This is a genomic window from Bradyrhizobium sp. CCBAU 11430 (assembly GCF_028128855.1).
Lineage (GTDB): Bacteria > Pseudomonadota > Alphaproteobacteria > Rhizobiales > Xanthobacteraceae > Bradyrhizobium > Bradyrhizobium ottawaense.
On the sequence record NZ_LBJV01000043.1, the window covers coordinates 1 to 55,257 of the forward strand.

The 55,257-nt window shown below is 64.9% G+C and carries 58 protein-coding genes (1 of these 58 only partly in view); 37 read left to right on the forward strand and 21 right to left on the reverse strand.

What is annotated here, in order from left to right; genetic code table 11:
• Positions 1-214: 214 nt before the first annotated feature.
• The 5 genes from XI04_RS11210 to XI04_RS11230 form a co-directional block, all read right to left on the reverse strand.
• The gene (locus XI04_RS11210) at positions 215-1,303 is read right to left on the reverse strand and encodes a TRAP transporter substrate-binding protein (protein ID WP_028139955.1); all 1,089 of its coding nucleotides are present in this window, start codon (positions 1,301-1,303) and stop codon (positions 215-217) included.
• A gap of 183 nt (positions 1,304-1,486) precedes the next feature.
• Positions 1,487-2,800, reverse strand: coding sequence for an NAD(P)H-dependent oxidoreductase (locus XI04_RS11215; RefSeq protein ID WP_271610536.1), 1,314 nt, complete (start codon positions 2,798-2,800; stop codon positions 1,487-1,489).
• A gap of 162 nt (positions 2,801-2,962) precedes the next feature.
• A complete protein-coding gene (locus XI04_RS11220) occupies positions 2,963-3,763 on the reverse strand; it encodes a phytanoyl-CoA dioxygenase family protein (RefSeq protein ID WP_038950644.1) in 801 nt (266 codons plus the stop codon).
• Positions 3,764-3,906: 143 nt separating this feature from the next.
• Entirely contained in the window at positions 3,907-4,584 is a 678-nt protein-coding gene (locus XI04_RS11225) for a GntR family transcriptional regulator (protein ID WP_038950643.1), read from the reverse strand.
• Positions 4,585-4,762: 178 nt separating this feature from the next.
• Positions 4,763-5,632, reverse strand: a complete 870-nt coding sequence (locus XI04_RS11230; protein WP_095425163.1) for a sigma-70 family RNA polymerase sigma factor — start codon at positions 5,630-5,632, stop codon at positions 4,763-4,765.
• A 99-nt stretch (positions 5,633-5,731) separates the two neighbouring features.
• Between XI04_RS11230 and XI04_RS11235 the strand changes: the two genes are divergently transcribed.
• A complete protein-coding gene (locus tag XI04_RS11235) occupies positions 5,732-6,187 on the forward strand; it encodes a carboxymuconolactone decarboxylase family protein (RefSeq protein WP_038950641.1) in 456 nt (151 codons plus the stop codon).
• Between the two features lie 37 nt (positions 6,188-6,224).
• On the opposite strand, the gene XI04_RS11240 is transcribed toward XI04_RS11235, so the two are convergent.
• Together XI04_RS11240 and XI04_RS11245 are read right to left on the reverse strand one after the other, a co-directional pair.
• Entirely contained in the window at positions 6,225-7,037 is an 813-nt protein-coding gene (locus tag XI04_RS11240) for an alpha/beta fold hydrolase (protein ID WP_038973612.1), read from the reverse strand.
• A gap of 2 nt (positions 7,038-7,039) precedes the next feature.
• Complete coding sequence (locus tag XI04_RS11245) at positions 7,040-7,858, reverse strand: alpha/beta fold hydrolase (protein ID WP_271610537.1); 819 nt, start codon at positions 7,856-7,858, stop codon at positions 7,040-7,042.
• Between the two features lie 138 nt (positions 7,859-7,996).
• Here XI04_RS11245 and XI04_RS11250 point away from each other — a divergent pair, with 138 nt between their 5' ends.
• Positions 7,997-8,539 carry a methylated-DNA--[protein]-cysteine S-methyltransferase gene (locus tag XI04_RS11250; protein WP_038974666.1) on the forward strand — a complete coding sequence of 181 codons (543 nt, stop codon included), beginning with the start codon at positions 7,997-7,999 and terminating at the stop codon, positions 8,537-8,539.
• Positions 8,540-8,649: 110 nt separating this feature from the next.
• Here the strand turns inward: XI04_RS11250 and XI04_RS11255 are convergent, their stop codons facing one another.
• Positions 8,650-10,194 (reverse strand): acyl-CoA synthetase, encoded by a 1,545-nt coding sequence (locus tag XI04_RS11255; protein ID WP_038973617.1) that lies wholly within the window; start codon positions 10,192-10,194, stop codon positions 8,650-8,652.
• Between the two features lie 207 nt (positions 10,195-10,401).
• Entirely contained in the window at positions 10,402-11,574 is a 1,173-nt protein-coding gene (locus XI04_RS11260) for an acetyl-CoA C-acetyltransferase (RefSeq protein WP_271610538.1), read from the reverse strand.
• A 150-nt stretch (positions 11,575-11,724) separates the two neighbouring features.
• On the opposite strand from XI04_RS11260, the gene XI04_RS11265 reads away from it, so the two are divergent.
• The 8 genes from XI04_RS11265 to XI04_RS11300 all read left to right on the forward strand — a co-directional run bounded on the left by XI04_RS11265 (position 11,725) and on the right by XI04_RS11300 (position 20,965).
• The gene (locus XI04_RS11265; RefSeq protein ID WP_173015927.1) at positions 11,725-12,384 is read left to right on the forward strand and encodes a TetR family transcriptional regulator; all 660 of its coding nucleotides are present in this window, start codon (positions 11,725-11,727) and stop codon (positions 12,382-12,384) included.
• A 55-nt stretch (positions 12,385-12,439) separates the two neighbouring features.
• The gene (locus XI04_RS11270) at positions 12,440-13,198 is read left to right on the forward strand and encodes an SDR family NAD(P)-dependent oxidoreductase (protein ID WP_028139958.1); all 759 of its coding nucleotides are present in this window, start codon (positions 12,440-12,442) and stop codon (positions 13,196-13,198) included.
• 161 nt (positions 13,199-13,359) lie between these two features.
• A complete protein-coding gene (locus XI04_RS11275) occupies positions 13,360-14,166 on the forward strand; it encodes an enoyl-CoA hydratase/isomerase family protein (RefSeq protein WP_038950634.1) in 807 nt (268 codons plus the stop codon).
• A 43-nt stretch (positions 14,167-14,209) separates the two neighbouring features.
• Positions 14,210-16,081 carry an AMP-binding protein gene (locus XI04_RS11280; protein WP_152103634.1) on the forward strand — a complete coding sequence of 624 codons (1,872 nt, stop codon included), beginning with the start codon at positions 14,210-14,212 and terminating at the stop codon, positions 16,079-16,081.
• Between the two features lie 174 nt (positions 16,082-16,255).
• Complete coding sequence (locus XI04_RS11285) at positions 16,256-17,383, forward strand: acyl-CoA dehydrogenase family protein (RefSeq protein ID WP_152103633.1); 1,128 nt, start codon at positions 16,256-16,258, stop codon at positions 17,381-17,383.
• A 141-nt stretch (positions 17,384-17,524) separates the two neighbouring features.
• A complete protein-coding gene (locus XI04_RS11290; RefSeq protein ID WP_038950630.1) occupies positions 17,525-18,766 on the forward strand; it encodes an acyl-CoA dehydrogenase in 1,242 nt (413 codons plus the stop codon).
• 118 nt (positions 18,767-18,884) lie between these two features.
• A complete protein-coding gene (locus XI04_RS11295; protein ID WP_271611014.1) occupies positions 18,885-20,129 on the forward strand; it encodes an acyl-CoA dehydrogenase in 1,245 nt (414 codons plus the stop codon).
• A gap of 137 nt (positions 20,130-20,266) precedes the next feature.
• Positions 20,267-20,965, forward strand: coding sequence for a nitroreductase (locus tag XI04_RS11300; protein ID WP_271610540.1), 699 nt, complete (start codon positions 20,267-20,269; stop codon positions 20,963-20,965).
• A gap of 100 nt (positions 20,966-21,065) precedes the next feature.
• Here the strand turns inward: XI04_RS11300 and XI04_RS11305 are convergent, their stop codons facing one another.
• Together XI04_RS11305 and XI04_RS11310 are read right to left on the reverse strand one after the other, a co-directional pair.
• Positions 21,066-21,614 carry a sigma-70 family RNA polymerase sigma factor gene (locus XI04_RS11305; RefSeq protein ID WP_018316216.1) on the reverse strand — a complete coding sequence of 183 codons (549 nt, stop codon included), beginning with the start codon at positions 21,612-21,614 and terminating at the stop codon, positions 21,066-21,068.
• Positions 21,614-21,844 (reverse strand): NepR family anti-sigma factor, encoded by a 231-nt coding sequence (locus XI04_RS11310; protein WP_028139965.1) that lies wholly within the window; start codon positions 21,842-21,844, stop codon positions 21,614-21,616. Before XI04_RS11310 ends, XI04_RS11305 begins: the two co-directional genes overlap by 1 nt.
• A gap of 219 nt (positions 21,845-22,063) precedes the next feature.
• Here XI04_RS11310 and XI04_RS11315 point away from each other — a divergent pair, with 219 nt between their 5' ends.
• From XI04_RS11315 to XI04_RS11365, 11 genes are all read left to right on the forward strand, one after another.
• Positions 22,064-22,870, forward strand: a complete 807-nt coding sequence (locus XI04_RS11315; RefSeq protein ID WP_026201627.1) for a response regulator — start codon at positions 22,064-22,066, stop codon at positions 22,868-22,870.
• A gap of 139 nt (positions 22,871-23,009) precedes the next feature.
• Positions 23,010-23,603, forward strand: a complete 594-nt coding sequence (locus tag XI04_RS11320; RefSeq protein WP_028139966.1) for a nuclear transport factor 2 family protein — start codon at positions 23,010-23,012, stop codon at positions 23,601-23,603.
• Between the two features lie 250 nt (positions 23,604-23,853).
• Positions 23,854-24,261 (forward strand): hypothetical protein, encoded by a 408-nt coding sequence (locus XI04_RS11325; RefSeq protein ID WP_028139967.1) that lies wholly within the window; start codon positions 23,854-23,856, stop codon positions 24,259-24,261.
• Between the two features lie 123 nt (positions 24,262-24,384).
• Positions 24,385-26,262 carry a molecular chaperone HtpG gene (htpG, locus tag XI04_RS11330; protein WP_028139968.1) on the forward strand — a complete coding sequence of 626 codons (1,878 nt, stop codon included), beginning with the start codon at positions 24,385-24,387 and terminating at the stop codon, positions 26,260-26,262.
• A gap of 128 nt (positions 26,263-26,390) precedes the next feature.
• Positions 26,391-26,669, forward strand: a complete 279-nt coding sequence (locus tag XI04_RS11335) for a DUF3551 domain-containing protein (RefSeq protein ID WP_028139969.1) — start codon at positions 26,391-26,393, stop codon at positions 26,667-26,669.
• 33 nt (positions 26,670-26,702) lie between these two features.
• The gene (locus XI04_RS11340; RefSeq protein ID WP_028139970.1) at positions 26,703-26,972 is read left to right on the forward strand and encodes a DUF3551 domain-containing protein; all 270 of its coding nucleotides are present in this window, start codon (positions 26,703-26,705) and stop codon (positions 26,970-26,972) included.
• Between the two features lie 222 nt (positions 26,973-27,194).
• Positions 27,195-29,009 carry a long-chain-acyl-CoA synthetase gene (locus XI04_RS11345; protein ID WP_271611015.1) on the forward strand — a complete coding sequence of 605 codons (1,815 nt, stop codon included), beginning with the start codon at positions 27,195-27,197 and terminating at the stop codon, positions 29,007-29,009.
• 141 nt (positions 29,010-29,150) lie between these two features.
• On the forward strand, positions 29,151-29,396 hold the full coding sequence (locus tag XI04_RS11350) for an acyl carrier protein (protein ID WP_008543699.1): 246 nt from the start codon (positions 29,151-29,153) through the stop codon (positions 29,394-29,396).
• Positions 29,383-30,765, forward strand: coding sequence for a class I adenylate-forming enzyme family protein (locus XI04_RS11355; protein ID WP_271610542.1), 1,383 nt, complete (start codon positions 29,383-29,385; stop codon positions 30,763-30,765). The genes XI04_RS11350 and XI04_RS11355 overlap by 14 nt, the downstream gene beginning before the upstream one ends.
• The gene (locus XI04_RS11360; protein WP_271610543.1) at positions 30,758-31,480 is read left to right on the forward strand and encodes an SDR family NAD(P)-dependent oxidoreductase; all 723 of its coding nucleotides are present in this window, start codon (positions 30,758-30,760) and stop codon (positions 31,478-31,480) included. Before XI04_RS11355 ends, XI04_RS11360 begins: the two co-directional genes overlap by 8 nt.
• Positions 31,481-31,606: 126 nt before the next feature.
• Positions 31,607-31,816: a hypothetical protein gene (locus XI04_RS11365; RefSeq protein ID WP_038950618.1), complete on the forward strand. Its 210-nt coding sequence runs from the start codon at positions 31,607-31,609 to the stop codon at positions 31,814-31,816.
• 4 nt (positions 31,817-31,820) lie between these two features.
• Here the strand turns inward: XI04_RS11365 and XI04_RS11370 are convergent, their stop codons facing one another.
• Positions 31,821-32,207 carry a hypothetical protein gene (locus XI04_RS11370; protein WP_038950617.1) on the reverse strand — a complete coding sequence of 129 codons (387 nt, stop codon included), beginning with the start codon at positions 32,205-32,207 and terminating at the stop codon, positions 31,821-31,823.
• A gap of 240 nt (positions 32,208-32,447) precedes the next feature.
• Between XI04_RS11370 and XI04_RS11375 the strand changes: the two genes are divergently transcribed.
• Complete coding sequence (locus XI04_RS11375) at positions 32,448-33,593, forward strand: DUF3095 domain-containing protein (RefSeq protein ID WP_038950616.1); 1,146 nt, start codon at positions 32,448-32,450, stop codon at positions 33,591-33,593.
• Between the two features lie 149 nt (positions 33,594-33,742).
• On the opposite strand, the gene XI04_RS11380 is transcribed toward XI04_RS11375, so the two are convergent.
• The 3 genes from XI04_RS11380 to XI04_RS11390 form a co-directional block, all read right to left on the reverse strand.
• Complete coding sequence (locus tag XI04_RS11380; RefSeq protein WP_038973455.1) at positions 33,743-34,177, reverse strand: DUF2147 domain-containing protein; 435 nt, start codon at positions 34,175-34,177, stop codon at positions 33,743-33,745.
• A gap of 107 nt (positions 34,178-34,284) precedes the next feature.
• Complete coding sequence (locus XI04_RS11385) at positions 34,285-35,670, reverse strand: MATE family efflux transporter (protein WP_038950615.1); 1,386 nt, start codon at positions 35,668-35,670, stop codon at positions 34,285-34,287.
• An 82-nt stretch (positions 35,671-35,752) separates the two neighbouring features.
• A complete protein-coding gene (locus tag XI04_RS11390; protein WP_038950614.1) occupies positions 35,753-36,280 on the reverse strand; it encodes a GNAT family N-acetyltransferase in 528 nt (175 codons plus the stop codon).
• Positions 36,281-36,521: 241 nt separating this feature from the next.
• Here XI04_RS11390 and XI04_RS11395 point away from each other — a divergent pair, with 241 nt between their 5' ends.
• From XI04_RS11395 to XI04_RS11445, 11 genes are all read left to right on the forward strand, one after another.
• Positions 36,522-37,118, forward strand: a complete 597-nt coding sequence (locus XI04_RS11395; protein ID WP_028139981.1) for a superoxide dismutase — start codon at positions 36,522-36,524, stop codon at positions 37,116-37,118.
• A gap of 235 nt (positions 37,119-37,353) precedes the next feature.
• A complete protein-coding gene (locus XI04_RS11400; RefSeq protein WP_271610544.1) occupies positions 37,354-37,965 on the forward strand; it encodes a permease in 612 nt (203 codons plus the stop codon).
• Positions 37,962-38,462, forward strand: coding sequence for a hypothetical protein (locus tag XI04_RS11405; protein ID WP_018316197.1), 501 nt, complete (start codon positions 37,962-37,964; stop codon positions 38,460-38,462). Before XI04_RS11400 ends, XI04_RS11405 begins: the two co-directional genes overlap by 4 nt.
• Before the next feature lie 46 nt (positions 38,463-38,508).
• Positions 38,509-38,757, forward strand: coding sequence for a hypothetical protein (locus XI04_RS11410; protein ID WP_038950612.1), 249 nt, complete (start codon positions 38,509-38,511; stop codon positions 38,755-38,757).
• A 2-nt stretch (positions 38,758-38,759) separates the two neighbouring features.
• Positions 38,760-39,515 carry a metal ABC transporter ATP-binding protein gene (locus XI04_RS11415; RefSeq protein ID WP_271610547.1) on the forward strand — a complete coding sequence of 252 codons (756 nt, stop codon included), beginning with the start codon at positions 38,760-38,762 and terminating at the stop codon, positions 39,513-39,515.
• Between the two features lie 6 nt (positions 39,516-39,521).
• Positions 39,522-40,391 (forward strand): metal ABC transporter permease, encoded by an 870-nt coding sequence (locus XI04_RS11420; RefSeq protein ID WP_028139985.1) that lies wholly within the window; start codon positions 39,522-39,524, stop codon positions 40,389-40,391.
• Between the two features lie 5 nt (positions 40,392-40,396).
• Entirely contained in the window at positions 40,397-41,260 is an 864-nt protein-coding gene (locus XI04_RS11425; protein ID WP_271610545.1) for a metal ABC transporter solute-binding protein, Zn/Mn family, read from the forward strand.
• 55 nt (positions 41,261-41,315) lie between these two features.
• On the forward strand, positions 41,316-42,362 hold the full coding sequence (locus XI04_RS11430; protein ID WP_018316192.1) for a CobW family GTP-binding protein: 1,047 nt from the start codon (positions 41,316-41,318) through the stop codon (positions 42,360-42,362).
• Complete coding sequence (locus XI04_RS11435) at positions 42,362-43,381, forward strand: WD40 repeat domain-containing protein (RefSeq protein WP_038950609.1); 1,020 nt, start codon at positions 42,362-42,364, stop codon at positions 43,379-43,381. The genes XI04_RS11430 and XI04_RS11435 overlap by 1 nt, the downstream gene beginning before the upstream one ends.
• Positions 43,382-43,524: 143 nt before the next feature.
• Complete coding sequence (locus XI04_RS11440) at positions 43,525-44,241, forward strand: MgtC/SapB family protein (protein ID WP_271610546.1); 717 nt, start codon at positions 43,525-43,527, stop codon at positions 44,239-44,241.
• Between the two features lie 100 nt (positions 44,242-44,341).
• Positions 44,342-44,671 carry a hypothetical protein gene (locus tag XI04_RS11445; protein WP_026201622.1) on the forward strand — a complete coding sequence of 110 codons (330 nt, stop codon included), beginning with the start codon at positions 44,342-44,344 and terminating at the stop codon, positions 44,669-44,671.
• A gap of 124 nt (positions 44,672-44,795) precedes the next feature.
• Here XI04_RS11445 and XI04_RS11450 read toward each other — a convergent pair whose 3' ends face one another.
• The 5 genes from XI04_RS11450 to XI04_RS11470 form a co-directional block, all read right to left on the reverse strand.
• Positions 44,796-46,238 carry a homospermidine synthase gene (locus XI04_RS11450; RefSeq protein ID WP_038950606.1) on the reverse strand — a complete coding sequence of 481 codons (1,443 nt, stop codon included), beginning with the start codon at positions 46,236-46,238 and terminating at the stop codon, positions 44,796-44,798.
• A gap of 67 nt (positions 46,239-46,305) precedes the next feature.
• Complete coding sequence (locus tag XI04_RS11455) at positions 46,306-46,695, reverse strand: RidA family protein (RefSeq protein WP_038950604.1); 390 nt, start codon at positions 46,693-46,695, stop codon at positions 46,306-46,308.
• Between the two features lie 147 nt (positions 46,696-46,842).
• Entirely contained in the window at positions 46,843-47,430 is a 588-nt protein-coding gene (locus tag XI04_RS11460; RefSeq protein WP_095425176.1) for a GNAT family N-acetyltransferase, read from the reverse strand.
• Between the two features lie 129 nt (positions 47,431-47,559).
• Entirely contained in the window at positions 47,560-48,702 is a 1,143-nt protein-coding gene (locus XI04_RS11465) for a type III PLP-dependent enzyme (RefSeq protein ID WP_028139993.1), read from the reverse strand.
• A gap of 687 nt (positions 48,703-49,389) precedes the next feature.
• A complete protein-coding gene (locus XI04_RS11470; RefSeq protein WP_018316184.1) occupies positions 49,390-49,644 on the reverse strand; it encodes a hypothetical protein in 255 nt (84 codons plus the stop codon).
• A gap of 138 nt (positions 49,645-49,782) precedes the next feature.
• Between XI04_RS11470 and XI04_RS11475 the strand changes: the two genes are divergently transcribed.
• The 3 genes from XI04_RS11475 to XI04_RS11485 are packed head-to-tail and all read left to right on the forward strand — an operon-like array spanning position 49,783 to position 53,629.
• Positions 49,783-51,864, forward strand: coding sequence for a M3 family metallopeptidase (locus tag XI04_RS11475; protein ID WP_212474962.1), 2,082 nt, complete (start codon positions 49,783-49,785; stop codon positions 51,862-51,864).
• Complete coding sequence (locus XI04_RS11480) at positions 51,864-52,502, forward strand: DUF1007 family protein (RefSeq protein WP_271591304.1); 639 nt, start codon at positions 51,864-51,866, stop codon at positions 52,500-52,502. Before XI04_RS11475 ends, XI04_RS11480 begins: the two co-directional genes overlap by 1 nt.
• Positions 52,493-53,629 (forward strand): nickel/cobalt transporter, encoded by a 1,137-nt coding sequence (locus tag XI04_RS11485; protein WP_085967885.1) that lies wholly within the window; start codon positions 52,493-52,495, stop codon positions 53,627-53,629. Before XI04_RS11480 ends, XI04_RS11485 begins: the two co-directional genes overlap by 10 nt.
• Before the next feature lie 110 nt (positions 53,630-53,739).
• On the opposite strand, the gene XI04_RS11490 is transcribed toward XI04_RS11485, so the two are convergent.
• Positions 53,740-54,138 carry an MAPEG family protein gene (locus XI04_RS11490; protein WP_095425177.1) on the reverse strand — a complete coding sequence of 133 codons (399 nt, stop codon included), beginning with the start codon at positions 54,136-54,138 and terminating at the stop codon, positions 53,740-53,742.
• An 83-nt stretch (positions 54,139-54,221) separates the two neighbouring features.
• Here XI04_RS11490 and hemH point away from each other — a divergent pair, with 83 nt between their 5' ends.
• Positions 54,222-55,257, forward strand: partial view of a ferrochelatase gene (gene hemH / locus XI04_RS11495; protein WP_038973462.1) — the 5' portion only. Its footprint extends 2 nt past the window's final position; 1,036 of the gene's 1,038 nt are visible here — the first part of the coding sequence; the start codon lies at positions 54,222-54,224; only part of the stop codon is in view: it crosses the right edge, with 1 base visible at position 55,257.

Sequence of the window (55,257 nt, forward strand, 5' to 3'; positions counted from 1 at the left end):
ATTCCTCACGGAACCAGGCCATTCTAATCCGGCGCGCTAATACAAGGGTGGGCAAAGCGGAAGCGTGCCCACCATCCCTGTCCACATGCGTGAGATCGTGGGCACGGCGCTGTCGCGCCTCTGCCCACCCTACGATGTCTTCATCGACGCAACAGAAAAGCCCCGGGGACATCTCCGGGGCTTTTGTCGTTTCGCGCCTCGCAGCGCAGTGCGATTACGTCCGCGTCCGCATCCGCATCATGAAGCTGTCGAAGCTGAGCTCGGCGACCTGCATCCAGGCCAGCGAGTCGGCCCGGTAGGCGGTCAGGCTCGCATACATCTTGCCGAAATGCGGATTGCTCTTGGCGAGATCGGCGTAGATCTCGCCCGCCGCGCCATAGCAGGCCTCGAGCACCTCCTGGGGGAATGGCTTGAGGATCGCGCCGGCGGCGAGCAGCCGCTTGAGCGCGGGCGGATTGACCGAGTCGTACTTGCCGGTCACCCAGGTGAAGGTATCGAGCGAGGCCGCCGAAATCGCCGCCTGATAATGTTTCGGCAGCGCATTCCACTTCTCGAGATTCATGATGTTGTGGCCCTGGCCGGTGCCTTCCCACCAGCCCGGATAGTAGTAGTACTTCGCGACCTTCACGAAGCCGAGCTTCTCGTCGTCATACGGGCCCACCCACTCGGCCGCGTCGATCGTGCCCTTCTCCAGCGCCGGATAGATGTCGCCGGCCGCGATCTGCTGCGGCACGCCGCCGAGCTTCGAGATGATGGTGCCGGCGAACCCGCCGACGCGGAATTTCAGGCCCTTGAGATCGTCGACGGTCTTGATCTCCTTGCGGAACCAGCCGCCCATCTGGGCACCGGTCGAGCCTGTCGGAACGCCGATCGCATTATGCTCCTTCAGCAGATCGTTGAGCATCTCCTGACCGCCATTCCACAACAGCCAGGAGATGTGCTGGCGGGTGTTGAGACCGAACGGCAGCGACGTGCCGAAGGTGAATGCCGGGTTCTTGCCCCAATAGTAATAGAGCGCAGTGTTGCCGATCTCGACGGTGCCGTTCGAGACGGCGTCGAGCACTTGCAGGCCCGGCACGATTTCGCCGGCGGCAAAGGGCTGGATCTGGAAGCGGTTGTCGGTGATCTCGGCGACGCGTTTGCAGAAATATTCGCAGCCGCCATAGAGCGTATCGAGTGATTTTGGCCAGCTCGCCGCCAGCCGCCATTTCACCTCGGGCATCGATTGTGCAACGGCCGGCGCGGCAACTGCACTCGCGGCCAGGCCCAGCCCGCCTGCCGTCAGAAACTTACGACGTTCCATGCGTCTCCCCTCTTCCTGTGATGTCGTGTCCTCGACGAGGGATCGCGATCTTGCGTCGCTTTATCTTCGCCGCTGGCCGACGTTTCTTGGCGTCCGAGATTTGGATGTCCCGGATCGCGGTCAGGATGACCAAAGGGGGAGCGCAAATCAAGCGCACTTTGGTTGCGCTATCGTCGCTGCCGTTCAATGCTGCGCTGCGAACGCGGCTTCCATGGCCTTTCGAACCTTCACCGTCTCATTGCCCGCGTCGAACTCGACGTCACTCCAGTGCACCACCGCGCCGTGTGCGACGTCGTGTTTCAGCTTCAGGCGATGCGCAAGTCCGATCGGCAAGGCGCCGGCCTTCAGGCTTGCTGCCGCCGGTACCAGCTTGCCCCACACCGTGTAGCCGCCTTCGCCGTCCAGCATCTCGCCCGCGCGCAAATTGCGCTTGGCGACCGCTGCGACGTCGCCCCGGAAGCCGCTGGCCTGGCCGGTTGGCTCGCCGCGCAGCGCGGCCGACAGCACCGAGATATTCAGCTCGAGCCCGATCAGATGATAGGGCTTGTACATTGCAGCATAGCGTCCGCTGGCGTCGGTCTTGAGGCCGTATTGCCTGAAGCAGTCGGCGGCGTAGTCGTTCGGCGCCTCCAGCACGACATAGACGCCCCAGCGCAGGTCGCGAAACACCGGCCGTCCGTCGCGCTCGAGCGAGGACACGACCTCCACCAGGCCCGCCCGATCCAGCACGCCGCCGCGCGAGCGCGGCCGCATGATGTGCGGGAGGTCGTCGACGCCGCAGGGCGGAAACAGCAGGCCGTCCGCGGGTACGTCGAGGGCGCAGGCATTGGCGATCGCAGCCATCTCGATCGCCGATTTGGTGCCGTCGAGGAAGGAGTTGAACATCTGCGGATTCATGCCGGCCGATTGTGCCTCGCCCGCGGTGAGGCCGTAATGCTGCCAGACGCCGTCAGGCGTCACGTCGTGATAGGCCGGCAGGTATTTTGTCCCCTTGCCGGCGGCGACCACGCGGAAACCTGTGGCGCGGGCCCAGTCGACCATCTCCGCGGTCAATGCGGGCTGGTCACCATAGGCGAGCGAATAGACCACGCCCGCCTTGCGCGCTTCCTCGGCGAGCAGCGGACCTGCCAGCACGTCGGCCTCGACATTCACCATTACGATATGCTTGCCCGCCCCGATCGCGGCGCGCGCATGCCTGATCCCGACGGCGGGATTTCCGGTCGCCTCCACCACCACGTCCATCGCGCCGCCGGCAATGGCGCGCGCGCCGTCATCGGTGAAGACCGTTGCGGCGATCCGCTCAGAGCTCCAGCCGACCGTGCGGCAGGCCTCGCGTGCGCGGTCGCGGTCGATGTCGACGATGATGGGCACTTCCAGCCCCGGCGTGTGGGGCACCTGCGCCAGAAACATCGAGCCGAACTTGCCCGCGCCGATCAGCGCGACACGAACGGGCTTGCCGGCGGAGGCGCGGGCCTGGAGGAGGCGGAAGAGGTTCATGGGAAATGTCCAGGATTGCAGTTGTGATCGGGGGACCACGCGAACTATCAACGTCGTCATTCCGGGGCGCGACGAAGTCGCGAGCCCGGAATCCATACTCCCGATGGTGGTTATGGATTCCGGGCTCGACGCTACGCGTCGCCCCGGAATGACAGTGAGAGACTACTCCGCCGCTTGCCTTGGTGCACGGGCAAGCCGCAGCAGCGCGTCGTCGTCCACCGTCTTGATCGGGGCGAAGTCGCGATGCGCGATGTAGTCCGGCCGCGTGGGATTGCGGATGTAGTTCGAGACGGCGTTCAGCGTCAGGTACACGATCTTGCGTGGGAAGGGCGTGATGTTGCCGGCCGAGCCGTGCACGAGATTGCCGTGGAACATCAGCATGCCCCCCGGCTTGCCGGTCGGCGCCACGATGCCGCCCTCCTTCACCAGCCGCGTCACCGTCGCCTCGTCCAGCGTCCACAGCGGATAGGAGGTGGTGGCGAGATCATGCGAGGCCTGGAGATCGCCGGCATTCTGGCTGCGCGGCACCAGCATCAGGGGACCGTTGATCGGCATCACCTCGTCGAGGAAGATCGCAATGTTCATGGCCCGCGGCTCCGGCATGCCGTCGTCGCGCTTCCAGGTGCCGTAATCCTGGTGCCATTGCCAGACATCGCCGGTGAAGGCCGATTTCGCGTTGATCTTGAACTGGTGCATGTAGACGGGCTCGCCGAACAGCTGCTCGACCGGATCGATCATGCGCGGATGCGCGCCGAGGAGGCCGAACGCCTCATTGTAGAGATGCGCGGCAAAAGCCGTGCGCGGCGCGCCGCTCTTCTCGCGCCAGACTTCGGGACGGTTTGCGTCGTAAATGCCGACCGCCTCGCGCGCCAGCAGATCGACCTCTTCCTGGCTGAACAGCTCGGGCAGGAACAGCCAGCCCTCGCGGTGGAAGAACTCCAATTGCTCCTGAGACAGTTTCATGGGCCGTTTCCTCCTGTTTTGTTTGTTTTTGTCATTCCGGGGCGGGACGAAGTCGCGAGCCCGGAATCCATTTCTCCGCAGTTTCTGAGGCCCGATGGATTCCGGGTCGCGCTGTCGCCCGCCCGGAATGACGGCGTTTGTCGCTACGCCGCCGCTTCCTCCGTCGCCCTCAATCTCTCCTCAGTCATCCGTCCCGCCGTCTGCGCGTGCGCCAGCGCGGCGGCTTCGGCCGCCTTAACGTCGCCCGCGAGAATGTGTCCGGCGATATCGGCATGTTCGGCCCAGGCGCTGCCGCGGTAGTCGAGCTCCGACAGCACCGTCGCCATCGAGCGGCGCATGTGTGGCCATTGCGGCGCAATGGTCTCCTCGATCACGGGATTCCCGGCGAGCTGATAGATCGCGCGGTGAAAATCCACGTCGAGCACGATCAGTTCAGTGAGTGTCGTGTTGCGGTCGATGCCGCGCCCCGCGGCGAACGCAGCCTCCAGCCGTGCGCGTCCTGCCGCGTCGCTGGCGGCGCGCTTCGCCGCAAGCCGCGCGGCCAGCGCGTCGATCGCGCCGCGCACCTCGTAGAGTTGGCGGATGCGCGCGGGATCGAGCTGGGTGACCTCAAAGCCGCGCTTGCCGCTCTCGGCGACCAGACCCTGGCGGTGCAGCAGGTGCAGCGCATGCGAGACAGGCTGGCGCGACACGCCGAGCCTGTCGGCGAGCTCGTTCTGCCGGATGCGCTGGCCGGGCTGAAGCGTGCGGTCGGAGATCGCCTCCAGGATCCGGGCATAGACCTGGTCGATCAGGTTCGGGAGCGGGTCGAGAGGGATCACGCCGGCGGCTCCTACGAGGGAATACGGAATTCCGTATTCGACGGTATCGCGGGAGGGGAAGGGCGTCAAGACGGGCTCCGCGCCCACGCCATGGCGCCCCGTGCTGCTCCACTAAGTCATTGATATTACTGTGCCCGTCTACTGTGCATGGGGTTGTTTTCGCAAAAAGGCGCCCGCCTCAGCCCTCCAGCACCTCCACCTCCAGCGCGGCAATCCCTTCCGCATCGGCCAGCGCCTCGATCCCGGCGATACGTTCGCCGTTGAACGTCACACGCAGCGCGATGCGCAGCTGTCCGCCGAGAATGACGGCAACGCCGATCTCGCCGTCGACCAGCGCCGTCCGCGCGGCCTGGGCGCGGCCCTTGTAGAGCTGCGCGACCGCGTCCGCGCCGCGGATCTCCGGCAGCGAGCCGAGCCGCACCGCGGCCATATCGGCGCGGAATACGACGTCGGGATCGAGCACGGCGAGCAGCCCCTCGAAATTGCCCTCGCGCGATGCCTTGAGGAAAGCATCGACGATTCCGCGCTGGCGCGACAGGTCGGTCTCGGGCACCGGTGCCCCCTGCACGCGCCGCCGCGCCCGGCTTGCAAGCTGTCGCGACGCGTCGACCGAGCGGCCGACGATCGGCGCGATCTCCTCGAAGGGCACTGCGAACATGTCGTGCAGCACGAAGGCGAGCCGCTCCGCCGGCTGCAAAGTCTCGAGCACGACGAGCAGCGCCGCGCCGACGGAATCGGCCATCTCCGCTTCGCGCTCCCGCGTTTCGTCGACCGGCTCCGGCACATGCGGGCCCATCGGCTCTTCCTTGCGCGACTTCCGCGCGCGCAGCATGTCGAGGCAGATGCGCGCGACCACGGTCGTCAGCCAGCCGCGCAAATTCGCGACATCGGACATGTCGTAGCGGCTGACCCGGAGCCAGGCCTCCTGCACGGCATCGTCGACCTCTGCGCCGGAGCCCAGCATCCGGTAGGCGACCGCGCGCAGATGGTCCCTGCTGGCCTCGAACTGGTGGCTGAGAAAATTGTCTTCGAAGTTTTTTTCGGTCATCGGTCACATTCCCTCGTCGCGATCCGTCATGCCCATGACGAAGCCAATCCGGCCGATGTGACCGGAACCTTCGCAATTCGAGCGATGGAGACGAAAAAGATGCACGCCCGCATGAATCACCCTGTCATGGTCCTCCCCGAGGCCATGAATGTCCTGCAGTCCCTCGGTAATCTGACCAAGCAGGGTCTGCCGGAAAAGCTCCTGGAACTGGTGCACCTGCGCGCCAGCCAGATCAACGGTTGCAGCGTCTGTGTCGACATGCATCCCAAGATCGCCCGCAAGCTGGGCGAGACCGACGAGCGCCTGTTCGCCGTGTCCGCCTGGCGCGATGCGCCCTATTTCACCGACGCCGAGCGCGCCGCGCTGGCGCTGACCGAGGCCGTCACGCGTCTCGCCGATCGCGAGGATCCGGTGCCCGACGCAATCTGGAACGAGGCCGACAAGCATTTCGACGAGCGCGAGCTCGCAACGCTGGTCCTCTCGATTGCCACTATCAACGTCTGGAACCGGCTGAACGCGACGATCAAGATGCCGGTCGGCGTTTGGAAGGTGTGAGGTCTCTCTTGCCTCTCCCCGCTTGCGGGGAGAGCTCCTATTCCGCCAGGAACCTGCTCACCACTTCGCCGAACTCCAGCGGGGCCTGCTCGAACATCCAGTGGCCGGCGTTCGGAATCACCGCCGTCCGGGCACCTGCGATATGCTCGGCAAGCACGCGCCACATCACCGAGAGGCTTCCCGTTGTCGCCCCGCCACCGATCAGCAGCGTCGGCGTCCGGATCGCCTGCGCATCGCTGATCGTGTAGGGCCTGCGCTGCTCGTTGATCTGGCCGAGGAAGGTCAGCGCGTTGTCGCGCAGCTGCTGCTTTGCCGCTGCCGGCACGCGCCGCCACGAGCCGTCACCCTCGATGCCCTCGTAGAAATTCTGCAGCGCGGCCTCGATATCGCCGGCGCGGATCATCTCGACCGATCGCGCGGTGCGCGCGGCCAGCGGCGGATGCGCGGGCGTGCCTTCCGGCACCGGCAGCGATGCGTCGAGATCGCCGCCCGGCTCGGCCAGCACCAGCTTTCGCACCAGATCAGGCCGCGCCTGCGCCACGCGAAACGCGATGTGTCCGCCGCGCGAATGACCCATCAGGTCGACGGGGCCGGGCCTCACTTGCTCGATGAAGGCGATCATATCGGCGACGTGCTGCGCCATCTTGTAATCGTCGCCGACGGCGTCCCAATGCTCAGGGAAGAAATGCCGCAGGCTGACCGAGATCACCCGATGCGTCTTCGACAGCGGGCCGAGCACCGAATACCAGGTGCGGAAGTCGCCGAGCGTGCCGTGCACGCAGACCAGTGGATGGCCCTCTCCGACTTCGAGATAGGCCATGTCGTAACCGTTGACGCGAAATGTGTGCATGATCAACTCGCCAGGAAGTCGAGAACCACTTCGGAGTATTTTTGCGGCGCCTGCTCGAACATCGGATGCGTTGCGCTCGGGATGATCGCGGTCTTCGAATAGGGCACATGCGCCGCGAGCGCATGCAGCACCTTCGGCAGCAGGCCCTTGGTCCGCGCCCCCAGGATGAACAGCGTTGGCATCTTGATCTGCTCCGCATCCGCCTTCGAGAACGGCGGGCGGTTGTCACGGACCTGCCCGATCAGCGTATAGGCATTATCGCGCAAATTCTGCTTCACCATCGCCGGCAGCCGCGGCCAGGTGCCGGCGCCTTCCAGCGTGTCCACGAACACGGCGAGGCCGCCGTCGACATCGCCGGCGGCGATCTTCTCGGCCGAGGCCACGAAGCGCGCCAGGAGCGGCGAGGGCCCGCCGGCATAATCGGGGTCGAGGCTCGCATCGAGTTCGCCGCCGGGCTCGGCCAAAATCAGCCGCCGCAACAGATCTGGCCGCCGCTGCGCCACGCGGAAACAGATGTGCCCGCCGCGGGAATGGCCCATCAGGTCGACTGGGCCGAGATCGAGCTTCTCGATGAAGGCGATGACGTCGTCGACATGCTGGGCGATCGAGTAGGTGTCGCCGATGCCGTCCCATCGCGCCGGGAAGAAGTGCCGCAGGCTCACAGCGATCACCCGATGCCGCTGGGTCAGTGGGCCGAGCACGCAGCCCCAGGCCCGGAAGTCGTTGAGCGAGCCGTGCACGCAGACCAGTGGCGGTCGGCCCCTGTCTTCGCCCACGTCGAGATAGGGCATGTCGTAACCGTTGACAGGGAGGCTCTGCATTTCGGGACTCGCGAGGCGGGCGGAACTCCTGTGCAAGATTCCCGGAAACCGGGTGGATCGCAACTATTTCCAAGCCTAGATTTAGGCCGAGATCACATTGGGGGCATGCGACGGGAACGCAAGCTCAGGAACCAAGCCATGACCGACCAGCATTTTGCCCTGTTCGACACCAGGATCGGCCTCTGCGCCATCGCCTGGGGCCCGCGCGGTATCAACGGCACGCAATTGCCGATGGGCGGCGAGCAGAAGATCCGCACCCGCATCAGCCAGCGCCACGGTGATGCCGTTGAGGCCGAGCCGACCCCTGAGGTGCAAGAGGCGATCGACCGCATGACAAAACTGCTCGCGGGCGAGCCGGATGACCTCACCGATATCGAGCTCGATCTCGACGGCGTGCCCGAGTTCAACCGCGGCGTCTACGAGATCGCCCGCGCCATCCCGCCCGGCAAGACCCTCACCTATGGCGACATCGCCAAGCAGCTCGGCGGCGTCCAGCTCTCGCGCGACGTCGGCCAGGCGCTCGGTCACAATCCGTGCCCGATCGTGGTGCCCTGCCATCGCGTGCTGGCTGCCGGCAACAAGCCCGGCGGCTTCTCGGCCAATGGCGGCGTGGTGACGAAGCTGAAGATGCTCGAGATCGAAGGCGCGCTGGTGAACCACACGCCGAGTTTGTTTGATTGAGACTACGGCAGCGTAGGGTGGGTTAGCCGAAGGCGTAACCCACCACCTTTGTCTCCGCAGAAGCAGAAGAGGTGGGTTATGCTTCGCTAACCCACCCTACGAACCGAGTGCTAAATCTTCGCCGCCGTCTTCGGCCAATATTTGTCGCGCAAATGCCGCTTCACCAGCTTGCCCGTGGGCGTGCGCGGCAGCTCCGCTTCGAAATCGATCGAACGCGGGCACTTGATGGCGGAGAGGCGGCCCTTGCAATAGGCGATCAAATCGGCCTCGAGCGCCTTGCCGGCGCGGCTCATGTCGTGCGGCTGCACCACCGCCTTCACCTCTTCACCCATCTCCTCGTTCGGCACGCCGAACACCGCAACGTCGGCGACGTCGGGGTGGGTGATCAGCACGTCCTCGGTCTCCTGCGGGTAGATGTTCACGCCGCCCGAGATGATCATGTAGGACTTGCGGTCGGTGAGATAGAGGAAGCCCTCCTTGTCGAGATAGCCGACATCGCCGAGCGTCGACCATCCTTTCGCGTTGTAGGCCTTCTTCGTCTTCTCGGGGTCGTTGTGATAGGTGAACGCTGGCGCGTCGGCGAAATAGACCGTGCCGATCTCGCCGAGCGGTTGCTCCTCGTCGTTCTCGTCCAGAATCTTGATCTTGCCGACCACGGCGCGGCCGACGCTGCCGCGATGCTCCAGCCATTGTTGCGAATTGCAGACGGTGACGCCGTTGCCTTCCGAGCCCGCGTAATACTCGATCAGGATCGGCCCCCACCATTCGATCATCTTCGCCTTGACGTCGATCGGGCAGGGAGCGGCGGCGTGGATCGCGCCCTTGAGCGTGGAGACGTTGTATCGGTTGCGAACCTCGTCCGGTAGCTTCAGCATGCGCACGAACATGGTCGGCACCAGCTGTGATTGGGTGACCTTGTATTTCTCGACGAGCTTGAGGAATTCCTCGGCGTCGAAATGCTCCATGATGATGGAGGTGCCGCCGAGCACGACCGCCATCATGTTGAAGCGCAAGGGAGCCGCGTGATAGAGCGGCGCAGGCGAGAGATAGGTGCTCTCTGCGTTCATGCCGCACATGTCGGCGCAGAGCACGCGCAGGAAGGCGTTCGGCACGTCGATCCTGTTGCCTTCGAACGCCTTCTTGATGCCTTTGGGCCGGCCGGTGGTGCCGGACGAATACAGCATGTCGTAACCGGCGACCTCATCCGTAACAGGCGTGGTCGGCTGCGCCGCGGCCTCCTTGTCGTAGGAGCGAAAGCCGGGCTGTGGCTCGTCCATCATGTAGAAGACCGGCTCGCCGGGGGTGCCCTTGATCAGGCCTTTGATCTGGTCGGCGCATTTCGGCGTGGTGATCACGACCTTGGCGCCGCAATCAGCGATGATGTAGTCGATCTCGTCCTGCTTCAGATAGCGGCTGATCGCGGTGTAATAGAGCCCGCTCCGCTGCGCGGCCCAGCACAGCTCCATGAAGGCGAGGCGGTTCTCCATCAGCAGCGCGATGTGGTCGCCGGCCGTGAGGCCGAGCGAGCGGAACAGATGGGCGCCCTGGTTCGAAAGCTCGTCGAGCTCGCGATAGGTGATCGCCTTGCCGGTGCCGGCCATCCGGTAGGCGATCTTGTCGGGCGTGGTGCGGGCGTGGATGGAGGGGTGAGTCATGGTCGATATCTCGCGGCAAAAAAGGTGTCATCCCGGCCTAGTGCGCAATTGCGCACGGGGGGCCGGGATCCATAACCACAGGCCTGGTGTTGAAACGAGATGGAGCTCCGGCGCGGCATAACCGCAGCCTCCTGTGGTTATGGGTCCCGGATCGGCGCGCGCTTGAGGCGCGCTTGTCCGGGACGACACTATCTGTATGGCCGCAGCTTAAAGCCGCTCCACGATCGTCACGTTCGCCATGCCGCCGCCTTCGCACATGGTCTGCAGGCCGTAGCGCTTGCCGCGCTGGTGCAGGGCGTGGACCAGCGTCGTCATCAGCTTGGTGCCGGAGCCGCCGAGCGGATGGCCGAGCGCGATGGCGCCGCCGTTGACGTTGAGCCTGTCAGGATCGGCGCCGGTCGTCTTGAGCCAGCCCGTGGGCACCGAGGCGAAGGCCTCGTTGACCTCGAACAGGTCGATGTCGCCGATCTTCATGCCGGCCTTTTCCAGCGCCTTCTTGGTGGCGTGCAGGGGGGCATCGAGCATGATGACGGGATCGCCGCCAGTCATGGTCATATGATGGATGCGAGCCAGCGGCTTCACGCCGAGCTGCTTGAGGCCGCGCTCGTTGACGACCATCACGCCGGAGGCGCCGTCGCAGATCTGGCTGGCGCTGGCCGCGGTCAGCTTGCCGTTCTCGGCGATCAGCTTGACGCCCTTGATACGGTCGAGGGTGGCATCGAAGCGGATGCCCTCGTCGATGTGGTGGGTGTCCTTGCTGCCGTCGGCGCGGGTGATCTCGAGCGGCACGATCTCCTTCTTGAAGTGGCCGGCTTGCGTTGCCGCGATCGCGCGCTGATGGCTGTTATAGGAATATTCGTCCAGATCATCCTTCGACAGGCCGTACTTCTCGGCCATCATCTCCGCGCCGGTGAACTGGCTGAACACGATGTTGGGATAGCGCTGCTCGATGCCCGGGCTCTTGTAATTGCCAAAGCCATTCTTGGCGGGAAGCTGCGAGGACAGGCCCATCGGCACGCGCGTCATCGATTCCACGCCGGCAGCGATCACGACGTCCATGGTGCCGGACATCACCGCTTGCGCGGCGAAGTGCAGTGCCTGCTGCGAGGAGCCGCACTGGCGGTCGATCGAGGTGCCGGGCACGCTCTCCGGCAGCTTCGAGGCCATGATGGCGTTGCGCGCGACATTGTTGGACTGTTCGCCGACCTGCATGACGCAGCCCATGATCACGTCCTCGACCAGCGCAGGATCGACCTTGGTGCGGTCGACCAGCTCGTTCAGCACTTTTGCCGCGAGATCGGCCGGATGCCAGCCAGCGAGACGGCCCCCCTTGCGCCCGCCCGCGGTACGCGCAGCGGCGACGATGTAAGCCTCGGCCATGTCGGTTTCTCCCTGAATTCTTGATTGGGTCGGTTGTCGGGGCGGATTTAAGGGACGCAAGATGATTTAGTCAATCGATCAATTAATTCTTGTGATGAGGCGCTGCTTGGGCTTATCTGCGTGCCTCTCGAGGTGCATTCAGGGATCTCCGTGGCTACCAGCGTACCGAACAGGCTCCCCAGCGGAAAAAATTCCACGGCAGAGAAATTGCTCGTGGCCGCGAGCGAGCTGATGATCGAACGCTCCTCGATCGAGATTTCGCTCAGCGACATCGCCCAGAAGTCGGGCGCCAACGCCGCGCTGGTCAAATATCACTTCGGCAACAAGGACGGCCTGCTGCTGGCACTGCTCGCGCGGGATGCCGCGACCGAGATGTCCAATCTCGAATATCTGCTGGCGCAGCCGATCACGGCGACGGCGAAGCTCAAACTGCATATCGGCGGCATCATCCGCGCCTATCACCGGTTCCCCTATATGAACCGGCTGATCCACTATCTCCTGCACGAGAGCGTCGCCGGCTCCGCGGACGAAGTTTCAAAATTCTTCGTGGCGCCGCTGCTCGACTTTCACCGCCGCCTGCTCGCCGAGGGCGTCAGCCGCGGCGAATTCCGCCCGACCGATCCGGTGCTGTTCTACACCAGCCTGATCGGCGCCTGCGATCATCTGTTCTTTGGCCGGCACGCGATGTCCCGCGCGACCGGCGTCGGCCCGGTCACCGACGACGTCTGCCGGCAATATATCAAGCACATGGAAACGCTGATCTGCGGCGGCATCCTCACGCAAGCCGGGGAAGCTGCCGCGGCCGGATGATCCGGCCGCAACTCTCAAGTCTAGAGAAGAAACGTCCAAGGAAAGGTAGCCTGTCATGGAATTGAAAGACGTAGCCGTTCTCATCACCGGCGGTGGTTCGGGCCTCGGCGAGGCGACCGCCCGCGCCATGGCGGCCAAGGGCGCCAGGATCGGCGTGATCGACCAGAACAAGGAGAATGCCGAGAAGGTCGCGGCCGAGGTGAAGGGCGTGGCGCTCCATGCCGACGTCACCAGCGAAGAGCAGATCAAGGCCGCGATCGCCAAGGCGGAAGCCGCGCATGGCGTTGCGCGGGTGCTGATGAACTGCGCCGGCATCGGCGGCTCGCAGCGCATCGTCGGCCGTGACGGCGTCTATCCCCTGGAGAAGTTCGCGCGCATCATCAACGTCAATCTGATCGGCACCTTCAACTGCCTGCGGCTGTTCGCCGAGCGCCTCGTCACGATCGAGCCAGTCGGTGAAGAGCGCGGCGTCATCATCAATACGGCCTCGGTTGCCGCTTACGAAGGACAGATCGGCCAGATCGCCTATTCGGCCTCGAAGGGCGGCGTCGTCGGTTTGACTTTGCCGGCCGCGCGCGATCTCGCCAGCCAGAAGATCCGAGTCAACACCATCGCGCCCGGCCTGTTCTTCACGCCGCTGCTGATGGGGCTGAACGAGGAGGCCCGCAAGAGCCTGGGCGCGCAGGTGCCGCATCCCTCGCGCCTTGGCGACGCCAAGGAATACGGCTCGCTCGCGGTGCATATCGTCGAGAACCCGATGCTGAACGGCGAGACCATCCGTCTCGACGGTGCCATCCGCATGGCGCCGAGGTAGCTGCAAACTCCGCTGTCGTCCCGGCGAAAGCCGGGACCCATACTCCGCGGCGTCTGTGGCGGGCACGCTGGCAGACGCGGTGCGCAAACAACAAACGCCTGTGGTTATGGGTCCCGGCTCGCGCTTCGCTTGGCCGGGACGACAGTGAGGAGGAGCGCCCCATGTCCCAACCGCTGCTGATCGAGCATGATGACGGCGTCGACCGGGTGACGCTCAATCGTCCTGACAGTCTCAACGCGCTCGATCCCGCGCTGATCGATGCGCTCAACGTTTATTTCCAGGGCCTCCAGCGCAACCGCGACACGCGTGTCGTGGTGCTGAAGGGGGCCGGCAAGAACTTTTGCGCGGGCCTCGATCTCAAGGCGGCCGTGGCCCGCCGGGCCGGGCAACAGGAGCCGCCTGGCGTCACGGAGTCGCTGGATTCGCAGCGCCGCATCGCCGACATCGTGATGCTGATGCGGCGCTGTCCGCAGCCAATCATCTCTCTCGTGCAAGGCGCGGCGGCCGGCGGCGGCTTTGCGCTGGCGCTTGCCTCCGACATCCGCATCGCGACGAAATCGGCGCGGATGAACTGCGCCTTCATCAAGCTCGGCCTGGGCGGCTGCGACATCGGCACCAGCTATTTCTTGCCGCGCCTCGTCGGCGTGTCCGTGGCGTCGGAGCTGATCCTCACCGGCCGGTTCATCGGCGCCGAGCGCGCGCTGGCGGTCGGGCTGGTCTCGGAGGTCGTCGAGGAAGACAAGCTCGATGCGGCGGCCGAACCCTATGTCGAGGCGATGATGACGGCGTCGCCCGTGGGCCTGCGTCTCTCCAAGGAATGCCTCAACATGAGCGTCGATGCGGGATCGCTGGAAGCAGTTATCGCTATGGAAGATCGCAACCAGGTCCTGTGCAGCCGTTCCGAGGAATTCTCGGAAGGCATCAGGGCCTTCCTTGAGAAGCGAAAGCCTGTCTATATCAAGCGCTGAACGAGAACGATCCGCAAAGGACGATAATTCCGGGAGACGCAAAATGAGTGGAAGCGCGGCGGCTGTGATGACGAAGCCCGCCTTTCGCAAGATCGAATGGCTCGCGCGCGACATCGACGTCGAGCGCCGCAGCGACGGCACAGTGGTGCTGAAGTCGCGCATTCCGCTGCAAGCTTACGAGAAGCACATTCCGGCATCGCTGGCGAAATGGGCGAAGGAAGCGCCCGAGCGCATCTGGCTGGCGCAGCGCGGCGGTCCGAACCGCGAATGGCGCAAGGTGTCCTATGGCGAAGCCAAGCGCACCGTGGATGCGCTGACGCAAGGGCTGCTCAACCTGGGACTCGATGGTCGGCCCGTTGCGATCCTCTCCGGCAATTCGATCGAGCATGCGCTGATGACGCAGGCCGCGATGCAGGCGCGTTCGCCAGCGGCGCCGGTGTCGCCGGCCTATTCCTTGATGAGCCACGATCACGTCAAGCTGAAGTATCTGTTCGACCTGATCAAGCCGGCCGTGGTGATGGTGCAGGACGGCCCGACCTTCGAGAAGGCACTGAAGGCGATCGATCTCACCGGCGTCACCGTGGTTCACGTCGCGCGGCCATGTGAGGGCATCAAGAGCGTCAGCTTTGCTGAGCTCGCGGCAACTCCGGTGACCAAGGACGTCGAGGAGTCGATCGCCAAGATCACGCCCGACACCGTCGGCAAGCTGCTGTTCACGTCAGGCTCGACCGGCATGCCCAAGGCCGTCATCAACACGCAGAAGATGATGTGCGCCAATGCGGCGATGATGATGCAGGTGCGGCCGCGCTCGCCTGATGGTCCTGTTGCGACCATGCTGGACTGGATGCCCTGGAATCACACCATGGGCGGCAACGCGGCGTTCCACCCGATCCTGGTCGATGGCGGCACGCTCTATATCGACGATGGCCGGCCGATGCCGGGCCAGTTCGAGGAGACGCTGCGAAACCTGCGCGAGATCTCGCCGACCTACTACGCCAATGTACCGGCCGGTTACGCGGCGCTCGCGGCCGCCATGGAAAAGGATGATGCGCTCTGCCGCTCGTTCTTCAAGAACCTGTCGATCATGGCCTATGGCGGCGCGCGGCTGCCTGATGATCTCTACGATCGCATGCAGGCTCTCGCCGTCAAGACCACCGGCGAACGCATCGTGTTCTACACCGGCTGGGGCTCGACCGAGACCGCGCCGACCTCGACCGGCACCTATTGGGACACCGAGCGCGTCGGCCTGATCGGCCTGCCATTCCCCGGCGTCGAGTTGAAGATGGTGCCGTGCGGCTCGAAATACGAATTGCGGCTGCGCGGCGTCAACGTTACGCCGGGCTATTTCGGCCAGTCTGAGCTGACAAAGAAGATGTTCGACGAGGAAGGCTTTTACTGCATCGGCGATGCCGGGATCTTCGTCGACGATGCCGATCCGGTGAAGGGCATCATCTTTGCAGGCCGCGTGGTCGAAGACTTCAAGCTCACCACCGGCACCTTCGTGCATGTCGGCTCGCTGCGGACCGATGCGATCGCGGCGGCCACGCCTGTCGTGCACGACGCGCTGGTCGCGGGGCAGGACCGCCCGTTCATCGGCCTGCTCGCCTGGCCCAATTTGCACGCCTGCCGGCAACTCGTCGGCAATCCCGAGCTGAGCTTCGAGGACGCAGCGAAGCACCCCGAGATCGTCGCCTGCTTCAAGCGCGGGCTGGAGACGCACAACAGGGAGTGCGAAGGTGCCAGCAGCCGCATCATCGCGCGCGCCATGCTGATGGTCGAGCCGCCCTCGATCGACGGCAACGAACTCACCGACAAGGGCTACATCAACCAGCGCGCCGGCCTCGAACGCCGCGCGGCACTGGTCGAGCGGCTCTATGCCGACAAGCCTGATCAGGATGTGATCGTGCTGAAATGAAGACGACACTCGCTCACCTCGTCATTCCGGGATGGCCCGAAGGGCCAGGCCCGGAATCCATAACCCCGGCTCGTGGTTATGGATTCTCAGATGTGCAATTGCGCATCATAGCTCGCGACTTCGTCGCGCCCGGGAATGACGGTCTCAATGACAACGAATAAGAGGTAGCCCGCCATGAACTTCGATTTCTCCGACGACCAGAAGCAGCTCCGCGATCAGGCGCGCAAATTCCTCACCGAAAAATGCTCGCCGAAGGCGGTGCGTGTGGTGCTCGACGGCAAGGCGCCTTACGACAAGGAACTCTGGAAGGGCCTCGCCGAGATGGGTTTCCTCGGCGTCGCGATCCCCGAGGAATTCGGTGGCGCGGGCGCCGGCCATCTCGAGCTCTGCGTGATCGCCGAGGAGATGGGCCGCGCGAACGCGCCGGTGCCGTTCTCGTCAACCGTGTATCTCGCCGCCGAAGCGCTGCTGATCGCAGGCAGCGAGGCGCAAAAGAAGAAATGGCTGCCGGCGATTGCCTCGGGCGAGGCGATCGGCACGCTGGCGCTGTTCGAGGGCAAGGGCAATCCGTCGCCGAAGAGCGTCAAGCTCACGGCCGCGAACGGTGTCCTGAACGGCGTGAAGAAGCCTGTCGCCGACGGTGCGGTTGCCGACTTCGCGGTGGTCGCGGCGCGCACAGGAGCGAGCGGGCGCGACGGTGATATCTCGCTGTTCCTCGTTGATCTCAAGGCCGGTGGCGTCGAGGTGAAGAGCCTCACCAATCTCGATCCGACCCGCGGGCAGGCGGAGATCACCTTCAAGGACGCTAAGGCCGAGCCGCTCGGCGCTACCGGCGAAGGATGGAGCATTTTGACCCAGGTGCTCGACCGCGCCGCGGTGCTCTGTGCGTTCGAGCAGGTCGGCGGCTCCGACCGTGCGCTGGAAATGGGCCGCGACTACGCACTCGACCGCATCGCCTTCGGCCGCCAGATCGGCTCGTTCCAGGCGGTCAAGCACATGCTTGCCGACATGTATGTCTCGGCCACGCTGGCGCGCTCCAACAGCTATTACGGTGCCTGGGCGCTTTCGACCAACGCGGCTGAATTGCCCGAAGCCGCCGCTGCCGCGCGCATCAGCGCGACGCAGGCGTTCCAGCACTGCGCCAAGAACAACATCCAGGTCCACGGCGGCATGGGCTTCACCTGGGAGTTCGACTGCCACATGTACTACCGCCGCGCCAACGCCATGGCGCTCGGGCTCGGCAGCCTCAGCTATTGGGAAGACCAGTTGATCGACCGCATGCGCAAGAAGAATGCGGCGTAATCCGCCGCTCGTGTCCCGGACGCGATGCGGCATGTAATGCCGCTCCGCAGAGCCGGGACCCGGAGGCCGCAATGGACCCCGGATCTGCAGCGCATCACTTCGTGCTGCGCAGCGTCCGGGGAACGTAGGAGAGATGAGACCATGAACTTCGACGACACCCCGCAGGAAGCCGAGTTCCGCGCCACCGCGCGCGCCTGGATCGGTGCCAATGCGCCCAAGCAATACGAGGACGAGCTGCGCAAATCCTCGCTTGGCCGCACGCAGTTGAAAAACGCCAACATTCTCGAGGTCGCAAAAGCCTGGCAGAAAAAGAAGGCCGACGCCGGCTGGGCCTGTCTGCACTGGCCGAAAGAGTATGGCGGTCGCGGCTCATCGCCGATCGAGCGCGTGATCTGGCAGCAGGAGGAAGGGCCGTTCGGACTGCTGTCCCGCATGTTCATCATCGGCCACGGCATGTGCGGGCCGACCATGATGGCGTTCGCGCGCGAGGAGCATAAGCGCACCTATCTGCCGCCGTTGGCCTCCGGTGAAAAGATCTGGTGCCAGCTGTTCTCCGAACCGGCCGGCGGTTCTGACGTCGCCGGCCTGCGCACGCGCGCGGAAAAGGACGGCGACGACTGGATCATCAACGGCCAGAAGATCTGGACCTCGGGCGCGCATTATTCCGACTACGGCATCTTGCTCACGCGCACCGATCCGACCGTGCCCAAGCACAAGGGCCTCACCATGTTCTTCCTGGACATGAAGAGCCCGGGTGTCGAAGTGCGGCCGATCAAGCAGGCGAGCGGCGCTTCCGACTTCAACGAGGTCTATTTCACCAACGTCAGGATTCCTGATCATCAGCGCCTCGGCGAGGTCGGCGACGGCTGGAACGTCTCGCTGACCACGCTGATGAATGAGCGCAGCGCGATCGGCGCGGCCGTCGCGACCGGATTTCCGGAGCTGTTCGAGTACTGCTCCAGCCTGATGCTCGACGACGGCCCCGCGATCGAAGATCGCGCGGTGCGCTCGAAGCTGGCGAACTGGGCGGTGAAGGCGAGCGGGCTGAAATACACCAGCATGCGCGCGATCTCGGCGCTGTCGAAAGGCGAACGGCCGGGGCCGGAAAATTCCATCGGCAAGCTGGTGGCGGGCTCGATGATCCAGGACGTTGCGACCTACGCGTTGGACCTGCAGGGTGCGGGCGGCGTCGTCAGCGGCGAGGATGGCGAGCTCGCCGGCCGTTTCCAGGCGATGCTGCTGCGCGCGCCCGGCACCCGCGTCGAAGGCGGCACCGACGAGATCATGCGCAACATCATCGCCGAGCGGGTGCTGGGCCTGCCCGGCGATATCAGGGTCGACAAGGACGTGCCGTTCAACAAGATCCCGACGAAGGGAAGATGAGTTTCGTAGGTTAGCGCAGCGTAACCCACCGTTGGCTGCAACGACGCTCGACAGAAGTGGTGGGTTACGCCTTCGGCTAACCCACCCTACGCACCGCGCAAGGATTGAGAGGTCCGCCATGAATTTCGACGACACCCCGCAGGAAGCCGCGTTCCGCGCCTCCGCGCGCCAATGGATCGACGCCAATGCGCCGAAGGAGTTGCATGCCGAGCTGTCAAAATCCTCGCTCGGCCGCATTCGCCTTGCCAGCCACGACATCGTCGAGGTCGGCAAGGCCTGGCAGAAGAGGAAGTTCGAAGGCAATTGGGCCTGCCTGCACTGGCCGAAGGAATATGGCGGCCGTGGCGCGACGCCGATCGAGAAGGTGATCTGGCAGCAGGAAGAGGGTGTCTACGGCAAGCTGACGCAGCCGTTCCAGATCGGCGAGGGCATGTGCGGCCCGACCGTGATGGCCTTCGGCAGCGAGGACGCCAAGCGCCGCTATCTGCCGAAGCTGGCTTCGGGCGAGGAGATCTGGTGCCAGCTGTTCTCCGAACCGTCCGCCGGTTCGGACGTCGCCGGCTTGCGCACCCGCGCGGAGAAGAGAGGCGACAATTGGGTCGTCAACGGCCAGAAGATCTGGACCTCTGGCGCGCATTACTCCGACTATGGTCTGTTGATCGCGCGGACCGATCCGAACGTGCCCAAGCACAAGGGCCTCACCATGTTCTTCCTGGACATGAAGAGCCCCGGCGTCGAGGTGCGTCCGATCAGGCAGGCCAATGGCATGCAGGAGTTCAACGAGGTCTATTTCACCGACGTCGTGATCCCAGACAGCCAGCGGTTAGGGGCTGTCGGCGAGGGTTGGAGCGTCTCGCTGACCACGCTGATGAACGAGCGCATGTCGATCGGCTCGCGTCTTGCGACCGGCGTCCCGGAAATGTTCGAGTTCTGCTCCAATCTGATGCTGGAAGATGGCCTCGCGATCGACGATCCTGCGGTGCGTTCCAGGCTCGCGAGCTGGGCGGCCAAGTCGAGCGGGCTGAAATACACCAGCTACCGCACGATCTCGGCGCTGTCGAAGGGCGAGCGGCCAGGCCCGGAGAATTCGATCGGCAAGCTGGTGTCGGGCATGATGCTGCAGGACATCGCGACCTATGCCATGGACCTGCAAGGCGCGGCCGGTGTTCTCACGGGCAGCGACGAGGAAACCGTGCAGGGCCAGTTCCAGCAGATGCTGCTGTCCTCGCCCTCGATGCGCATCGCCGGCGGCACCGACGAGATCCTGCGCAACATCATCGCCGAGCGCGTGCTGGGACTGCCCGGCGACATCCGCGTCGACAAGGACGTGCCGTACAACAAGATCCCGACCAAGGGGCGGTGATATCACCTCTCGCTGCATCTCGTAGGGTGGGCAAAGCGAAGCGTGCCCACCATATGCAGATGCTCCGGAGCAAGTCTGTCGGTGGGCACGGCGCGATGCGCCTTTGCCCACCCTACGAGAAGAGCGCGAGCTGAACCATGGACGCTACCGTCAAACAAACCGATCGCATCGGCGTACTCGAAGAGCTGCTCAACGAGCGCTACTCCGTCCGGGCCTTCCTTCCCAAAGAGGTTGACCGCGCGACCATCGAGCATGTGCTGACCACCGCGCAGCGCACTGCGTCCTGGTGCAACAGCCAGCCCTGGCAGGTGATCATTGCCAGCGGCGAGGCCAAGGAGCGCTTCCGCAAGGCGATCTACGCGGAAGCCTCGGGCGGTCTCGGCGACGACTACGATTTCACGCCGCCGCGCGAGTATGTCGGTGTTTATCTGGAACGCCGACGCGAAAGCGGCTTTCAGCTCTACAACACGCTCGGCATCATCAGGGGCGACAGAAGCTCCTACGCCAGGCAGGCGCTGGAGAACTACAATTTCTTCGGCGCGCCGCATGTCGCCATCATTCACACCAACGAGCCGCTCGGCATTTACGGTGCGATCGATTGCGGCGCCTATGTCAGCAATTTCATGCTGGCCGCGCAGGCGCTCGGGCTGGGCACGATTCCGCAGGCGGCGCTCGCGCGGCATTCCGGATTGATCCGCCGCCACTTCAATCTGCCCGACGATCGCCGCGTCGTCTGCGGCATTTCGTTCGGCTATGCTGACGACGCCCACAAGGTCAACAGCTACCGCACCTCGCGCGCCAGCGTGGCCGAGACCGTGACCTTCGCGGACGAGTGATCAAGCGGCGTAGCTCTGCGCTATCGCTGCCGGACGCACGCGAAGACGGCCGTGAGAACGGCCGTCTTCATCTCATCTGAGCTCGGGTTGACGCCGGCCGTCAGCCGCCGCTGCCGCCGATCACGGCCCGCACGGTCTCGTCCGGGCCAAAGTCCTCGGCGCCATCGACATAAAGCAGCGCGGCGAGCTTCGACCGCGCGCGGTTGACGCGGCTCTTGATCGTGCCGACCGCGCAGCCGCAGATCGAGGCCGCGTCTTCGTAGGAGAAGCCGGAGGCGCCGACCAGAATCAGCGCTTCACGCTGGTCCTGTGGAAGCTTGTCGAGCGCCGTGCGAAACTCCTCGAACTCGAGATGCGCGTTCTGCGACGGCTGTGTCTTCAGCGTCTTGGCGTAGTTGCCTTCGGCGTCCTCGACCTCGCGCCGCCGCTTGCGATAGTCGGAGCGGAAAAGGTTGCGCAGGATCGTGAACAGCCATGCCGGCAGATTGGAGCCGGGCTGGAACGAGTCGATGTTGGCGAGCGCGCGGAGCAGCGTCTCCTGGACCAAATCATCGGCGCGGTCCGCATTGCCGCTGAGCGAAATGGCGAACGCGCGCAGACTGGGCACGGCCGCCAGGATGTCATTACGCAGGGAGTCCGTGAGAGGCATTAATCCCTCCCATTGTTGTCGTTGGATCCGCCCTCATTTCCCACGTGGGGTGTCGCTCCCGGCGCATCAAGCTTCTTGATCAGCTCTGCGAACCGATCTGGAACCCCTTGTCGCACGACATCATCATACATGGCGCGCAACTGGTGCCCGATCCGGGATTGAATCTCCGGAGTGAGGCCTCCCTTGCCGGGGGTCGTGCTTCTGCTGGCTTGAGACTTGAGATCTTTCATGACCTGTTCCACGTTTCCCCGAGTTAAGTGACTGTAAAATCGAGAGGTTTTCTCAACCGGGAGCCGTTCCCTGGATAGGCTCAATTCGAGGTTCGAGAAAAAGTTCCCGCTCAGACGGAACTTTTCTTGGCCTGAGGCGTAATCAGCCCAGCAGGGGAACCCGGGCCCCCCTCGGATTGCCTGGACCTTAAGGTTGGCCCGAAGATGAATGGAGTGGGGATGTCCCGTTCACAGCTTGTTGCTGAACACTTGCCGTTGTTGCGCCGGTACGCACGCGCCCTGACGGGCAGCCAGGCCTCCGGTGACGCCTATGTCGCAGCCATGTTGGAAGCCATGCTGGGGGATCCCTCGGTGCTGGACGAGAGCCATGGGCCGCGCGCGGGCCTGTTCCGGCTGTTCACCCAGATCTGGAATTCGGTCTCCGTCAACGATGATTCCGAGGTGACGACCTTGCCGATGCCGCCGGAGCGGCGGCTGTCGAACATCACGCCGTTGCCGCGCCAGGCCTTCCTGCTGCTCTCGCTGGAGGGATTTTCGGAAGAGGAAGTCGGCTACATCCTCGGCACCGACGTCGCCGAGACGCGGCGGCTTGCGGATGCCGCCGGACGCGAGATGGCCGCCGAGATCGCCACCGACGTGCTGATCATCGAGGACGAGACCTTCATCGCCATGGACCTCGAGAGCCTGGTGAAGAATCTCGGCCACAATGTCGTCGGCGTCGCGCGCACGCATGCCGATGCGGTGGCGCTGGCCAAGAACAAGCGGCCCGGCCTGATCCTCGCCGACATCCAGCTCGCCGACGGCTCGTCGGGCCTCGACGCTGTCAACGAGCTGCTGCGCACGTTCGAGGTGCCCGTGGTGTTCATCACCGCGTATCCCGAGCGCTTCCTGACCGGCGAGCGCCCGGAGCCGGCGTTCCTGATCTCAAAACCGTTCCAGCCCGCGATGGTCTCGGCGGTGGCGAGCCAGGCGCTGTTCTTCCAGCGCAACTCGCGCAACCGCACACCGAAGGCGCCGGCGGCTTAATAGAGCTGGCCATTTGGCCAAACGATCCGATCCGGCGTGCTGCAAGGCACGCCGGATTTTTCGTTTCGCCTGCCGTGCTTGACGTGCGTCGACTTCGCCGCTCATACCTCCTGCATTGATCCCAGCCGGAGATGTGCCCATGGACCAGCAACTCCTCGATCGCCTCGCCATCCGCGACCTCGTCGAGAACTGGGCGGTGTGGCGCGATGCCGGCGACTGGGAGCGCTTTGCCACGGTCTGGCACGAAGAGGGCTGGATGTCCGCCACCTGGTTTCAGGGGCCGGCGCGGGATTTCATGCGCGTCAGCCAGGAGGGATTTGCCAGGGGCGTTCGCATCCTGCATTTCCTCGGCGGCACCAGCATCGACCTCGCAGGCGAACGGGCCATCGCGCAGACCAAGATGACGATTTCGCAGCGTGCCCCGGTGCACGACGTCGTTTGCGACGTCGTCTGCACCGGGCGCTTCTACGATTTCCTGGAAAAGCGGCAGGGAAAATGGGGCATCGTCCGCCGCCAGCCGATTTATGAAAAGGATCGGATCGACCCAGTCGATCCCGCCGCGACGCTCCGTCTCGATCAGACAGCGCTCGCCGGGCTGCCCGAAGGCTATCGCCACCTCGCCTACATGCAGGAGCTGATCGGCTACAAGGTCAAGCGCGACATGCCGGGGCTGATCGGACCCGAGGTCGAGAAGCTCTATGGCGAAGGGCGGGAGTGGCTGGCGGGGAAGTGAACCCCAGAAAAAAGTAAGGCGCGACTGGCATCACCACAGTCGCGCCCTACGTCGCCGGCTTATGGGGCAGGGGGGAATAGCCGGCTGTTGAGACGACTCCTGTCTGCGAAAGTCGTTCCACCCCTCGCGGAATATTTTGTGCACGTTGTCGCATTTGTCGCACACGGTTAAGTGATCGTAACCGCTGAGAACCCCTGATCCTTCCCCGGCGTTGTTCCCGTGATCGCCATGGGGCGAGGGACCGACAGCCATGTCACAGATTCATAAGGTATTTTTGAGTGCCGTCGCCGTGGCTGCGACGCTCGGTGCCGTGCAGCTGGCCTCGGGCCATGATCTGGCGGACCGCTGGCAGGCGGTCGCCGACAAGGCCGACAAGCCCGGCCACAACGTCAATCGTACCGGCAAGGCCGACCGGCTCGCCGAGATCAAGCAGGCAGCAGTTCCAACCCGCACCGTCTCGATGCGGCTGAACGACCTCGCCGACACCTCGGTGCTGCTGCGGGTCCCCGCCGTGATCGAAACCGGCAATGCCAAGCCGCCGGCGCTGCTCCAGAACCAGAAGAAGGTGCGCAACCGGCCGACGATCGCCTGCGAGCCGATGGTCAGCTCCCTGACCGAGGTCGCAAAGCTGCTCCAGCCCGGCCGCTGCGTGACCTGATCCGCCTAGGCACTGGACAGATCGTCCTCCCGCCCGGAGGGCGATTCTTCACGTCCACTTGATCCCCTCTACGCTCGCGTTATATCCCGGGTTTCTTCCCCTTCGTATTGACCGGGTAAACGCATGACGACGTCAGACACGGCTGTGCATACGCAGCCCTTCCAGGCCGAGGTTTCCGAGCTTCTGCACCTGATGGTGCACTCCGTCTATTCCGAGACCGATATCTTTCTGCGCGAGCTCGTCTCCAATGCCTCGGACGCCTGCGACAAGCTGCGCTATGAGGCGATCGCAAGTCCTTCGCTGCTCGGCGAGGGCGACGCGCTCAAGATCCGCATCATCCCGAACAAGGCGGCCGGGACGCTCACGATCGCCGACAACGGCATCGGCATGGAGCGGCAGGAGCTGATCGACCATCTCGGCACCATCGCCCGCTCCGGCACCAAGGCGTTCGTGTCGAAGCTGAAGGAGGCCAAGGACGGCCTCGGCCTGATTGGCCAGTTCGGCGTCGGCTTCTATTCCGCCTTCATGGTCGCCGACAAGATCGTCGTGGTCAGCCGCCGCGCCGGCGAAAGCGACGTCTGGACCTGGATGTCCTCCGGCGGCTCCGGTTTCGAGATCGCCCGTGCCGGCGACGAGGAGGCCGCCCGCGTGACGCGCGGCACCGAGATCGTCCTGCACCTGAAGGACGACGCCAAGAAATATCTCGAGAGCTTTGAGATCGAGCGCATCGTCGGTGCCTATTCCGACAACATCCTGTTCCCGATCGAGCTGGTGCCGGAAGAGGGCGAGCCGCGCCAGATCAATTCGGCCAGCGCGTTGTGGCAACGCTCGAAATCCGAGCTGACCGCCGACGACTACAAGAAGGCCTATCAGCAGATCGCCTCGGCTTTCGACGATCCCGCGATGACGCTGCATTACCGCGCCGAGGGCCGCTACTCCTACGCCGTACTGCTGTTCGCGCCCTCGACCAAGCCGTTCGATTTGTTCGAGCCGAACCGCAAGGGCCGGGTGAAGCTTTACGTCCGCCGTGTCTTCATCACCGACGATGCTGATCTGTTGCCGGGCTATCTGCGCTTCATCCGCGGTGTCGTCGACAGCGAGGATCTCCCGCTCAACATCTCCCGCGAGATGCTGCAGAACAATCCACAGCTGGCGCAGATCCGGAAAGCGGTGGCGACCCGGGTCGTGTCGGAGCTCGAAAGCCTCGCCGAGAAGGATCCGGAGAACTTTGCCAGGATCTGGGACGCCTTCGGTGCGGTGCTCAAGGAAGGCATTTACGAGGATTTCGAGCGGCGCGAAAAGCTGCTGGCACTGTCGCGCTTCACCACGACGTCGGGCGAGAAGCGGTCGCTGAAGCAGGTCATCGCCGATTTCAAGCCGAACCAGACCGAGATCTATTATCTCGTCGGCGACAGCATCGAGCGACTGAAATCCAATCCGCGGCTGGAGGCTGCGACCGCGCGCGGCATCGAGGTGCTGCTGCTGTCCGATCCCGTCGATGCGTTCTGGACCTCGATGCCGTCGGAGTTCGACGGCAAGCCGCTGAAGTCACTGAGCCAGGGCGATCTCAATCTCGACCTGATTCCGCGCGTCGATGACAAGGACGAGGCAAAGAAGGACGAGCCCGAGGCGGATGAAGCGGCCACCATCGCCGTGATCAAGGCCGCGCTCGGCGAGCGTGTCAGCGACGTCAAGGCCTCGACGCGCCTCACCAGCTCGGCCTCCTGCCTCGTCGCCGACAGCCAGGGCCCGAGCCGCGAGCTCGAGCGCATCCTGTCGCAGCAAAACCGCGGCATGAAGACCAAGCCGATCCTGGAGATCAATCTGCGCCATCCGATGGTGGGCGCGATCGCCAAGGCGCAAGCCGGCTCGAAGGCGGTCGACGATCTCAGCCTGCTCCTGCTCGAGCAGGCGCAGATCCTGGACGGTGAACTGCCGGAGGATCCCGCCGCGTTTGCGGCGAGGCTGAACCGGCTGGTGCTGCAGGGGCTCGACGCCTAGCGCCGCAGCCCGCGGCGCTCACCTTGCCGTCATCTGTCCCTAGGAACAGTCGCCTCCGGCCTGGTGTTATGCCATACGAGGCCGTCGGCATCAGATCCGACGACGCCGTCGATTCGAGGACTAAGTCCATGCGCCTGTCGATTTTGACCCTCACCGCGATTGCCACGCTGTTCGTCGCGGCGGATGCCAGCGCCCAGACCTATGATCCGCGCTACCCGGTGTGCATGCACGTTTACACGCCCGGCGGCGGCTTCGGCGGTGGCGGCGGCGATTATTTCGACTGCTCTTTCACCTCGCTGCCGCAGTGCCGCGCGACCGCGTCGGGCCGCTCGGCCAGCTGCGACGTCAATCCCTACTACGCCTTCGACCAGCCGCCGCCGCGCCGGCGTCACAAGAAACAGCAATAGCGATCTGCGATGCAACGCACCGGAACACTGTTTATGCGCTTCTCGTTCGGAATGGTCGTGATGGTGGGCGCGGTGCTCGCAGCCGCGCCGTCGCATGCGCAGACTTTTGATCCGCGCTATCCCGTCTGCATGCACGTTTATTCAGGTGCGAACGGGGGAGGCGGGGAGTGGTACGACTGCTCCTTCACCTCGTTGCCCCAGTGCCGCGCCACTGCTTATGGCCGATCCGCGATCTGCGATCTCAATCCGTATTATCCGGTTCACGCGCCGCCGCCGCACTTGCGCTACAGGCGTAGCGGCTAGCGTCGGCAGCGCGCATCTCCTTCCTGCCCCCACAGCTCGACCACCTTGGGCCAGTGCGATCGGTCTCGGCCGTCACCATGCCGCCGAACTCACCGGCGTTGCCGTGCGGCGGTAAAGGATCACTAGAGTTAACCGCGCCCTAACAGAGTTTTACCTTGTCTCTTAACACCTGGGCAGGGCGCGGGGGCTAGATTGCCTGATGTCAGCAGGCGGCCCGAAAGAATCAACGGCATGACCACCGGTGTCATCGAACGACAAAAAGTCGCGCGCGCGCCTTCGGCTTCAAAGATATGGCTGAAGGCCATCGAGCTCACGGCGCGGATCGAGACGCTGCCGGGACGTCTGTTCGCGGACGTCATCGACGATTGGGCGCAGCGCCAGCCCGACCGCGTTGCGCTGATCACCGACGACGCAAGCCTCGACTATGAAGGCCTGTCGAAGCGCATCAACCGCTACGCGCGCTGGGCGCGCTCGGCCGGCGTGGCCAAGGGTGATACTGTCGCGTTGATCATGCCGAACGGCATCGATTATGTCGCGGCCTGGCTCGGCATCAGCCGGATCGGCGGTGTGGCGGCGCTGCTCAACACCAGGCTGGTGGGACAGTCGCTCGCGCATTGCCTCGATGTCGCAAAGCCCTCGCATATCATCGTTGCGCAGGAGCTGACGCAGATGCTGGAGAGCGCAACGCCGCACCTGAAGACGCAGGCCAAGGTCTGGACGCATGGCGATGCCCGCAGCGAGCGCGCCATCGACGTCGCCCTCGCGGCGCTGGACGACGCTTCCCTTTCGCCGGAGGAGCGCGGTGAGGTCACCATCGATGACCGAGCGCTGCTGATCTACACATCAGGCACCACCGGCCTGCCGAAGGCTGCCAGCATCAGCCACCGCCGCATTCTCAATTGGGGCTTTTGGTTCGCCGGCCTCACCGGCGCGAGCCCGCAAGACCGGCTCTACGATTGCCTGCCGCTGTTCCACTCGGTCGGCGGCATCGTCGCGCCCTGCAGCATGCTCGCTGCCGGCGGCTCGGTGGTGATCGCGGAGAAATTCTCGGCCTCGCATTTCTGGTCCGACATCGTGCGCCATGACTGCACGTTGTTTCAATATATCGGCGAGCTCTGCCGTTATCTGCTCAAGGCGGCGCCGTCGGAATATGAGAACCGGCATCGTCTCCGCCTCGTCTGCGGCAACGGCCTGCGCGGTGACATCTGGGAAGACTTTCAGGCGCGCTTCGCCATTCCGCGCATCCTCGAATTCTATGCGGCGACGGAAGGCAATTTCTCGCTGTTCAACGTCGAGGGGCAGCCGGGCGCGATCGGTCGCATCCCGCCGCTGCTGGCGCATCGCTTCCCTGCCAATCTCGTCAAGCTCGATCCCGACAGCGGCGCGCCGCTGCGCAACGAAGAGGGGTTTTGCCTCGCCTGCGCCCGCGGCGAGGCCGGCGAAGCCATCGGCCGCATCGGCACCGCCGATGAAGGCGGCGGCCGGTTCGAGGGCTACACCGACCCCGGCGAGACCGAGAAGAAGGTTCTTCGCGATGTCTTTGCCAGGGGCGATGCCTGGTTCCGCACCGGCGATCTGATGCGGATCGATGACAAGGGCTTCTTCCATTTCGTCGATCGGATCGGGGACACGTTCCGCTGGAAGGGTGAGAACGTCGCGACCTCGGAGGTCAATGACGCAATGCGCGATTTCACCGGCGTGGTCGATGCCACCACCTACGGCGTCAGCGTCCCCGGCGCCGACGGCCGCGCCGGCATGAGCGTGATCGTCGTCAACGAGGGTTTTGACATTGCGGCATTGCCCGCACATCTCGCGCAGCGGCTGCCGGCCTACGCACGGCCCGTCTTCATTCGCGTCTCCAGCGAGATCGATACGACCGAGACGTTCAAGCAGAAGAAGGGCGAGCTCGCACGGGAAGGCTTCGATCCCGCCGCGATCTCCGATCCGCTGTTCATGGCTGACCCGAAGTCCGGGGCCTATGTGGCGCTCGATACGGAGGCCTATGCGCGAATCGTGGACGGCTCGATCAGGCTGTAAATCCCGCCAAAATCCGCAGATAGGTCCAATTTTATCTGAATTGTCCAAGAAGCCATTTACTTCTGTCGGGTAAACAAGCGGCCATGGGGAGGCGGCCAGCAAGAGCCGCCGCAACGCCAACGATAACAAAGCGAGCCAGCCATGTCGGTAAGGTCTAAGGTCATTGACGCGATCCAGCAGATCGCCAAAGAGCAGCACGTCACGCTTCCCGCGCTCTCGGACGATCTGTCGCTGCACGAGACGGGTTTCGACTCGCTCGCCTTCGCCATCCTGGTCGCGCGCCTCGAGGACGAGACCGGCGTCGACCCCTTCACCATCTCCGAGGACGCAGCGTTTCCCGCCACGGTCGGCGATTTCGTGCGGGCCTACGAAAATGTCCCCGCGTGAGATCTTTGCGCTTCGCGACCATCTCGGCGCGGAGCTGACCGGCCGTACGCTGTCGGACGCGCACACCTGCGTGTCGCTGACCGATATCCTGTCGCAGACGGTCCTGGGCGGCCGCCTGCGCGAATTGTCCGGCCGCTCCGTGCTGCTCAAATTGTCCGATCAGCTGCGGTCGGGCCTTGCCATGATCGAGCTCGACGGCATCGCGCGTCGCATGCTGCTGTGCCCGCCCGATCTCAATCCGGCGTATCTCGAGGCGCTGATCGCCGATGCCGGGATCGATGCCGTCGTGACCGACGAATCCGACCGCCGGGCCGGGACTGGCATCCCGCTCATCGTCACTGCGCAATTGCCGCCTGAAGCCACCGCGCCGGTCAAGACCGAACGCGGAACGGAATGGCTGATGCTCACCTCGGGTACCTCGGGCGTGCCGAAGATCGTCGGCCACACGCTGGAGGCGCTGACCGGCGCGATCGTTGCCGAAGGCCCCGCGCGGGGCGCGGCGCCGGTCTGGGCGACCTTCTATGACATTCGCCGCTATGGCGGCCTGCAAATCTTCCTGCGCGCCGTGCTTTCCGGCGGCTCGATGGTGCTGTCCGATCCCCATGAGGCGCTCGGCGATCACGTCGCGCGGCTGAAGGCGCGCGGCGTCTCGCACATCTCCGGCACGCCCTCGCACTGGCGCAAGCTCCTGATGAGCGGTTCGGCAGCGCAGTTCGCTCCGGCTTACGTCCGCCTCTCCGGTGAAATCGCCGACCAGGCGGTGCTCGACGGGCTGAAGGCGGCATTCCCCAACTCCTCCGTCGGTCATGCCTATGCCTCGACCGAAGCCGGCGTCGGCTTTGCCGTCAGCGACGGCCTGGAAGGCTTTCCGGCCGACTATCTCGGCAATCGCAATGGCGTCGAGATGAAGGTGGTGGACGGCTCGCTCCGTATCCGTTCGACGCGCACCGCGCATGCCTATGTCGGCCGCAATGCCGCCGCGCTCACCGATGACGACGGATTTGTCGACAGCGGCGACATCGTCGAGCTGCGCGGCGAGCGCTATTATTTCGTCGGCCGCCGCGGCGGCATCATCAATATCGGCGGGCTGAAGGTCCACCCCGAGGAGATCGAGGCGGTCATCAACCGCCATCCCGACGTGCGGATGTCGCGGGCCAAATCGCGCAAGAGCCCGATCACCGGCGGCATCGTGGTCGCCGACGTGATCCTCACCGAGGGTACCGATCCCGCGCGCGCGAAAGAGATCCGCGACCAGATCCTGGAGCGGTGCCGCGCGCAGCTCGCGTCCCACAAGGTGCCGGCGGTGATCCGCTTCGTCGAGGCGCTCGACGTCACCCCGGCCGGAAAACTGGCGCGCACCGATGCATAATGTCCTCGTCACCGGCGGCAGCCGCGGCATCGGCCTCGCGATCGGCAAGCGCCTCGCCGGCGCCGGCTACAACGTGGTCGCGGCCGCCCGACGCGAGAGCGAGGAGCTCAAGGTAGCGATTGCGGAGTCCGAAGGGCGCCTCCATTTCCGCGCCTGCGACCTTGCCGTGATCGACGCCATTCCGGCTTTTGCAAAACTCGTGCGCGACGAGTTCGGCCCGACCTACGGCCTCGTCAACAATGCCGGCCTCGGCACCGAAGGCCTGCTCGCCACCATGCATAATTCCGAGATCGAAGCACTGGTGCAGCTCAACGTGCTGTCGCCGATCATCCTCACCAAATATGTGGCACGGCAGATGATGGCCGACGGCGCCGGCCGCATCGTCAACGTCTCCTCGATCATCGCGACCACCGGCTACAACGGCCTGTCCGTCTATGGCGCAACCAAGGCGGCCGCCACCGGCTTCACCCGCTCGCTCGCGCGCGAGGTCGGCAAGCTTGGCATCACCGTGAACGCGATCGCGCCGGGTTTCATCGACACCGAGCTCACGCACAATCTGTCCGACGAGGCGCGCAAGCGCATCGCCGGCCGCAGCGCGCTACGCCGCCTGCCGGAGACGGACGACGTCGCGCGCATGGTGGAGTATCTGCTCGGCGAGGGTGGTCGCAACGTGACAGGTACGGTGTTCACCATCGATGCGGGAAACACGGCATAAGCGGAACTCCGCCGTCACAATTGAATTGATCCGGCACAATGACATGCAGCCGGATTTGGTCGTAAGATGCCCCGCAATCGATTGGGTTACGTCAATCGATCTGCCCTAATCGACAGGGAGCAGTCCATGACCATGCCCAACATGACCGCTTCAAATCAGGGCCGGGCCGAGCAATCCCGCGCGAAGCCGGACGATGCCCGTTGCCCGCCGATGACGCACCAGAATTCCGGCGGTCATGGTCACGAAATGTACCCGCAGCAATTCGTGCGCCTGGTCGGCTGCCACGATGCGTCTCTCGATAGTTTGCGCAAGCGTCAGGACGAGAAGCTGCATTAGCAGCTCAGGTCCGGTCTTTCAGCAGGTCAATTCGTTCGTGTGAAAATTCCGGCGGCCCTTCGGTGAGGCGGCGGATGCGGCGGTCGCGTTCGTCCACGGGCAAGGCCGGATCGAGCAGCGTCTCGATCTCGTGGACCGCGATCTCTTCGATCCTGGCGGCGTCCGATGCGATCGGGTGCACCGGGGAGAGGACCGGGGGCGCGACCTTCAGGCCCAGCTCGATCAGCTTGCAGATTGCATCCGAGCGGGTCAGTTGATGGGCTTCAGCCCAGGCATCGACGGCTGCCGTCAGTCTTTCGGGCATCTTCACCGCGCTGATCGGGTCGATGCCCGTGCGCCGGCGGACCGGAGAGGTGGAATCCTTGCTGCCGAAGTCGGACACCTCGATCATCCCATGCAACCCTTGGAGCTGAAGACGATAGCCGTTCTTCCCGACCGGCCGCTTGATGCCGATCAAAGACACGCTGCGGCATTGCAACGCGGCCTCGTGTTGTTGCTGCCGTATCTTGTTGTCGCCTTATCTTGTTGTCCTGGCCCGTTTCGGCCAAAGATTGAAAGGGGCCGCCGGCCGGCGAACCCGGATCGATCCTGCCACGTATTTGTTTCGCATTCCAACCATCCGGCATCCCCGATGACCTCAGGCGAATCCTTCTATGGCGACATTTCCGTCTTCCGCGGCTTCACCAGCCTGATGGACCCTGCGCTCTACGCGCCGCTGCCGGACGATTGGAGCATCGGCGTTGCCGATATCGTCGATTCCACCAAGGCGATCGCGGCGCAGCGCTACAAGGCGGTGAACATGGCCGGCGCCGCCGTGATCGCAGCGGTGACGAACGCATTGGAAGGACGCGAATTCCCCTTCGTGTTCGGCGGCGACGGCGCGAGCTTTGCGGTTGCGCCAGGCGATCTCGAATCTGCCCGAGAGGCGCTGGCGGCAACCGCGACCTGGGTGCGGGAAGATCTCGATCTGACGATGCGGGTCGCGCTGGTGCCGGTCAGCGCCATCCGCGCGCAGGGCCTCGACGTGCGCGTCGCGCGGTTCGGTCCGTCGGCCAACCTGTCCTACGCGATGTTCTCGGGCGGCGGGCTCGCCTTCGCCGATGCCGCAATGAAGCGCGGGGAGTTTGCCGTCCCGGCCGCGCCGGCGGGCACGCAGCCCGATCTCTCGGGCCTGTCCTGCCGCTTCGAGGTGATACCGGCCTCACGTGGGCTGATCCTCTCGGTTCTGGTGATGCCGGCGCGCGGCGCCGATCCGCACGCCTTCCGCAAGGTGATCGAGGACATCATCCACCTCGTCGAGCGCAGCCCCGACGGCGCCCGTCCGGTGCCGCCGCAGGGGCCGCCGCTGAAATGGCCGCCACAGGGGCTGGAATACGAAGCCCGTACCAGGCGCGGTGGTCCGCTGCTCGCGCGCCGCGCCACCGTGCTGGCCTATACGCTGTTCGTCTATCTGATCATGCGCTTCGACCTCAACGTCGGCGGCTTCGTGCCAAACGTCTACAGGCGTCAGGTGGTCGAGAACTCGGACTTCAGGAAATTTGACGACGGCCTGCGCATGATCCTCGATTGCACGCCGCAGCTCGAGCGCGCGCTGAGCGACCGACTGGCGATCGCGGCCCGTGACGGCATCGTACGCTACGGCCTCTACCAGCAGGATGCCGCCATGATGACCTGCTTCACGCCGTCGGCGCTACGCAGCGATCACGTGCACTTCATTGATGGCGCGCGAGGCGGCTACGCCTCGGCGGCGACGGCGCTGAAGGCGATGATGGCGTAGGACGATCTCGTGCCCCGGACGCAGCGCAGCACGCAGTGATGCGCTGCTGAGCCGGGGCCCATGTCTCGATCGTACCGTGCTGCTTTCTGGGTCCCGGCTCTGCGAAGCAGCGTTGCACGCTGCATCGCGTCCGGGACACGAGAGCGGAGTTACCGTCCCGCCCGCGTCCAGGTCTCTCCGCCGCAGAGCGCGCCGACGCAGCCTTCGACCCGCAGCGAATCCGCTCCCGTCACGGAGATGCTGCTGGCATAAGTGCTGCCGTCGTCGGCGTTGTAGATCTGGCCGGACCATTTGTTCGGACCGGACGGCTGCATGCCGCTGAACAATGGCAAGCCGATCATCGGGCGCCTGGCGAGCTCGCGATTGGGGTTCTTGCTGTCGGTGGCGGGTTGGCCGGTCGCGGTGTCGTAGGGCTCGCGCAGCCAGGCGACGACGCCGCAGATGCCGCCGCTGCACTTGCTGATCTTGACGCGCGCATCGCCCGCCTGGGTGAGCCATGTCCCATCGGCGCTCTGCGCATGCGCGGCCGGTGCGCCGAGCAGCGCAGCGAGGAGAACGATGAGAGCAGCGAATCTGGAAGTCATGGAAGAGGCCCCGAAAATGGAGCGCCTCCATAGCAGCCCGGCGGGATAGTGCAACGCAGGCTGGAATCACATTCCTGCGTTCATTGCCTTCGTTCATTGTCCTGCGATCATTTGTCCCAGCGCGCGAAGGCGACCGCGGCCGCAGTCGACAGGCCGAACACCGCCATGGCACCGCCGACCAGCGCGAACAAGGTCCAGGCCGGCGCCTGCGTCATCATGAGGCCGACGCCGCCGATCGCGACGATCAACAGCCGCGCGGTGGAGGCGAGCACAGGGCCGCCGACGCGCGTCGCGCCTTGCGAGGAGAAGTAGAGCGACACGCCGATGCCGAAAAACACGAAGGTCGGGCCGGCCCAGTGGAAATAGCTGTGCGCGGCGGCGGTGACGCCGGAATCGCGCGTGAAGAGTGCGACCCACAGCGATGGAGCGAGCGCGACAGCGAGGCCGATCAGGCCGACCGTCAATCCGGAAGCTGCAGCGGCGGTCCAGGCCACACGCCGGGCGCGCTTCACCTGTCCGGCGCCCATCGCCATGCCGACCATCGGCACCGAGGCGATGCCGAAGGCAAACGTGATCGGGATCAACAAGAATTCCAGCCGCGAGCCGATGCCGTAGCCGGCCAGCATCTCGGTGCCGAACGTGGCCAGGATCTTCGTGAAGATCAAAATGGTGAGCACGGTCTGGAGCGGCGACAGGCAGGCCACCGCACCAACCTTGAGGATGTCCAGGAACATCGCGCGCTCGAAATGAAACGCGCGAATATTCAGCGGCAGCCGGCTGCGGCCGGACGCGAGATACCAGAGGAAGAAGATCGCGGCGCAGGTGAACGCGATCAATTGGCCGCTGGCGACGCCCGGCATGCCGAAGGGCTTCACGCCGAACAGGCCGAGCCCCAACGTGCCGCCGAGCGCGATCTGCAACACGCTCGCCCCGATCAGCGTCATCGACGGCAGGCGCATGTCGCCGGTGCCGCGGATCACCGAGGCCAGCGTGTTGACGAGCCAGATCGCGACCGCGCCGGAGAACAGCACCTGCGAATAGCCGCTGGCCTCCTCGAGCACGCGATCGCGCCCGCCGAGCAGCGTGAAGAAGGAACGGCCGAAGACGAGCATCATCACCGTGAAGAACAGCCCGCCGCAGAGGCCGATGATGGCGGCATGCAGCGCCAGCGTCGCGGCGCGGTCACGATCCCCGGCGCCGAGCGCGCGGCTGATCGCGGACGAAACGCCGCCGCCCATCGCGCCCGCGCTCATCATCTGCGTCAGCATCGCGAACGGAAACACCAGCGCGATCGCGGCGAGCGGAATGGTGCCGAGCCGGCCGATATAGGAGGTCTCGGCGATCGCAACCAAAGTGCTGCCGACCATCGCGATCATGTTGGGGATCGCGAGCCGCAGCAGCGTCGGCAGGATCGGGGCCGTCAGCAGGCTGGCGATGGGAGAGGCGACCGGCGCAAGCGGCGGGACGGCGTCTGCAGGGGCGTCGATCGTCATGTTCACCGGGCGGAATTTAGATGATGGTCGACATATTATAGGATGGCCGAGCCCCTGCGGCAGCCCTCACGCCACGCAGGGGTCACCACGGCAGGCCGCATAGGTCGATGGTGCCCAGCGTCGGCGCGCGGACGATGTTGAAGACGTAGGGCGCCATCTCGGTGAAGCGGATCCGCCCCTCCGGCTGTTCGCAATAGACCTCGCCCTTGAAGGGCAGCCAGCTCCGGGTCTCGTAGAACGAAAAATTGTGTGGCTCGCAAAACAGCAGCGCGAACCGGACCGCTTCGTTGGCCCTGATGGTGTGCACGGCCGCGTCGATCGCCACGGTCGCGTAGCCGCGACCGCGCCGGTCCTCGCGGGTGCAGACCCCGCCGATGCCGCCGATATGGACCTTCTGCCCGTTCCAGATGACGGTGCGGAAGTAGATGCCGACATGGCAGACGAGGCCATCCTCGGGCGTCTCGATCAGCACGCGCAGGTCCGCATTGGCCCATTTGATGTGAGCCCAGGGCTTGTCCGCGACCAAGTGCGGTCCCCAGACGGCCTGATGCAGCGGCTCCGCGATCGGCCAGGAGGCGTCGCCGTTCAAAATGTCGATCTCGATGCTCATGGCTTTGTCTCTCGCAACACGCTGCGCGGTCCATTCGTTCTGTCATAACCGGTTCAAAGGCAATGATATTTTGCGGCGGACGGCCGGCCTGGATTGGATGTCCCTCGGTGCGGCGAAGTTGTGCAATCCGGCCAAGCCGTGGCATCGCGCCTTTTCGCAAATTGGCGGTATTTAACGGCGGTGGAACCTTCTATAAGACTCCCCGTTAAGCCAGTTCCCCATCAGTCGCGGACAACATCCCATGACCTTTACGCTGCCCCCACTCCCTTACGCCTATGACGCCCTCGGCCAGTTCATGTCGAAGGAGACGCTGGAATTCCACCACGACAAGCATCATCAGGCCTACGTCACCAACGGCAACAACGCGCTCAAGGGGACCGAATGGGAAGGCAAGTCCCTTGAAGAGATCGTCAAGGGCTCGTTCGGCAAGAACCCCGCGGTGTTCAACAATGCCGGCCAGCACTACAACCACATCCACTTCTGGAGCTGGATGAAGCCCAATGGCGGCGGCACCAAGCTGCCGGGCAAGATCGAGAAGAAGATCAACGAAGACCTCGGCGGCTTCGAGAAGTTCAAGACCGACTTCCAGGCGGCCGGCGTCGGCCAGTTCGGCTCCGGCTGGTGCTGGCTCCAGGTCAAGAACGGCAAGCTCGAGATCTCCAAGACCCCGAACGGCGAGAATCCGCTGGTGCATGGCGCCACCCCGATCCTCGGCTGCGACGTCTGGGAGCACTCCTACTACATCGACTACCGCAATCGCCGCCCCGATTATCTCAAGGCGTTCGTCGAGAACCTCGTCAACTGGGAATACGTCGAGTCCCTGTTCGAGAAGGCCTGAGTTTTACTCCGTCATCCCGGGGCGATGCGCAGCATCGAACCCGGGATCTCGAGATTCCGGGTTCGGCTTCGCCGCCCCGGAATGACAACAAGGGGCGGTCGCTCGCGCGGCCGCCTTTTTTGCTGTGCGGAATTGCCCTGCGTGGCGCGCGCACGGGTCTGTCATCCTACTGTTTGCATCGTGTGGAGGCCGCCCTTAATCAGGACGGGCATCACCCTCGAGCCAACCGAGCCCGTTGTCAGAACCTTCCCCGAAAGACCCGGCGCCTGCCGAGGACGTCGAGTCCGAGCCGCGGCCGGGGCGAGTGCGCAAGCCGATCGGCTGGACGACGATCATCATCGCCGCGCTGGTCGCGGTGAGCGCGGCGCTGGTCTGGCGGCGTGATGGCACCGGCGGCGTTCTCGATATTCTCACCCACGATCTCTCGCTGTTCTCAGGCATCCTGCCGCGCGTGCTCGCCGGCTGCCTGCTCGGGGCCTTCATCTCGGAGATCCTGCCGCATGAAAAGGTCTCGCGCTCGCTCGGGCCGAAATCCGGCCTGACGGGCCTTCTGATCGGCACAGCCTTCGGCGCGATCCTGCCCGGCGGTCCCTTCACCGCCTATCCCGTGGCGAGTGCGCTGCTCGCGGTCGGCGCCGATTTCGGCGCAACCATCGCCATGGTCGTGAGCTGGACCCTGATCGGCTATGGCCGAGCAGTGGCCTGGGAAATCCCGATCATGGGCACCGACTTCACGCTGTGGCGGATTCTGATCTCGCTGCCGCTGCCGGTGCTCGCAGGGGCCCTCGGCCGCTTCGTCTATGTCCGGCTCTATCCGAAGCGCGAAAGCGACGAGGACCCGGCATGAGCGCCGCGCTTTTCATCGACATCCTGTTGTGGGGCTCGGTGTTCGGCGTCGGCCTGATCGCGTTTCGCCGCGGCCCTCCGGTGTTCAAGGCCTCGCTGCGCGAAGGCTCGATGGACTTCATCAACATCGTGCCGCGGATTGCGCTCGGGGTGATCGGCTCCGGCTACATCGCCGCCATCATCCCGCAGGAGGTGATCACCGGCTGGCTCGGCCCGGACAGCGGCTGGCTCGGAGTTGCGACCGCCGTGGTCGCCGGCGCCGCCACCCCCGGCGGCCCCGTGATCGGCTTCTCCATCGGCACGGTGGCGCTGAAGTCGGGCGGCGGTGTGCCGCAGGTGGTGGCCTATGTTGTCGCCTGGGCCCTGTTTGCCTTCCAGCGGGTGATCTTGTGGGAAATTCCCTTCATGCCCGCCCGCTTCGTCTGGTTCCGCTGTGCCGTGTCGGTGCCATTTCCATTCGTGGCAGCTGCCATTGCGATGGTGATCGGCAAGCCCTGACACCCCGGTCGTGGACAGGGGTAATGTTATAATATAACGTCTCTGCATGGTTCCCGCCACGTCCCACGCCCATCATCACGATCATGCTCACGGTCATTCCCATGACCATTCGCCTGCTCATGGCCATTCGCACGGGCACGACCACACCCACGCCCATGTCCACGACGCGGCCTCGCCGCATCCGGCCCAGGCCGCGCCCTGGTCGATCCTGCGCATGACCATGGCCGCGCGCCTCGGGGCCGCGCTCGCCGTCTGTGCCGTGCTCTGGGGCGTGGTCTTCCTGGCGATGAGGTGATGATGGCGGCGCTGCACTTTCACAACGTGACGCTCGGCTATGACCGGCATCCCGCGGTGCACCATCTCAACGGCGAGGTCGCGCGTGGCGCGCTGGTCGCCGTGATCGGCCCGAATGGCGCGGGCAAGTCGACCCTGCTGCGTGGCATCGTCGGCATCCTCCGGCCGCTCGACGGCAGCATCCATCTCGGCGGGCTCGACTCTCGCGATATCGCCTATCTGCCGCAGAGCGCGGAGATCGACCGCAGCTTCCCGATCTCGGTGTTCGACTTCGTCAGCACCGGGCTGTGGCGCAACGCCGGCCTGTTCGGCGGGATCGGCAAGGCCGCGCGCGGGAAGATCTTGCGCGCGATCGCCTCCGTCGGCCTCAACGGTTTCGAGAACCGTCCGATCGGCACGCTCTCGGGCGGCCAGATGCAGCGCGTGCTGTTTGCGCGCGTGCTGCTGCAGGACGCTTCGCTCATCGTGCTCGACGAGCCCTTCAACGCCATCGACAGCAAGACCACCGCCGACCTGCTCGCGCTGGTCAAGCACTGGCACGGCGAGGGCCGCACCGTGCTCGCCGCGCTGCACGACATGGAGATGGTGCGCAACCATTTCAGCGAGACGCTGGTGCTGGCGCGCGGCCCCGTGGCGTGGGGACCGACGGCGGAGGTGCTGACGCCGGAAAACCTGCTGGTGGCGATGCGGATGTGTGAGGCCTTTGACGACACCGCCGCGGCCTGCGCGGCCGATGACATCAACTCGCGGGCGGCGTGATCACCGATGCTCTATGACGCGCTGATCGGTCCCTTCACCGAATTCGAGTTCATGCGGCGGGCGCTGGCCGCCGTGATCGCATTGTCGCTGGCCGGCGCGCCGATCGGCGTCTTCCTGATGCTGCGGCGGATGAGCCTCGTCGGCGATGCCATGGCGCATGCGATTCTTCCCGGCGCGGCGGTCGGCTTCCTCCTCTCCGGCCTCAATTTGTTCGCGATGACGGCGGGCGGACTCATCGCCGGCTTCGCTGTCGCCATCCTCGCCGGCGTCGTCGCGCGCTCGACCGGGCTGAAAGAGGACGCCTCGCTCGCGACCTTCTACCTGGCCTCGCTGGCGCTCGGCGTCACCATCGTCTCGATCAAGGGCACCAATATCGACCTGCTCCATGTCTTATTCGGCAACATCCTCGCGATGGACGACCAGACCCTGCTGGTGGTCGCCTTCAACGCCACGGTGACGTTGCTCGTGCTCGCGGTGATCTACCGGCCGCTGGTGATCGAGAGCGTCGATCCCTTGTTCTTGCGGACAGTCAGTCGCGCCGGCGGTCCCGCGCATCTCGCCTTCCTTGCGCTGGTCGTGATCAACCTCGTCAACGGCTTTCAGGCGCTCGGCACGTTGCTGGCGGTCGGCCTGATGATCCTGCCGGCTGGTATCGCGCGGTTCTGGTCACGCGATCTCACCGTCATGATCTGCATCGCCGTGGTCGCCGCTGCGGCTTCCGGCTATGCCGGCCTCGTGCTGTCGTTCCAGACCCGCGTGCCGTCGGGCCCTGCGGTCATTCTCGTGGCGACGGTGCTCTACATCGTCTCCGTGCTGTTCGGCCGCGTCGGCGGCATCGTCCGGCAACTGTTTCCCGGCCGGCATCTGGAAGCGTGACGGCGATGCGACTCATCCTGCTTTGTCTGCTGTTGCTGGCTGCCTCGCCGCTGCACGCCGCGGAACGGCTCAACGTCGTTGCGAGCTTCTCGATCCTCGGCGATTTCGTCCGTAACGTCGGGGGAGATCGGGTCAACGTGACGACGCTGGTCGGCCCCGATAGCGACGTCCACGTCTATACGCCCGCGCCAAGCGATGCCAAGCGGGTCGCGGAGGCAAAGCTCGTCATCGTCAATGGGCTTGGGCTGGAGGGCTGGCTGCCGCGGCTCGTGCAGTCTGCAGGTAGCAAGGCAGTGGTCGTCACCGCGAGCGCCGGCATCACGCCGCTGAAGCTCGGCTCGGCCGCAGACCCCCATGCCTGGCAGTCCGTCCCCAACGCCAAAGCCTACGCAACCGACATCGCCAATGCGCTGGCCGCGGCCGCCCCGGATGATGCGGACTTCTTCCGGGCCCAGGCAAAAGCCTATCTGGAAAAGCTCGAAACGCTCGACCGCGAGGTCCGCGAGGCCGTGGCGAAAATCCCGCCGGAGCGGCGCAAGGTGATCTCCACCCATGACGCCTTCGGCTATTTTTCCGCCGAATACGGTATCCAGTTCATCGCCCCCCTGGGGGTCTCCACCGAAACCGAGCCGAGCGCCCGGGACATCGCGGCCATCATCGGCCAGATCAAGGCCCAAAAAATACCGGCCGTGTTCCTGGAAAATATCAGCGATGACCGGTTGATCCGGCGGATCGCGGCGGAGACCGGCTCAAAAGTCGGCGGGACCCTGATTTCGGACGGTTTGACCGGCGAAAAGGGGCCTGCACCCACTTACATTGATATGGTCAGGCACAATATAAAGGCCCTGACCAGTGCGCTTGACCACTAGGGCAGGGGCCACCCCGCCTCGCGTCGCGCGAAAAAGCCCTATGTCCGGAGTTGTTATGTCTGAAGCGACCTCCCAGAAAATCCCCGTGACCGTCCTGACCGGCTATCTCGGTGCCGGCAAGACCACGCTCTTGAACCGCATCCTGTCCGAGAACCACGGCAAGAAATACGCCGTCATCGTCAACGAATTCGGCGAGATCGGCATCGACAACGACCTCATCATCGGCGCCGATGAGGAAGTGTTCGAGATGAACAATGGCTGCATCTGCTGCACCGTGCGCGGCGACCTCGTGCGCATCATGGACGGCCTGATGAAGCGCAAGGGCAAGTTCGACGCCATCATCGTCGAGACCACCGGCCTTGCCGATCCGGCGCCGGTCGCGCAGACTTTCTTCGTCGACGAGGACGTGCAGAAGAACGCCCGCCTCGATGCCGTCGTCACGGTGGCCGACGCCAAGTGGCTGTCCGACCGGCTCAAGGACGCGCCCGAGGCCAAGAACCAGATCGCCTTTGCCGACGTCATCGTGCTGAACAAGACCGATCTCGTCAGCAAGGGCGAGCTTGCCGAGGTCGAAGCCCGCATCCGCGGCATCAATCCCTATGCGAAACTCCACCGCACCGAGCGCTGCTCGGTGGCCCTGGCCGACGTGCTCGACCGCGGCGCCTTCGATCTCGACCGCATCCTCGATATCGAGCCGGATTTCCTGGAGGCCGACGATCATGACCACGACCATGATCACCACCATCACGGCCACGATCATCACCACCATGATCACGGCCACGGCCTGAAGCACTATCACGACGAGGACATGCAGTCGCTGTCGCTCAAGACCGACAAGCCGCTCGATCCGAACGTGTTCATGCCCTGGCTCCAGAATTTGGTGCAGGTCGAGGGCGGCAAGATCCTGCGCTCCAAGGGCATCCTCGCCTTCCACGACGACGACGACCGCTACGTCTTCCAGGGCGTCCACATGATGCTGGAGGGCGACCATCAGCGGAAGTGGAAGGAGGGCGAGCCGCGCGAGAGCCGCCTCGTCTTCATCGGCCGCGAATTACCGGAAGAGGCCATCCGCAAGGGTTTTGAGAGCTGCATCGTCTCGTGATGAAAGAGTTTACGCCGGCCCCCGATTCCGCCTCGATCGTCTCCGTCACCGATCGCGTCAAGCCTGTTACGCTCGGCATGGGCGTGACCTCGGTGCATTTCCTTGGCCCCCGCGCCGCCTTCGTCGGCGGCGAAGAGAACGTCGCGTTCGTGGACGCCCAAGGCGAAATCACGACGGTCGCCGTGCATGGCGGCGGCATTCTCTCGACGGCCTCCGACGGCAAGCGCCTCGTCATGGGCGGCGACGACGGCAAGGTCGTCTCGCTCGACGCCAAGGGCGAGGTGACGCTGCTCGCCACCGATCCCAAGCGACGCTGGATCGATGCGGTGGCGCTGCATGCGGACGGCTCCTACGCCTGGTCGGCCGGCAAGACGGCGTTCGTCAAGAGCGGCAAGACTGAGGAGAAGTCGCTCGAGGTGCCCTCGACCGTCGGCGGGCTTGCGTTCGCGCCGAAGGGCCTGCGGCTCGCGATTGCCCATTACAACGGCGCGACGCTGTGGTTTCCGAACATGGCGGGATCAGCCGAATTCCTGCCCTGGGCCGGCTCGCATCTCGGCGTCACCTTCAGCCCGGACAACAAGTTCCTGGTCACCACGATGCACGAGGCGGCGCTGCATGGTTGGCGGCTTGCCGACAACAGGCATATGCGCATGACCGGCTATCCCGGCCGCGTCCGCTCGATGTCCTGGAGCGCGGGCGGCAAGGCGCTGGCGACCTCGGGTGCCGACACCATCATCCTGTGGCCGTTCGCCAGCAAGGACGGCCCGATGGGCAAGGAGCCCGCGATGCTGGCGCCGCTGCAGGCGCGGGTCTCCGTGGTCGCCTGTCACCCCAAGAACGACATCCTCGCCGCCGGCTACAGCGACGGCACCGTGCTGATGGTGCGGCTGGAGGACGGCGCCGAGATCCTGGTTCGCCGCAACGGCACCCCGCCGGTGGCTGCGATCGCCTGGAACGCCAAGGGCACGCTGCTCGCCTTCGCCGATGAAAATGGGGACGGCGGTCTGCTGGAGCTTTAATCCGTCATGGTTCCGGCCGTAGGGTGGGCAGAGGCGCCCTTGCGCCGTGCCCACGATCTCTCCGCGAAACAATAGTGGTGGGCACGTCGCGCGAAGAGCGCGCCTTTGCCCACCCTACCGCATCCTCAATGGCGGCGCGAATAGTGCGATTTCTAACGACCTTCCAGATTGCTGATTTTGCCGACACGCTGGTCAGCCTGTTCATGGCCTTCGTGCTGGGCACGCTGATCGGCGCCGAGCGGCAATATCGCCAGCGCACCGCGGGCCTGCGCACCAACGTGCTGGTCGCGGTCGGCGCCGCCGCGTTCGTCGATCTCGTCATGCATCTGACCGGCGCCGACGGCGCGGTGCGCGTGATCTCCTACGTCGTCTCCGGCATCGGCTTCTTGGGCGCCGGCGTCATCATGAAGCAGGGCATGGACGTCCGCGGGCTGAATACCGCGGCGACGCTGTGGGCCTCGGCCGCGGTCGGCTCCTGCGCCGGCGCCGACATGATCGCGCAGGCGGCCGCGCTGACTGTGTTCGTCATCGCCGGCAACACCATGCTGCGCCCGCTGGTCAATGCCATCAACCGCATCCCGCTGAACGAGAAGGCCTCCGAGGCGACCTACTATTTCAAGCTCGCGGTTGCGGCCGACGCCCTGCCCGAGATGCGCGACCGGCTCGTCGACAAGCTCGAAGCCGCGAAATATCCGGTGGCGGGTATCGAGGTCGTCGAGATCGGCGAGGACATGCTCGAGATTGTGGCGAAGCTGGTCGCGAGCGCGGTCGATCCGAACGAGTTGAACACCGTTGCGACCGATCTCCAGCACCTGCCGGGCGTGCGCCACGCGACCTGGGAAGTCAGCACGACGGAGTAAGCGCGGCGTTTTGGCGCGCAGGCGCGCAGTTCCGCCTTGCCGGGAACGGAACCCTGGTCGGGCAATTTCGTTGATCCCGCGGACAAAGGCGGTGATCGACATGACGGTCAATGACAAGCGCAGACTGAAACTCGACCTTCTGATCGCCTGTTCGCTGTTCGCAGCAGGTGTCGTGATATCAGGCATATCGATCGCGCAGATCCGCGCCGAGAGCCGGATGCAGCTGGCGCAGGCGACACCGCCGCTTCAGGGCACGCCTTCCGACGAGCAGAGCAAGGTGCCCGCGGAAGCCAAGCCCGGCGGCGACCGGCCGACTACGCCGGCCCCCGAGCCTGCACGCCCCGAGCCGCAGACACAAGGCGCGGCGACCAAGCCGGCCCTGCCGCCGGCACCGGCGGAGAAGATCGCGCCGCCGATCGAGAAGAAGTAGGTCTCTTCGTCATTCCGGGGCGCGCATAGCGCGAACCCGGAATCCATTGATCCCTGCCGCCCGATGGATTCCGGGCACGACGCTACGCGCCGCCCCGGAATGACGGGCGGAGAGAGGCGCCGTTTCACCGCACCAGAATATTCCGGAACTGCCAGGGATCGCTGGTGTCGATGTCTTCCGGGAACAGTCCCGGGCGATCCGTCAGCGGCGTCCAGTCGGTGTAGAAACCCTTGACCGGGCCGAGATAGGGCAGCTGGATTTCCAGCAGGCGATCGAAATCCATCTCGTCGGCTTCCACGATGCCTTCGTTCGGGTTTTCCAGCGCCCACACCATGCCGCCGAGCACGGCGGAGGTCACCTGCAGGCCTGTGGCGTTCTGGTAGGGCGCGAGCTTGCGGGTCTCCTCGATCGAGAGCTGCGAGCCGTACCAGTAGGCATTGTTGTCGTGGCCGAACAGCAGCACGCCGAGCTCGTCGATGCCGTCCACGATCTCGTTCTCGTCGAGGATGTGGTGCTTCTCCTGCATCTTCGCGGCGCGGCCGAACATTTCATGCAGCGACAGCACGGCATCGTCGGCCGGATGATAGGCATAGTGGCAGGTCGGCCGATAGACCGCCGTGCCCGAGGCGTCACGCACCGTGAAGTAATCGGCGATCGAGATCGACTCGTTGTGGGTGACGAGGAAGCCATATTGCGCGCCGCGGGTCGGGCACCAGGTGCGAACGCGCGTGTTGGCGCCGGGCTGCATCAGATAGATCGCTGCGCCGCAGCCGGCTTCGTGGGTCCGCGCGTTCTCGGGCATCCATTTTTCATGGGTGCCCCAGCCGAGCTCGGACGGCTGCACGCCCTCCGACAGGAAACCTTCCACCGACCAGGTGTTGACGAAGACGTCGGGCTCTTTCGGCTTCTTGGAGCGCTGGGTGTCGCGCTCGGCGATGTGGATGCCCTTGATGCCGGCCTGCCGCATCAAATCCGCCCATTCGGCTTTGGTCTTGGGCTTGGGAGCGTTGAGCTTGAGATCGGCGGCGACGTTGAGCAGCGCCTGCTTGACGAAAAAGGAGACCATGCCGGGATTGGCGCCGCAGCAGGAGACAGCCGTCGTCGATCCCGCCGGGCGCGCGCGCTTGGCGGCCAGCGTGGCTTCGCGCAGGGCGTAGTTGGAGCGCGCTTCCGGGCCCTTCGAGGAATCGAAATAGAAGCCGAGCCAGGGCTCGTTGACGGTGTCGATGTAGAGCGCGCCGAGCTCGTTGCAGAGCTCCATGATGTCGGTGGAGCCGGTATCGACCGAGAGATTGACGCAAAAGCCCTGGCCGCCGCCTTCGGTGAGCAGCGGGGTCAGCAATTCGCGATAATTGTCTTTTGTCACGGCCTTCTGGATGAAGCGCACATTCTGCTTCTCGCAATGCGCCCTGCGGCCCTCGTCCTTGGGATCGATCACGGTGACGCGCGACTTGTCGTAGTCGAGATGCCGCTCGATCAGCGGCAGCGTGCCTTTGCCGATGGAGCCGAAGCCGACCATGACGATGGGACCGGTGATCTTCGCGTAGATCTGCGAGGCGGGGCTCATGGGATGGTTTCTCCGGAACGTGCTGGCAAACAAATGGTGAGGGGTGGATCAGGCGCTGCGGCGCTTGTCAGATGCTGCGGCGCTTGGCGGTGACTTCGATCTCGACCTTCATCTCGGGCTTGGCGAGGGCGCTGACGACCAGCAACGTCGCCGCCGGCCTGATGTCACCGAGAACCTCGCCGCAGACGGCGAAGTGGGCATCGATGGTGCTGGCGTCGGTGACGTAATAGGTCGCACGGACGATATCGGCCATCGCGAATCCGCCCTCTTTCAGGGCAGCTTCGATGGTCTTGAAGCAGTTGCGTGACTGGCTCGTGACATCGGCCGGCATCGTCATCGTCGTGTAGTCATAGCCCGTGGTTCCCGCGACGAAGGCGAACTCGCCGTCGATCACGGCGCGGCTGTAGCCGACGGTCTTCTCGAGCGGAGAGCCGGTGGAGATGAGGCGACGGGACATGTTTCGGACCTCGACTGAAAAGGCGTGTTTCGCGGGGTTAAAGGGCGTTTCTCGGGCCTGCGCAACCCCGAAAGAACAGGCGTCAGGACGGCGCAGCCGAGCGTTGCCGCTTTACGCGGCTTCGGTCGTCACCATCATGGCAATCCCTCAGGCCGCGTGCGCATGGAGGGCGCGAAGGACCCTCCGTTTGGACAGGGGCGCGCCGGTCGGAACGATCATCCCCTCGGCGCCATCGAGCGCACCCGCCTGGAATTCGATCGCGAGCAGCCGGTCGCGTTCGAACGGGCCGGGCAGCGCCAGCGCGCCTGTCTTCTCGCCCGAGAAGCCGAAGCGGGCATAATAGGGGGCATCGCCGAGCAGGATGACGGCTTGATGCCCGCGCGCCCGGGCGGCGGCCAGCGCTTGATGCATCAGCGCGGCGCCGATCCCGAGCTCGCGGCAGGCAGGGTCTACCGCCAGCGGTCCAAGGACCAAAGCGGGCCTGCCTCCGGCGCTGACGTGCCACAGCCGCACGGTTCCCACGAGCTTGCCCTCGCGCACCGCCGACAGGGCAAGGCCTGCGGCAGGCGCGCGTCCGTCGCGCAGGCGCTGGCAGGTGCGGCCGTGGCGGTTTTCGCCAAAGCAGGCATCGAGCAGCGCTTCACGCACCGCGACGTCGGCAGCACGCTCCGCGCGGATCACGAACGGAGCGGCTTTCGAGGTGAGGGCGATTTGTGGCTTCCGAAAAGCGGTCATGGCGCGTCAGTCCCCGCTTGAACCGGCGTGCGCGCAGCACGCCTGTCCAAGACGTCGTCAGATCGAAATGTCAGGGAGGAGCCGGCAAGCCGGCTCCCGGGTTCGTCAGGCCTCAGAGAAAGAGGCGGATCAGATGTGGTACGTCCTCAGCGGCGGGATGCCGTTGAACGCCACCGACGAGTAGGTCGACGTATAGGCCCCGGTGCCTTCGATCAGCACCTTGTCGCCGATCTCCAGCGTGACGGGAAGCGGATACGGGTTCTTCTCGTACAGCACGTCGGCGCTGTCGCAGGTGGGACCCGCGAGCACGCACGGCGTCATGTCCGCGCCGTCATGGGCAGTACGGATGGCGTAGCGGATCGACTCGTCCATCGTCTCGGCGAGACCGCCGAACTTGCCGATGTCCAGGTACACCCAGCGCACCTCGTCCTCGTCGCTCTTCTTCGAGATGAGCACGACCTCGGATTCGATGATGCCGGCGTTGCCCACCATGCCGCGGCCCGGCTCGATGATGGTCTCCGGAATCTGGTTGCCGAAGTGCTTGCGCAGCGCGCGGAAGATCGAGCGGCCGTAGGTCACGACCGGCGGCACGTCCTTCAGATACTTGGTCGGAAAGCCGCCGCCCATGTTGACCATGGACAGGTTGATGCCGCGCTCGGCGCAGTCGCGGAACACCTGCGAGGCCATCGCCAGCGCACGGTCCCACGCCTTCACCTTGCGCTGCTGCGAGCCGACATGGAACGAGATGCCGCACGGCTCCAGGCCCAGGCGCTTGGCAACGTCGAGCACCTCGACGGCCATTTCCGGGTCGCAGCCGAACTTGCGCGACAGCGGCCATTCGGCGCCGGCGCAGTCATAGAGGATGCGGCAGAACACCTTCGCGCCGGGAGCGGCACGGGCGACCTTCTCGACTTCGGCGGCGCAATCCACGGCGAAAAGCCGGATGCCGAGCGCGAAGGCGCGCGCGATGTCGCGCTCCTTCTTGATCGTGTTGCCGAAGGAGATGCGGTCCGGGGTTGCACCCGCGGCCAGCGCCATCTCGATCTCGGCGACCGTGGCGGTGTCGAAGCAGGAGCCCATGGACGCCAGCAGCGCGAGCACTTCCGGCGCCGGGTTCGCCTTGACGGCGTAGAACACGCGGCTGTCGGGCAGCGCCTTGGCAAACGTCTGGTAATTGTCGCGCACGACCTCGAGGTCGACGACGAGGCACGGCTCGGTGTCGAGGCCATCCTTGCGGCGGTTGCGCAGGAATTCCTGAATACGTTCGGTCATAGCACTCTCCCAAACGGCCCAGCGACGGGGATCCGTTCAAAAAATGTCGTCGGATAAGCGCCCCGGCCAGATCACGCGATGGAGGCGTGACGAGCCAAAGACTCAAATCAGACTGTGCTGCCGTGGATTGGTTGGGAATTTCCCGCCCGCACACCTGGCAATGAAGGACAAGCCTTTTCAGTAGCCCGCGCCGGCGTTGGACTGCCGGTAGAGACCAAAAAAGCCCGATCCGTCGTTGCTTTAAGTCGCGTCCCCCGTTGAGAGCGGGGTGCGCCGGTTCGCCTCCGGCTGCCAGTCACGGTTGCAAAGAGCGAAGTCACCTTCGACAAGGCATCTCTTTGAGAGAGATGCTGGACGCTCCGGGTTTGCTTCCTCGTCCGACCTTCAGGCCTTGCGACCTTCAGTCTTCTGACTTCCGCACTTCCGAAGAGCCCCTCGGCTTCTTCACCCCTTGGCGGCTGTCCGGCCTCTTGTCCGGATACCTACCGACTGACACACGACCACAGGCACGTGCGAAATTGGGCAAGAGCGCACATAAGCGTTTTGACTCTGCTTCGCAAGAATTTTTTTAGGCTGAGAACAGAATTGCCTAACATCTGCTTGCGCGGTGTTGCGCGAGCGCCGCGGAAGATGAACGGGCGTTAAGTCTTGAAGCCTCGTGCGCGCGTCTCTCGCGCACGCGAAGCGTCAGCGGCGCTTCGTGAAGGGCTCGACACGCTGGGCCGCGCGGATGAACGCGGTCATCACGAGCACACCGAGCGCGAACAGCACGGCCTGCAGGATGTGCGTGCCCTGGTCGCCGAGCCCGAACAGGATCGCGAGTGCCCAGCCACCGGCGAAGGCCGCGCCGAACACCTCCGCGCCGATCAGGATGGCGGCGCTGATGACGGTGATGACGCTTGGCCAAGCGATCTGACGGGAAGACGAGGAAGGCGCGTTCATGAGCTCAGGGATCCGTGGTCTGTCGAGGGCCGCAATCTCCCCGAAAAGGCGGCCGGGAGCAAGGGCAAATGGCCCAAAAAAGCCCCATCGCGTGCTATAGCTGGCCGCAACAATTGAGCCACGAAATCGGGACTTGTGATGTCAGAACCCCGCCAAATTACGGACTCCGAGACCAACCCGCTGCTGAAGGCCTGGGTGACGCCGTTTGCGACCCCGCCCTTCGACGAGATCAAGCCGGAGCATTTCCTGCCGGCCTTCGAACAGGCCTTCGCCGACCACTCGGCCGAGATCGCGGCGATCACCAACGATCCGGCCGCGCCCGACTTCGCCAACACCATCACCGCGCTGGAGCGCTCGGGCAAGCTGCTGAGCAAGGTGGCGGCCGTATTCTACGACCTCGTTTCGGCGCATTCCAACCCGGCCATCCTGGAGATCGACAAGGAGGTCTCTCTGCGGATGGCGCGGCACTGGAATCCGATCATGATGAACGCCGTGCTGTTCGGCCGCATCGCCCAGCTCCACGAGAACCGTGCCAATCTGGATCTGGCTCCGGAGCAGCTTCGCCTCTTGGAGCGGACCTACACCCGCTTCCACCGCGCCGGCGCCGGCCTCTCCGAGGAGGCCAAGACGCGGATGGCTGAGATCAACGAGCGGCTCGCCCAACTCGGCACCAGCTTCAGCCATCATCTGCTCGGCGACGAGCAGGACTGGGTCATGGAGCTCGGGGAGGCCGACCGCCAGGGCCTGCCGGAGAGCTTCGTCGCCAGCGCCAAGGCTGCGGCAGAAGAGCGCGGCATGGAAGGCAAGGCCATCGTCACGCTGTCGCGATCCTCGGTCGAACAGTTCCTGAAAAGCTCCGCCCGGCGTGATCTGCGCGAGAAGGTCTACAAGGCTTTCACCGCACGGGGCGACAACGGCAATGCCAACGACAACAACGGAACCATCGTCGAGGTCCTCAAGCTGCGCGAAGAGAGCGCCAAGCTGCTGGGCTATCCGACCTTCGCCGCTTACCGGCTGGAGGACTCCATGGCCAAGACGCCGGACGCGGTGCGCAGCCTTCTGGAGCGGGTCTGGAAGCCGGCGCGGGCACGGGCGCTTGCCGACCGCGACGACATGCAGGCGCTGATCACGGAAGAGGGCGGCAATTTCAAGCTCGCTCCCTGGGATTGGCGCTTCTACGCCGAGAAGCTGCGCCTTCAGCGCGCCAATTTCGACGACGCCGCGATCAAGCCGTATCTTTCGCTCGACCACATGGTCGCCGCCGCCTTCGACTGCGCCACGCGCCTGTTCGGCATCACCTTCGAGGAGCGCAAGGACGTTCCGGTCTGGCACCCCGACGTCCGGGTCTGGGAGGTCAAGGGCCCCGACGGCAAGCACAAGGCGCTGTTCTATGGCGACTACTTCGCCCGGCCGTCGAAGCGCTCCGGCGCCTGGATGACCTCGCTGCGCGACCAGCAGAAGCTCGACGGCGATGTTGCGCCGCTGGTTCTCAATATCTGCAATTTTGCCAAGGGCGCCGGCGGCGAGCCTTCGCTGCTGTCGCCCGACGATGCCCGCACCCTGTTCCACGAGTTCGGCCACGGCCTGCACGGCATGCTCTCCAACGTGACCTATCCGTCGCTGTCGGGCACTTCCGTGTTCACCGATTTCGTCGAGCTCCCGTCGCAGCTCTACGAGCACTGGCAGGAGCGGCCAGAGGTGCTGCAGAAGTTCGCCCGCCACTTCCAGACCGGCGAGCCGCTGCCCGACGAGCTGCTGCAACGGTTCCTTGCCGCGCGAAAATTCAACCAGGGCTTTGCCACGGTCGAGTTCGTCTCCTCGGCGCTGGTCGACCTCGAATTCCACACCCAGCCGGCCGAAGCGGCCAGCGACGTGCGCGCCTTCGAGAGACGCGAGCTGGAGAAGATCGGCATGCCCGAGGAGATCGCGCTGCGCCACCGTCCGACCCAGTTCGGTCACATCTTCACTGGCGATCATTATGCCGCCGGCTATTACAGCTATATGTGGTCGGAGGTGATGGACGCCGACGCCTTCGGCGCGTTCGAGGAGGCCGGCGATATCTTCGATCCCGCCGTCGCCAAGCGCCTGCACGACGACATCTACGCCTCGGGCGGATCGGTGGATCCGGAAGCCGCCTATGAGGCGTTCCGCGGCCGTCCTCCGGAACCCGACGCGCTGCTGCGCCGGCGCGGCCTGCTCGACGACGCGAAGGCCGCCTGATGGGCATGCGCGCCCTGTTGGGATTGCTGCTCGCCGCCGGCCTGTCGCTCGCGGCGGGCACGGCGCAGGCCCATCCGCACGTCTGGATCACCGCGACCAGCGAGCTGCTCTACGCGGCCGACGGCAGCATCACCGGCGTCCGCCACGCCTGGACCTTTGACGACATGTTCTCGGCCTATGCGGTGCAGGGGCTCGAGAGCAAGACCAAGGGCGCCTATACGCGCGAGGAGCTCGGGCCGCTGGCGCAGACCAACGTCGAGTCGCTGAAGGAATACGCTTACTTCACCTTTGCGCGAGCCGACGGCAAGAAGGAGCGATTCCAGGAGCCGGTCGACTATTTCCTCGACTACAAGGATACGGTGCTGACCCTGCACTTCACGCTGCCGCTGAAGAACCCGGTCAAGTCCAAGCAGTTGGTGCTCGAAGTGTTCGACCGCTCCTTCTTCATCGACTTCCAGATGGCCAAGGAAAGCCCGGTGAAACTGGTCGGCGCGCCCGCCGGCTGCCAGATGAAGCTGGAACGCCCGAGCGACGGCACCGCGAGCGCGCAGAAGCTCAACGAGCAGACCTTCATGAACGGCGAGAACTCGAATTTCGGCATGATGTTCGCCAACAAGATCACGGTGGATTGTCCTTGATCGGTCGTCTTCAGTCGCCGATTGCCCGCGGGCTTCTTGTCTGCGCCGCCGTTGTCCTCGTCGTGGGTGTGGCCGATGCCGCGCTTCACGATGTCTTCGCGCAAAACCCCTTTGGCGCGCCGCGGCCGGCGCAGGCGGCCCAGCCCGAGACCGGCGGCCTCATCGGCTGGCTATTGGCCAAACAGTCGGAATTCTATCGGCAGATGTCGGCGACCATCCGCGCCGCCAAGTCCGACGGCTCGGCGGTGTGGACACTGCTCTTCATCTCGTTTGCCTACGGCATCTTCCACGCCGCCGGCCCCGGCCATGGCAAGGCAGTGATCGCCTCCTATCTCGTCGCCAACCACGAGACCGCGCGGCGCGGCATCGCGCTGTCGTTCGCCTCGGCGCTGATGCAGTCGCTGGTCGCGATCCTCATCGTCGGCATCTCGGCCTGGGTGCTGAACGCGACCGCCAAGACCATGTGCAAGGCGGAAGGGGCGATCGAGATCGCGAGTTACGCCCTGATCGCGTTGTTCGGGCTGCGTCTCGTCTGGGTCAAGGGCCGCATTTTCATCCGGGCGCTGCAGGCGGCCCAGCCGCTGCCGGCGATCGCCGGCGTGCCGCACGATCATGATCACGGTCATCACCATCATCATGATGCCCACGATCATCACGATCACGGACATGATCACCATCACCACGATCATGGTCATGCGCACGCCCCGGCCCACCACGGGCATGACCACGTTCATGACGAACATTGCGGCCATTCCCACGGCCCCACGCCGAGCGAGCTCGCCGGCCCCGGTGGCTGGCGGCGCGGCTTTGCGGCGATCCTGACCGTCGGCATCCGCCCCTGCTCGGGCGCGATCCTGGTGCTGGTGTTCGCGCTCGCCCAGGGCCTGTTCTGGGCCGGCATCGCAGCGACCTTCCTGATGGGATTGGGCACCGCGATCACGGTTGCGGCCATCGCGGTCGTCGCCGTCTCCGCCAAGGACATCGCCGCCCGCCTCAGTGCCGGGCGCGACGGCGGCGGCGCGCTGTTCATGCGCGGCATCGAATTCGCCGCCGCCGGCGTCGTGCTGCTGTTTGGCGCTGGCCTCTTGTTCGGCTACATCGCGGCCGAGCGGACGACGTGTTTCTAGGCCGAGTTTCTCGTGCCCCGGACGCAGCGCAGCGTCCCTTTGACGGTGCGCTGCAGAGCCGGGACCCATCTCTCGGTACGCTGCATCGCGTCCGGGACACAGGGTGCACCTCACACCGGCAGAAACCGCTTCAGCGCCGGCATGAAGAAGATCCCGAGATTGATCGCAAAGCCGATGCTCCAGAGGATCGAGCGCAGCGTCGGGCGGTTGCCGAGATAGGTCAGCACATAAGCGAGGCGGACGATGAGGAAGAGGGCCGCGAGCTCGTCGATCAGCCGCTGCGGCGAATCCCTGAATTCGGCGAGGAGCACCGCGAAGGCGAAAAACGGGAAGGTCTCGATGCCGTTCTGGTGCGCGCCGAGCGCGCGCTGCGAGAGCGCGTCCTCGTAGAAGGCGGGGTCGCGCGGCCGGGAATTGTCGAAGCGGCGAAACCTGATCCATTTGATCGAGCCGATCGTCAACAGATAGAGCAGCAGCGCTCCAAAGACGCACCATTCCGCGAGTGTCATCTTTGCCTCCCCCGCCTGGGTGCGACCCTAGCGAAACCGGCCTCATCTTGACAAGTTCGGACCAACGCGCGACCCACAGGGCCATGACCAGTGTCGTCCCCATCGAGGCCGCGAGACCGGCCGCCCAATCCGCCCTGCCGCGCGCTGGCGTGCTCCTGATCAATCTCGGAACGCCCGACACGGCCGATGCGCCGGGCGTGCGGGTGTATCTGAAGGAGTTCCTCTCGGACGCCCGCGTCATCGAGGATCAGGGCCTGGTCTGGAAGTTCGTGTTGAACGGGATCATTCTGCGCAGCCGCCCCCGTACCAAGGCGCTCGACTACCAAAAGATCTGGAACACCGAGCAGAACGAGTCGCCGCTGAAGACCATCACGCGGTCGCAGAGCGACAAGCTGGCCGCCGCCCTGTCGGACCGGACCCACGTCGTGGTGGACTGGGCGATGCGCTACGGCAATCCCTCGATTAAGTCGGGCATCGACGCACTGATCGCGAAAGGCTGCGAGCGCATCCTGGCGGTCCCGCTCTATCCGCAATATTCCGCCTCGACCTCGGCGACCGTCTGCGACGAAGTGTTCCGCGTGCTCGCCCGTTTGCGCAACCAGCCGACGCTGCGGGTAACGCCGCCTTATTACGAGGACGCGGCCTATATCGAGGCGCTTGCCGTCTCGATCGAGACGCATCTGGCAACGCTGTCCTTCAAGCCGGAGCTGATCGTGGCGTCGTTCCATGGCATGCCGAAATCCTATGTCGACAAGGGCGATCCCTATCAGCAGCACTGCATCGCCACCACCGAGGCGCTGCGTCGCCGGCTCGGCATGGACGAGACGAAGCTGCTGCTGACCTTCCAGTCGCGCTTCGGCAATGCCGAGTGGCTCCAGCCCTACACCGACAAGACCATGGAGCGGCTCGCGAAGGAAGGCGTGCGCCGCCTCGCGGTGGTGACGCCGGGCTTTTCCGCGGACTGCCTGGAGACGCTGGAGGAGATCGCGCAGGAGAACGCCGAGATTTTCAAGCACAATGGCGGCGAGCAGTTTTCCGCGATCCCCTGCCTCAACGACAGTGACCCGGGCATGGACGTGATCCGCACCCTGGTGCTGCGCGAGCTTCAGGGCTGGATCT

Bases quoted from the DNA above. Each gene is read 5' to 3' on its own strand.
- XI04_RS11365 (WP_038950618.1), top strand. From the start codon at position 31,607: ATGACCATGCCCAACATGACCGCTTCAAATCAGGGCCGGGCCGAGCAA.
- XI04_RS11475 (WP_212474962.1), top strand. From the start codon at position 49,783: ATGTCAGAACCCCGCCAAATTACGGACTCCGAGACCAACCCGCTGCTG.
- XI04_RS11450 (WP_038950606.1), bottom strand. From the start codon at position 46,238: ATGAGCCCCGCCTCGCAGATCTACGCGAAGATCACCGGTCCCATCGTC.
- XI04_RS11285 (WP_152103633.1), top strand. From the start codon at position 16,256: ATGAACTTCGATTTCTCCGACGACCAGAAGCAGCTCCGCGATCAGGCG.
- XI04_RS11320 (WP_028139966.1), top strand. From the start codon at position 23,010: ATGGACCAGCAACTCCTCGATCGCCTCGCCATCCGCGACCTCGTCGAG.
- XI04_RS11435 (WP_038950609.1), top strand. From the start codon at position 42,362: ATGAAAGAGTTTACGCCGGCCCCCGATTCCGCCTCGATCGTCTCCGTC.
- XI04_RS11250 (WP_038974666.1), top strand. From the start codon at position 7,997: ATGACCGACCAGCATTTTGCCCTGTTCGACACCAGGATCGGCCTCTGC.
- XI04_RS11270 (WP_028139958.1), top strand. From the start codon at position 12,440: ATGGAATTGAAAGACGTAGCCGTTCTCATCACCGGCGGTGGTTCGGGC.
- XI04_RS11415 (WP_271610547.1), top strand. From the start codon at position 38,760: ATGGCGGCGCTGCACTTTCACAACGTGACGCTCGGCTATGACCGGCAT.
- XI04_RS11350 (WP_008543699.1), top strand. From the start codon at position 29,151: ATGTCGGTAAGGTCTAAGGTCATTGACGCGATCCAGCAGATCGCCAAA.
- XI04_RS11375 (WP_038950616.1), top strand. From the start codon at position 32,448: ATGACCTCAGGCGAATCCTTCTATGGCGACATTTCCGTCTTCCGCGGC.
- XI04_RS11235 (WP_038950641.1), top strand. From the start codon at position 5,732: ATGCACGCCCGCATGAATCACCCTGTCATGGTCCTCCCCGAGGCCATG.
- XI04_RS11290 (WP_038950630.1), top strand. From the start codon at position 17,525: ATGAACTTCGACGACACCCCGCAGGAAGCCGAGTTCCGCGCCACCGCG.
- XI04_RS11215 (WP_271610536.1), bottom strand. From the start codon at position 2,800: ATGAACCTCTTCCGCCTCCTCCAGGCCCGCGCCTCCGCCGGCAAGCCC.
- XI04_RS11315 (WP_026201627.1), top strand. From the start codon at position 22,064: ATGTCCCGTTCACAGCTTGTTGCTGAACACTTGCCGTTGTTGCGCCGG.
- XI04_RS11465 (WP_028139993.1), bottom strand. From the start codon at position 48,702: ATGACCGAACGTATTCAGGAATTCCTGCGCAACCGCCGCAAGGATGGC.
- XI04_RS11470 (WP_018316184.1), bottom strand. From the start codon at position 49,644: ATGAACGCGCCTTCCTCGTCTTCCCGTCAGATCGCTTGGCCAAGCGTC.
- XI04_RS11430 (WP_018316192.1), top strand. From the start codon at position 41,316: ATGTCTGAAGCGACCTCCCAGAAAATCCCCGTGACCGTCCTGACCGGC.
- XI04_RS11410 (WP_038950612.1), top strand. From the start codon at position 38,509: ATGGTTCCCGCCACGTCCCACGCCCATCATCACGATCATGCTCACGGT.
- XI04_RS11490 (WP_095425177.1), bottom strand. From the start codon at position 54,138: ATGACACTCGCGGAATGGTGCGTCTTTGGAGCGCTGCTGCTCTATCTG.
- XI04_RS11305 (WP_018316216.1), bottom strand. From the start codon at position 21,614: ATGCCTCTCACGGACTCCCTGCGTAATGACATCCTGGCGGCCGTGCCC.
- XI04_RS11370 (WP_038950617.1), bottom strand. From the start codon at position 32,207: ATGATCGAGGTGTCCGACTTCGGCAGCAAGGATTCCACCTCTCCGGTC.
- XI04_RS11420 (WP_028139985.1), top strand. From the start codon at position 39,522: ATGCTCTATGACGCGCTGATCGGTCCCTTCACCGAATTCGAGTTCATG.
- XI04_RS11275 (WP_038950634.1), top strand. From the start codon at position 13,360: ATGTCCCAACCGCTGCTGATCGAGCATGATGACGGCGTCGACCGGGTG.
- XI04_RS11325 (WP_028139967.1), top strand. From the start codon at position 23,854: ATGTCACAGATTCATAAGGTATTTTTGAGTGCCGTCGCCGTGGCTGCG.
- XI04_RS11460 (WP_095425176.1), bottom strand. From the start codon at position 47,430: ATGACCGCTTTTCGGAAGCCACAAATCGCCCTCACCTCGAAAGCCGCT.
- XI04_RS11310 (WP_028139965.1), bottom strand. From the start codon at position 21,844: ATGAAAGATCTCAAGTCTCAAGCCAGCAGAAGCACGACCCCCGGCAAG.
- htpG (WP_028139968.1), top strand. From the start codon at position 24,385: ATGACGACGTCAGACACGGCTGTGCATACGCAGCCCTTCCAGGCCGAG.
- XI04_RS11385 (WP_038950615.1), bottom strand. From the start codon at position 35,670: ATGACGATCGACGCCCCTGCAGACGCCGTCCCGCCGCTTGCGCCGGTC.
- XI04_RS11390 (WP_038950614.1), bottom strand. From the start codon at position 36,280: ATGAGCATCGAGATCGACATTTTGAACGGCGACGCCTCCTGGCCGATC.
- XI04_RS11295 (WP_271611014.1), top strand. From the start codon at position 18,885: ATGAATTTCGACGACACCCCGCAGGAAGCCGCGTTCCGCGCCTCCGCG.
- XI04_RS11255 (WP_038973617.1), bottom strand. From the start codon at position 10,194: ATGACTCACCCCTCCATCCACGCCCGCACCACGCCCGACAAGATCGCC.
- XI04_RS11210 (WP_028139955.1), bottom strand. From the start codon at position 1,303: ATGGAACGTCGTAAGTTTCTGACGGCAGGCGGGCTGGGCCTGGCCGCG.
- XI04_RS11260 (WP_271610538.1), bottom strand. From the start codon at position 11,574: ATGGCCGAGGCTTACATCGTCGCCGCTGCGCGTACCGCGGGCGGGCGC.
- XI04_RS11300 (WP_271610540.1), top strand. From the start codon at position 20,267: ATGGACGCTACCGTCAAACAAACCGATCGCATCGGCGTACTCGAAGAG.
- XI04_RS11245 (WP_271610537.1), bottom strand. From the start codon at position 7,858: ATGCAGAGCCTCCCTGTCAACGGTTACGACATGCCCTATCTCGACGTG.
- XI04_RS11240 (WP_038973612.1), bottom strand. From the start codon at position 7,037: ATGCACACATTTCGCGTCAACGGTTACGACATGGCCTATCTCGAAGTC.
- XI04_RS11280 (WP_152103634.1), top strand. From the start codon at position 14,210: ATGAGTGGAAGCGCGGCGGCTGTGATGACGAAGCCCGCCTTTCGCAAG.
- XI04_RS11220 (WP_038950644.1), bottom strand. From the start codon at position 3,763: ATGAAACTGTCTCAGGAGCAATTGGAGTTCTTCCACCGCGAGGGCTGG.
- XI04_RS11455 (WP_038950604.1), bottom strand. From the start codon at position 46,695: ATGTCCCGTCGCCTCATCTCCACCGGCTCTCCGCTCGAGAAGACCGTC.
- XI04_RS11405 (WP_018316197.1), top strand. From the start codon at position 37,962: ATGAGCGCCGCGCTTTTCATCGACATCCTGTTGTGGGGCTCGGTGTTC.
- XI04_RS11380 (WP_038973455.1), bottom strand. From the start codon at position 34,177: ATGACTTCCAGATTCGCTGCTCTCATCGTTCTCCTCGCTGCGCTGCTC.
- XI04_RS11445 (WP_026201622.1), top strand. From the start codon at position 44,342: ATGACGGTCAATGACAAGCGCAGACTGAAACTCGACCTTCTGATCGCC.
- XI04_RS11355 (WP_271610542.1), top strand. From the start codon at position 29,383: ATGTCCCCGCGTGAGATCTTTGCGCTTCGCGACCATCTCGGCGCGGAG.
- XI04_RS11230 (WP_095425163.1), bottom strand. From the start codon at position 5,632: ATGACCGAAAAAAACTTCGAAGACAATTTTCTCAGCCACCAGTTCGAG.
- XI04_RS11395 (WP_028139981.1), top strand. From the start codon at position 36,522: ATGACCTTTACGCTGCCCCCACTCCCTTACGCCTATGACGCCCTCGGC.
- XI04_RS11480 (WP_271591304.1), top strand. From the start codon at position 51,864: ATGGGCATGCGCGCCCTGTTGGGATTGCTGCTCGCCGCCGGCCTGTCG.
- XI04_RS11425 (WP_271610545.1), top strand. From the start codon at position 40,397: ATGCGACTCATCCTGCTTTGTCTGCTGTTGCTGGCTGCCTCGCCGCTG.
- XI04_RS11335 (WP_028139969.1), top strand. From the start codon at position 26,391: ATGCGCCTGTCGATTTTGACCCTCACCGCGATTGCCACGCTGTTCGTC.
- XI04_RS11340 (WP_028139970.1), top strand. From the start codon at position 26,703: ATGCGCTTCTCGTTCGGAATGGTCGTGATGGTGGGCGCGGTGCTCGCA.
- XI04_RS11360 (WP_271610543.1), top strand. From the start codon at position 30,758: ATGCATAATGTCCTCGTCACCGGCGGCAGCCGCGGCATCGGCCTCGCG.